This window comes from Achromobacter agilis, from assembly GCF_900496965.1.
In the GTDB taxonomy this organism is placed as follows: Bacteria; Pseudomonadota; Gammaproteobacteria; order Burkholderiales; family Burkholderiaceae_B; genus Achromobacter; species Achromobacter agilis.
In genome coordinates this window covers 1-55,137 of record NZ_UFQB01000002.1, presented here as the reverse complement: position 1 = coordinate 55,137, position 55,137 = coordinate 1, and the positions used below count along the sequence as shown (strand labels likewise).

Annotated in this window: 55 protein-coding genes and 1 pseudogene (1 of these 56 only partly in view); 23 read left to right on the top strand and 33 right to left on the bottom strand. The window is 64.7% G+C overall.

Annotation, left to right across the window (positions count from 1 at the left end):
* The 5 genes from AGI3411_RS02475 to AGI3411_RS02455 all read left to right on the top strand — a co-directional run.
* Positions 1–74: the end of a methyl-accepting chemotaxis protein gene (locus tag AGI3411_RS02475; RefSeq protein ID WP_129525839.1), read on the top strand. 1,555 nt of this gene lie to the left of the window's left edge; 74 of the gene's 1,629 nt are visible here — the last part of the coding sequence; the start codon falls outside the window, past its left edge; it ends in the stop codon at positions 72–74.
* A 612-nt stretch (positions 75–686) separates the two neighbouring features.
* Entirely contained in the window at positions 687–2,159 is a 1,473-nt protein-coding gene (locus AGI3411_RS02470) for a M20 family metallopeptidase (protein WP_129525838.1), read from the top strand.
* Positions 2,160–2,223: 64 nt separating this feature from the next.
* Positions 2,224–2,781: a DUF1415 domain-containing protein gene (locus AGI3411_RS02465; RefSeq protein WP_129525837.1), complete on the top strand. Its 558-nt coding sequence runs from the start codon at positions 2,224–2,226 to the stop codon at positions 2,779–2,781.
* Positions 2,782–2,916: 135 nt separating this feature from the next.
* Entirely contained in the window at positions 2,917–3,903 is a 987-nt protein-coding gene (locus AGI3411_RS02460) for a Bug family tripartite tricarboxylate transporter substrate binding protein (RefSeq protein ID WP_129525836.1), read from the top strand.
* Positions 3,904–3,928: 25 nt separating this feature from the next.
* Complete coding sequence (locus AGI3411_RS02455) at positions 3,929–5,224, top strand: acyl-CoA thioester hydrolase/BAAT C-terminal domain-containing protein (protein WP_129525835.1); 1,296 nt, start codon at positions 3,929–3,931, stop codon at positions 5,222–5,224.
* Positions 5,225–5,235: 11 nt separating this feature from the next.
* On the opposite strand, the gene AGI3411_RS02450 is transcribed toward AGI3411_RS02455, so the two are convergent.
* Positions 5,236–6,222 (bottom strand): Lnb N-terminal periplasmic domain-containing protein, encoded by a 987-nt coding sequence (locus AGI3411_RS02450; protein ID WP_129525834.1) that lies wholly within the window; start codon positions 6,220–6,222, stop codon positions 5,236–5,238.
* A 52-nt stretch (positions 6,223–6,274) separates the two neighbouring features.
* The gene (locus AGI3411_RS02445; protein ID WP_129525833.1) at positions 6,275–7,669 is read right to left on the bottom strand and encodes an HdeD family acid-resistance protein; all 1,395 of its coding nucleotides are present in this window, start codon (positions 7,667–7,669) and stop codon (positions 6,275–6,277) included.
* A gap of 190 nt (positions 7,670–7,859) precedes the next feature.
* On the opposite strand from AGI3411_RS02445, the pseudogene AGI3411_RS02440 reads away from it, so the two are divergent.
* Positions 7,860–7,955, top strand: a pseudogene (locus AGI3411_RS02440) (DUF1801 domain-containing protein); the annotation flags it as partial.
* Positions 7,956–7,992: 37 nt separating this feature from the next.
* Here AGI3411_RS02440 and AGI3411_RS02435 read toward each other — a convergent pair.
* The 3 genes from AGI3411_RS02435 to AGI3411_RS02425 all read right to left on the bottom strand — a co-directional run bounded on the left by AGI3411_RS02435 (position 7,993) and on the right by AGI3411_RS02425 (position 11,827).
* On the bottom strand, positions 7,993–9,384 hold the full coding sequence (locus AGI3411_RS02435; protein ID WP_129525832.1) for an FAD-binding oxidoreductase: 1,392 nt from the start codon (positions 9,382–9,384) through the stop codon (positions 7,993–7,995).
* Between the two features lie 98 nt (positions 9,385–9,482).
* Positions 9,483–10,784 carry a UDP-N-acetylglucosamine 1-carboxyvinyltransferase gene (locus tag AGI3411_RS02430; protein ID WP_129525831.1) on the bottom strand — a complete coding sequence of 434 codons (1,302 nt, stop codon included), beginning with the start codon at positions 10,782–10,784 and terminating at the stop codon, positions 9,483–9,485.
* A 74-nt stretch (positions 10,785–10,858) separates the two neighbouring features.
* On the bottom strand, positions 10,859–11,827 hold the full coding sequence (locus AGI3411_RS02425; RefSeq protein WP_129525830.1) for a GlxA family transcriptional regulator: 969 nt from the start codon (positions 11,825–11,827) through the stop codon (positions 10,859–10,861).
* 189 nt (positions 11,828–12,016) lie between these two features.
* On the opposite strand from AGI3411_RS02425, the gene AGI3411_RS02420 reads away from it, so the two are divergent.
* On the top strand, positions 12,017–12,628 hold the full coding sequence (locus AGI3411_RS02420; RefSeq protein ID WP_129525829.1) for a cysteine hydrolase family protein: 612 nt from the start codon (positions 12,017–12,019) through the stop codon (positions 12,626–12,628).
* A gap of 14 nt (positions 12,629–12,642) precedes the next feature.
* On the opposite strand, the gene AGI3411_RS02415 is transcribed toward AGI3411_RS02420, so the two are convergent.
* The 5 genes from AGI3411_RS02415 to AGI3411_RS02395 form a co-directional block, all read right to left on the bottom strand.
* A complete protein-coding gene (locus tag AGI3411_RS02415) occupies positions 12,643–12,957 on the bottom strand; it encodes a cupin domain-containing protein (protein WP_425265311.1) in 315 nt (104 codons plus the stop codon).
* A gap of 100 nt (positions 12,958–13,057) precedes the next feature.
* Positions 13,058–14,323, bottom strand: coding sequence for an NAD(P)/FAD-dependent oxidoreductase (locus AGI3411_RS02410; RefSeq protein ID WP_129525827.1), 1,266 nt, complete (start codon positions 14,321–14,323; stop codon positions 13,058–13,060).
* Between the two features lie 35 nt (positions 14,324–14,358).
* The gene (locus tag AGI3411_RS02405; protein WP_129525826.1) at positions 14,359–15,651 is read right to left on the bottom strand and encodes an MFS transporter; all 1,293 of its coding nucleotides are present in this window, start codon (positions 15,649–15,651) and stop codon (positions 14,359–14,361) included.
* Positions 15,652–15,740: 89 nt separating this feature from the next.
* A complete protein-coding gene (locus tag AGI3411_RS02400; protein ID WP_129525825.1) occupies positions 15,741–16,355 on the bottom strand; it encodes a helix-turn-helix domain-containing protein in 615 nt (204 codons plus the stop codon).
* Positions 16,356–16,446: 91 nt separating this feature from the next.
* Positions 16,447–17,217: a DUF899 domain-containing protein gene (locus tag AGI3411_RS02395; protein ID WP_129525824.1), complete on the bottom strand. Its 771-nt coding sequence runs from the start codon at positions 17,215–17,217 to the stop codon at positions 16,447–16,449.
* Between the two features lie 231 nt (positions 17,218–17,448).
* Here AGI3411_RS02395 and AGI3411_RS02390 point away from each other — a divergent pair, with 231 nt between their 5' ends.
* Positions 17,449–18,714: a hypothetical protein gene (locus AGI3411_RS02390; RefSeq protein WP_129525823.1), complete on the top strand. Its 1,266-nt coding sequence runs from the start codon at positions 17,449–17,451 to the stop codon at positions 18,712–18,714.
* Between the two features lie 116 nt (positions 18,715–18,830).
* Complete coding sequence (locus AGI3411_RS02385) at positions 18,831–19,310, top strand: VOC family protein (RefSeq protein WP_129525822.1); 480 nt, start codon at positions 18,831–18,833, stop codon at positions 19,308–19,310.
* A gap of 40 nt (positions 19,311–19,350) precedes the next feature.
* Here AGI3411_RS02385 and AGI3411_RS02380 read toward each other — a convergent pair whose 3' ends face one another.
* Positions 19,351–20,319, bottom strand: coding sequence for a DNA/RNA non-specific endonuclease (locus AGI3411_RS02380; RefSeq protein ID WP_129525821.1), 969 nt, complete (start codon positions 20,317–20,319; stop codon positions 19,351–19,353).
* Between the two features lie 238 nt (positions 20,320–20,557).
* Here AGI3411_RS02380 and AGI3411_RS02375 point away from each other — a divergent pair, with 238 nt between their 5' ends.
* The 3 genes from AGI3411_RS02375 (at position 20,558) to AGI3411_RS02365 (ending at position 23,883) form a co-directional block, all read left to right on the top strand.
* Positions 20,558–21,733, top strand: a complete 1,176-nt coding sequence (locus tag AGI3411_RS02375; protein WP_129525820.1) for a GGDEF domain-containing protein — start codon at positions 20,558–20,560, stop codon at positions 21,731–21,733.
* 15 nt (positions 21,734–21,748) lie between these two features.
* Entirely contained in the window at positions 21,749–22,612 is an 864-nt protein-coding gene (locus AGI3411_RS02370; protein WP_129525819.1) for a prephenate dehydratase, read from the top strand.
* 125 nt (positions 22,613–22,737) lie between these two features.
* Entirely contained in the window at positions 22,738–23,883 is a 1,146-nt protein-coding gene (locus tag AGI3411_RS02365) for an alpha-hydroxy acid oxidase (protein WP_129525818.1), read from the top strand.
* A gap of 24 nt (positions 23,884–23,907) precedes the next feature.
* Here the strand turns inward: AGI3411_RS02365 and AGI3411_RS02360 are convergent, their stop codons facing one another.
* Genes AGI3411_RS02360 through AGI3411_RS02345 form a run of 4 tightly spaced genes read right to left on the bottom strand, consistent with a single transcriptional unit; the run spans position 23,908 to position 28,671 of the window.
* A complete protein-coding gene (locus AGI3411_RS02360) occupies positions 23,908–24,798 on the bottom strand; it encodes an NAD(P)-dependent oxidoreductase (RefSeq protein ID WP_165359052.1) in 891 nt (296 codons plus the stop codon).
* On the bottom strand, positions 24,798–26,540 hold the full coding sequence (gene ilvD / locus AGI3411_RS02355; RefSeq protein ID WP_129525816.1) for a dihydroxy-acid dehydratase: 1,743 nt from the start codon (positions 26,538–26,540) through the stop codon (positions 24,798–24,800). Before ilvD ends, AGI3411_RS02360 begins: the two co-directional genes overlap by 1 nt.
* Before the next feature lie 26 nt (positions 26,541–26,566).
* Positions 26,567–27,346: an SDR family NAD(P)-dependent oxidoreductase gene (locus AGI3411_RS02350; RefSeq protein WP_129525815.1), complete on the bottom strand. Its 780-nt coding sequence runs from the start codon at positions 27,344–27,346 to the stop codon at positions 26,567–26,569.
* A complete protein-coding gene (locus AGI3411_RS02345; RefSeq protein WP_129525814.1) occupies positions 27,343–28,671 on the bottom strand; it encodes an MFS transporter in 1,329 nt (442 codons plus the stop codon). Before AGI3411_RS02345 ends, AGI3411_RS02350 begins: the two co-directional genes overlap by 4 nt.
* Positions 28,672–28,956: 285 nt before the next feature.
* Between AGI3411_RS02345 and AGI3411_RS02340 the strand changes: the two genes are divergently transcribed.
* The gene (locus AGI3411_RS02340) at positions 28,957–29,928 is read left to right on the top strand and encodes a LysR family transcriptional regulator (protein WP_129525813.1); all 972 of its coding nucleotides are present in this window, start codon (positions 28,957–28,959) and stop codon (positions 29,926–29,928) included.
* 11 nt (positions 29,929–29,939) lie between these two features.
* On the opposite strand, the gene AGI3411_RS02335 is transcribed toward AGI3411_RS02340, so the two are convergent.
* Positions 29,940–32,207: a PHP domain-containing protein gene (locus AGI3411_RS02335; protein WP_129525812.1), complete on the bottom strand. Its 2,268-nt coding sequence runs from the start codon at positions 32,205–32,207 to the stop codon at positions 29,940–29,942.
* A 92-nt stretch (positions 32,208–32,299) separates the two neighbouring features.
* On the opposite strand from AGI3411_RS02335, the gene AGI3411_RS02330 reads away from it, so the two are divergent.
* From AGI3411_RS02330 to AGI3411_RS02320, 3 genes are all read left to right on the top strand, one after another.
* Positions 32,300–33,226, top strand: a complete 927-nt coding sequence (locus tag AGI3411_RS02330) for a LysR family transcriptional regulator (protein WP_129525811.1) — start codon at positions 32,300–32,302, stop codon at positions 33,224–33,226.
* Between the two features lie 113 nt (positions 33,227–33,339).
* A complete protein-coding gene (locus tag AGI3411_RS02325; protein ID WP_129525810.1) occupies positions 33,340–34,308 on the top strand; it encodes a Bug family tripartite tricarboxylate transporter substrate binding protein in 969 nt (322 codons plus the stop codon).
* Positions 34,309–34,382: 74 nt separating this feature from the next.
* Positions 34,383–35,183, top strand: coding sequence for a hypothetical protein (locus tag AGI3411_RS02320; protein WP_129525809.1), 801 nt, complete (start codon positions 34,383–34,385; stop codon positions 35,181–35,183).
* 5 nt (positions 35,184–35,188) lie between these two features.
* Here AGI3411_RS02320 and AGI3411_RS02315 read toward each other — a convergent pair whose 3' ends face one another.
* Positions 35,189–35,611, bottom strand: coding sequence for a hypothetical protein (locus AGI3411_RS02315; protein WP_129525808.1), 423 nt, complete (start codon positions 35,609–35,611; stop codon positions 35,189–35,191).
* 122 nt (positions 35,612–35,733) lie between these two features.
* Here AGI3411_RS02315 and AGI3411_RS02310 point away from each other — a divergent pair, with 122 nt between their 5' ends.
* The gene (locus AGI3411_RS02310) at positions 35,734–36,483 is read left to right on the top strand and encodes an SDR family oxidoreductase (RefSeq protein ID WP_129525807.1); all 750 of its coding nucleotides are present in this window, start codon (positions 35,734–35,736) and stop codon (positions 36,481–36,483) included.
* A gap of 11 nt (positions 36,484–36,494) precedes the next feature.
* On the opposite strand, the gene AGI3411_RS02305 is transcribed toward AGI3411_RS02310, so the two are convergent.
* From AGI3411_RS02305 to AGI3411_RS02280, 6 genes are all read right to left on the bottom strand, one after another.
* Positions 36,495–37,271 carry an HpcH/HpaI aldolase family protein gene (locus tag AGI3411_RS02305; RefSeq protein WP_129525806.1) on the bottom strand — a complete coding sequence of 259 codons (777 nt, stop codon included), beginning with the start codon at positions 37,269–37,271 and terminating at the stop codon, positions 36,495–36,497.
* A 9-nt stretch (positions 37,272–37,280) separates the two neighbouring features.
* Positions 37,281–38,063: a 2-oxo-hept-4-ene-1,7-dioate hydratase gene (gene hpaH, locus AGI3411_RS02300; RefSeq protein WP_129525805.1), complete on the bottom strand. Its 783-nt coding sequence runs from the start codon at positions 38,061–38,063 to the stop codon at positions 37,281–37,283.
* The gene (locus AGI3411_RS02295; RefSeq protein ID WP_129525804.1) at positions 38,053–38,940 is read right to left on the bottom strand and encodes a fumarylacetoacetate hydrolase family protein; all 888 of its coding nucleotides are present in this window, start codon (positions 38,938–38,940) and stop codon (positions 38,053–38,055) included. Before AGI3411_RS02295 ends, hpaH begins: the two co-directional genes overlap by 11 nt.
* Complete coding sequence (locus tag AGI3411_RS02290; RefSeq protein WP_129525803.1) at positions 38,937–39,809, bottom strand: amidohydrolase family protein; 873 nt, start codon at positions 39,807–39,809, stop codon at positions 38,937–38,939. Before AGI3411_RS02290 ends, AGI3411_RS02295 begins: the two co-directional genes overlap by 4 nt.
* A 12-nt stretch (positions 39,810–39,821) precedes the next feature.
* Positions 39,822–40,202, bottom strand: coding sequence for a RidA family protein (locus AGI3411_RS02285; protein WP_129525802.1), 381 nt, complete (start codon positions 40,200–40,202; stop codon positions 39,822–39,824).
* A 66-nt stretch (positions 40,203–40,268) separates the two neighbouring features.
* Positions 40,269–41,237, bottom strand: coding sequence for a Bug family tripartite tricarboxylate transporter substrate binding protein (locus tag AGI3411_RS02280; protein ID WP_129525801.1), 969 nt, complete (start codon positions 41,235–41,237; stop codon positions 40,269–40,271).
* Positions 41,238–41,474: 237 nt separating this feature from the next.
* On the opposite strand from AGI3411_RS02280, the gene AGI3411_RS02275 reads away from it, so the two are divergent.
* Both AGI3411_RS02275 and AGI3411_RS02270 read left to right on the top strand, forming a co-directional pair.
* Positions 41,475–42,107 carry a flavin reductase family protein gene (locus AGI3411_RS02275; RefSeq protein WP_129525800.1) on the top strand — a complete coding sequence of 211 codons (633 nt, stop codon included), beginning with the start codon at positions 41,475–41,477 and terminating at the stop codon, positions 42,105–42,107.
* Positions 42,104–42,895, top strand: a complete 792-nt coding sequence (locus AGI3411_RS02270) for an IclR family transcriptional regulator (protein ID WP_129525799.1) — start codon at positions 42,104–42,106, stop codon at positions 42,893–42,895. Before AGI3411_RS02275 ends, AGI3411_RS02270 begins: the two co-directional genes overlap by 4 nt.
* A gap of 7 nt (positions 42,896–42,902) precedes the next feature.
* On the opposite strand, the gene AGI3411_RS02265 is transcribed toward AGI3411_RS02270, so the two are convergent.
* Positions 42,903–43,112 carry a helix-turn-helix transcriptional regulator gene (locus AGI3411_RS02265; RefSeq protein WP_129525798.1) on the bottom strand — a complete coding sequence of 70 codons (210 nt, stop codon included), beginning with the start codon at positions 43,110–43,112 and terminating at the stop codon, positions 42,903–42,905.
* On the bottom strand, positions 43,113–43,523 hold the full coding sequence (locus AGI3411_RS02260) for a hypothetical protein (protein WP_129525797.1): 411 nt from the start codon (positions 43,521–43,523) through the stop codon (positions 43,113–43,115).
* A 185-nt stretch (positions 43,524–43,708) separates the two neighbouring features.
* On the opposite strand from AGI3411_RS02260, the gene AGI3411_RS30315 reads away from it, so the two are divergent.
* Both AGI3411_RS30315 and AGI3411_RS02250 read left to right on the top strand, forming a co-directional pair.
* Positions 43,709–44,068 (top strand): hypothetical protein, encoded by a 360-nt coding sequence (locus AGI3411_RS30315; protein WP_129525796.1) that lies wholly within the window; start codon positions 43,709–43,711, stop codon positions 44,066–44,068.
* Between the two features lie 182 nt (positions 44,069–44,250).
* Complete coding sequence (locus AGI3411_RS02250; RefSeq protein WP_129525795.1) at positions 44,251–44,718, top strand: YMGG-like glycine zipper-containing protein; 468 nt, start codon at positions 44,251–44,253, stop codon at positions 44,716–44,718.
* A gap of 91 nt (positions 44,719–44,809) precedes the next feature.
* On the opposite strand, the gene AGI3411_RS02245 is transcribed toward AGI3411_RS02250, so the two are convergent.
* The 7 genes from AGI3411_RS02245 to AGI3411_RS02215 form a co-directional block, all read right to left on the bottom strand.
* A complete protein-coding gene (locus AGI3411_RS02245) occupies positions 44,810–45,319 on the bottom strand; it encodes a flavin reductase family protein (protein ID WP_129525794.1) in 510 nt (169 codons plus the stop codon).
* Positions 45,320–45,382: 63 nt separating this feature from the next.
* Positions 45,383–46,411 (bottom strand): methionine synthase, encoded by a 1,029-nt coding sequence (locus AGI3411_RS02240; RefSeq protein WP_129525793.1) that lies wholly within the window; start codon positions 46,409–46,411, stop codon positions 45,383–45,385.
* A 27-nt stretch (positions 46,412–46,438) separates the two neighbouring features.
* Positions 46,439–47,422 (bottom strand): DUF1852 domain-containing protein, encoded by a 984-nt coding sequence (locus tag AGI3411_RS02235; RefSeq protein ID WP_129525792.1) that lies wholly within the window; start codon positions 47,420–47,422, stop codon positions 46,439–46,441.
* Positions 47,423–47,848: 426 nt separating this feature from the next.
* Entirely contained in the window at positions 47,849–48,739 is an 891-nt protein-coding gene (locus AGI3411_RS02230; protein ID WP_129525791.1) for a LysR family transcriptional regulator, read from the bottom strand.
* Between the two features lie 105 nt (positions 48,740–48,844).
* Positions 48,845–49,564: a hypothetical protein gene (locus AGI3411_RS02225; RefSeq protein WP_129525790.1), complete on the bottom strand. Its 720-nt coding sequence runs from the start codon at positions 49,562–49,564 to the stop codon at positions 48,845–48,847.
* Positions 49,565–49,882: 318 nt separating this feature from the next.
* Positions 49,883–50,875: a hypothetical protein gene (locus AGI3411_RS02220; protein ID WP_129525789.1), complete on the bottom strand. Its 993-nt coding sequence runs from the start codon at positions 50,873–50,875 to the stop codon at positions 49,883–49,885.
* A 429-nt stretch (positions 50,876–51,304) separates the two neighbouring features.
* Positions 51,305–51,937 carry a TetR/AcrR family transcriptional regulator gene (locus AGI3411_RS02215; protein WP_129525788.1) on the bottom strand — a complete coding sequence of 211 codons (633 nt, stop codon included), beginning with the start codon at positions 51,935–51,937 and terminating at the stop codon, positions 51,305–51,307.
* Positions 51,938–52,194: 257 nt separating this feature from the next.
* Between AGI3411_RS02215 and AGI3411_RS02210 the strand changes: the two genes are divergently transcribed.
* A complete protein-coding gene (locus AGI3411_RS02210; protein ID WP_129525787.1) occupies positions 52,195–53,088 on the top strand; it encodes an NAD(P)/FAD-dependent oxidoreductase in 894 nt (297 codons plus the stop codon).
* Positions 53,089–53,350: 262 nt separating this feature from the next.
* Positions 53,351–54,217, top strand: coding sequence for a class I SAM-dependent methyltransferase (locus tag AGI3411_RS02205; protein ID WP_129525786.1), 867 nt, complete (start codon positions 53,351–53,353; stop codon positions 54,215–54,217).
* Positions 54,218–54,410: 193 nt separating this feature from the next.
* On the opposite strand, the gene AGI3411_RS02200 is transcribed toward AGI3411_RS02205, so the two are convergent.
* The gene (locus tag AGI3411_RS02200; RefSeq protein WP_129526119.1) at positions 54,411–55,034 is read right to left on the bottom strand and encodes a tyrosine-type recombinase/integrase; all 624 of its coding nucleotides are present in this window, start codon (positions 55,032–55,034) and stop codon (positions 54,411–54,413) included.
* Positions 55,035–55,137 lie beyond the last annotated feature (103 nt).

The following is a 55,137-nucleotide window of genomic DNA, read 5'->3' as shown; positions in this document are numbered from 1 at the left end:
CCGGCCAGGTGATCGACGCGGAAGCGCCCGCCCTGGGCCAGCGTGCCGGGGAACCCGCGCTGATCGGGGCTTGATTGCAGCCGGTGTCCGACACGCTCTCCAGCCAGTGCCGGGTGTCCCAGTGTCTGACACCCGTACGAGAAGGCCTGTGGCTTGCTGAGGCGGCGCCGGGTGTCAGACACCGAAGCGTTGTGTTCTTTTTGCGGGTGTCAGACACCCGGGAAGGCCGGCTTCGGCGGGACGGGCATTGCGTACGGGTGTCAGACACAAACCAGTCAGTGTCTGACACCCGTACGAGAAGGCCTGTGGCTTGCTGAGGCGGCACCGGGTGTCAGACACCGAAGCGTTGTGTTCTTTCTGCGAGTGTCAGACACCCGGGAAGGCCGGCTTCGGCGGGACGGGCATTGCGTACGGGTGTCAGACACAAACCAGTCAGTGTCTGACACCCATACGAGACGGCCTGTGGCTAGCGGCTGTGCCGCCGGGTGTCTGACACCGAAGCGTTGTGTTCTTTTTGCGGGTGTCAGACACCCGGGAAGGCCGGCTTCAGCGGGACGGGCATTGCGTACGGGTGTCAGACACTACCACCCCCCCCCAAAAAAACAATCAGGGACAAAAGATGCCGGCTCCGGCGCGCAGGCATAAAATAGCGGTTTGCCCATCCCACCCGCACAGGATCCCGCGCCATGAACGCACGCATCCCCGAAGACGCTCTTCCTCCCACTCTCGATCCGAAGGCTCTGCAGGCTTTTGTGGACGACAAGTGGGACAACGAGATCATCCCGGCGCTGACCGACTACATCGCCATTCCCGCCAAGAGCCCGGCCTTTGACGCCGACTGGGAAAAGAATGCGTTCATCGAACGCGTGGTGCGCGACGCGGCGCAGTGGGTCGAGGCGCAGAAGGTCTCGGGCCTGACGCTGGAAGTGGTGCGCCTGCCGGGCCGCACGCCCGTCATCTTCTTCGACGCGCCCGCCACCCGCAGCGACAACGGCGATACGGTGCTGCTGTACGGCCACCTGGACAAACAGCCCGAGTTCTCCGGTTGGCGCGCCGGCCTGGGCCCGTGGACGCCCAAGTACGAAGACGGCAAGCTGTACGGCCGCGGCGGCGCGGACGACGGCTACGCCGTGTACGCCTCGCTCACCGCCATCATGGCGCTGGACAAGCAGGGCATTCCGCGTCCGCGTTGCGTGGGCATCGTCGAAACCTGTGAAGAGTCCGGCAGCTACGACCTGCTGCCCTATGTGGACGCGCTGCGCGACCGCCTGGGCAACGTGGCGCTGGTGGTGTGCCTGGATTCGGGCGCGGGCAACTACGACCAGCTGTGGATGACGACCTCGCTGCGCGGCATGGTGGCGGGCACGCTGGAAGTCCAGGTGCTGGACGAAGGCGTGCACTCGGGCGACTCCAGCGGCGTCGTGCCGTCGTCGTTCCGCATCCTGCGCCATCTGCTGGACCGCCTGGAAGACAGCGCCACCGGCCGCCTGCTGCCGCAAAGCCTGCATTGCGCCATCCCCGCCGACCGCATCGAACAGGTGCATGCCACCGCCCGCATCCTGGGCGACGAGGTCTGGCGCCGTTTCCCCTGGAGCTGCGGCGCCGAAGGCGGCTTCGTGCTGCCCATGACGACCGAACCCGAAGAAGCCCTGCTGAACCGCACCTGGCGTCCGACCCTGTCCGTTACTGGCGCCGAAGGCCTGCCGCCGCTGTCCAGCGCCGGCAACGTGCTGCGCCCGCGCACCGCTTTCAAGCTGTCGCTGCGCCTGCCGCCGCTGGTGGACGCCGTGGCCGCCTCGCAGGAAATCAAGGCGCTGCTGGAAGCCGACGCGCCCTACAACGCCAAGGTCATTTTCAAGGCCAACGAAGGCGCGGCCACCGGCTGGAACGCCCCGGCGTCCGAGCAGTGGCTGACCCAGGCGCTGGACGCCGCCTCCCAGCAATACTACGGCTCGCCCTGCGGCTATATCGGCCAGGGCGGCACCATTCCGCTCATGAGCATTCTGCAGAAGGGCTTCCCCAAGGCCCAGTTCATGGTCTGCGGCGTGTTGGGCCCCAAGTCCAACGCCCACGGCCCCAATGAATTCCTGCACGTGCCGTACGGCAAGAAGCTGACTGCCGCCGTGGCGCAAACCATGGCCGCCATGCCGGCCGCCTGAGCGGCGGCAAACCATTCAAAGCGCGGGCTGCGCCAGCTCGCGCTTTTCTTTTTCAGGATTCCAGATGATTTCCACTTCCGACGCCTACGCCAACGTGGTTGCCGAAACCCGCGACTGGCTGACCAAGGCCGTCATCGGCCTGAACCTCTGTCCTTTCGCCAAGGCGGTGCAGGTCAAAGACCAGATCCGCTTTGCCGTCAGCGACGCGACCGATGCCGAAGGCGTGTTGACCGACCTGCAGGACGAGCTGGCGCTGCTGGCGCAAACCGATCCCGAGCAGATCGACACGACGTTGCTGATCCTTCCCGACGCGCTGGACGACTTCCTGGAGTTCAACGATTTCGAGGACCTGTCGGACCGGCTGCTCAAGCGCATGCGCCTGGTGGGCGAGCTGCAGGTTGCGACTTTCCACCCGCAATTCCAGTTCGCGGACACCGCGCCGGACGATATCTCCAACTACACGAACCGTTCGCCGTACCCCATCCTGCACCTGTTGCGCGAAGACAGCATCGACCGAGCCGTGGAATCCTTCCCCGACGCCGCCGAGATCTACGAGAAGAACATCGACACGATGCAGCGGCTGGGCCTGGAAGGGTGGAAGAAGCTCATGGCCAAGCCGTAGCCGGGCTGGATCGCATACCAAATACCGTTTTTCGGATTCGTCGTTGCGGCGGCGCCCTAGGGATATCGGGATATCCCTAGATGGTTTATCCCCTGTATTGCATACAACATACGTTTTCCTTGCCTGGAGAACCGTATGCGATTCACTCGCCGCCATGCCCTGGGCGCGCTTGCCGCGCTGCCCCTGATCTCACGCCCGGCCTGGGCGCAGAACACGTTTCCAACACGGCCCGTGCGCTTGCTGGTGGGCTTCGCGCCGGGCGGGCTGACCGACATCGCGGCGCGGGCCCTGGCCGAACGCATGGGCAAGACGCTGAAGCAGAGCGTCGTCGTGGAAAACCGCCCGGGCGGCCAGGCCATCATCGCCACGGTGGCCGTGGCGCGCGCCGAGCCGGACGGTTACACGCTGGGCTTCGCGGGCACCAACGGCATGATCCTGAACCCCTTGCTCTACAACAACCTGCCTTACCAGCAGTCGGACTTCAAGCAACTGGGGTCGATGGGCAAGTCGCCCATGCTGCTCATCGTGCATCCCGAGCTGGGCGTGAAGAACGTGCAGGAGTTCATCGCCCTGGCCAAGAAGAAGCCGGGCGACATCACCTGCGCGCACGCGGGGCGCGGCGTGATCAATCACCTGGCGCTGCTGCATTTCCAGTCGAAGACCGGGACGCAGTTCCAGGATGTGCCATACAAGGGCAGCGGCCCGGCGCTGCTGGATCTTATGGCGGGCACCGTGCAAAGCACCTTCGATTTTCCGACCTCGGCGCTGCCCAACATCAAGTCGGGCAAGCTGCAGGCGCTGGCAGTCACGTCCGACAAGCGGCTGTCCAGCCTGCCCGACGTGCCCACCATGAAGGAAGCCGGCGTGGACGGCTTCGAACTCTATACCCGCATGATGATTTCGGGTCCGGCCGCCATGCCGGCGCCCGTGGTCAAGACGCTGGAGAGTGCCGTGCGCGAAGGCACGCGCGACCCCGGCCTGGTGCAGCAGTTCGCGGACCAGGGCGTGGCGGTCGAATTCACCTCGTCGGCCGACCTGGACCGGGTCATCGCCGAAGAGTCCGCCATGTGGGCCCAGGTCATCAAGGCCAATGGCGTGCCCAAGACCGATCTGAAGAGCTAACGTGAACACGCCCCAAGGAGCCGCCGTGGCTGAACCGCCCCGCATCGTCGTCAGCCCCGAATACGCCCTGGTCGACGTGGCGCGCGACATCCGCATCGACGGATTTCCCGCCTATGCCTTCGTCACCGTGACCGCCAATATGCAGATGTGCGGCGCCCCGTGGCGCTCGCGGGCCGTGTTCATCGCCGGCCATGACGGCAGCCTGGACCTGTCGCGCGATTGCCCGGTGTCGGGCAGCTACGCCGAGCCCTCCGCCATGGGCCTCGTCTGGTCCATGGTCTGCTGCGACATGGACCGCGTGGTGTTCCCGCCGGACCGCACGGAGCCCCTGGTCATCGACATCGAAGCCACCGACGGCCGCCATACCGCCACCGCGCGCCTGGTGCAGGAATTCCTGGCCGAAGGCGTGACCCATCGCGCCGTGCGCGAACAGGCCGGGGGCATGACGCTGTCCGGCGAACTCTATACGCCGGCCGGCCCCGGCCCGCATCCGCTCGTGATCTACATGAACGGGTCCTCCGGCGGCGTCAACGCCCCGCGGGCCGCGCTCTTCGCGGCTCGCGGCTACCAATGCCTGGCGCTGGCCATCTTCAACTACGACGGCCGGCCCAAGTACCTGAACGACATGCCGCTGGAGTACTTCGAGCAGGCCTTGCGCTGGGCCCGCGCCGAACTCGCGCCGCGCGACGGCTTCGTGGCGCTTTCCGGCATCAGCCGGGGAGGCGAGACCTCGCTGCTGGTGGCGGCGCATTATCCCGAGTTGGTCAGCGCCGTGATTGCCTATGTGCCGTCGCCTGTCATGCATGGCGTCGTCAGCGCAGGCTCGCCCGGCACCGGCCGCAACGCCCAGGTGTGGACCAAGGCCGGCGAGCCGCTGCCGCATCTGTGGCAGGACAACGCCAGCGCCGATTGGGAAGCGGCCTACGCCTCGGAGCCGCCGTACCGCCAGACGCACGCCTTCCTCAGCGCCACGCGCGACAGCGCGGCCTTCGAGCGCGCCCGCATCCCGATCGAGCGCTATCCCGGGCCCGTCATGCTGATCAGCGCGTCCGACGACGGCTTCTGGCCCAGCACGGCCTACTCGGAAATCGTCATGCGGCAGCGCCTCGCGCACGGCCAGCCGACGTTTCATCATGTCTGCATGGGGGCGGGCCACCATGTGCACTATCCCTACCTGCCCGCCACTCTGATCAGCAAGCCGCACGCCATGTCGGGGCTGTTGCTGGACGCGGGTGGAACGCCGTCGGCCAACGCGGCGGGCAACGAGGGGTCTTACCTGGCGGTGCTGGATTTTCTGCGCCGCGAATCGTCGGCGGCGTAGACGCCAAGGCGCTACATGCCCGGCACGCCGATGCGGATGTTGCGCGAATAATCGGCCGCATCTTCGGTGGCGCGGGCCCGCTCGGTATAGCGGCCCGCGCGCCGGTACGCCTCGGGGCTGTCGGCGCCTTCCAGCGCATCCAGCCGGTACAGGTATTCCGGCAGATAGCCCGACAGCAGCAAGCGGTAATCCATCGGCAGGCCCGGCACGATCTGGTCCGCCAGCCGGTACACGATCGTGGTGCAGTTGGCGGTCAGGGTGTTGTAGAAGCGGGGCGTGGCGATCAGCTGATTGGCCGTGTCCACATAGGACAGCAGCAGCTTGCGGGCGGCGCCCTCGGGCATGTGCACCCGGTACAGATAGCCGTCTTCTCCGCGCACATTGGTGCGCACGCGCAGGCTGTCTTCCTCGGTCGACGCCAACACGGCCAATTCGTACTGCCTGAAGAAGCCGCCGATCTCCGAGAACCGGTCGTTCAGCTTGCGGCGGATTTCCACCGAATACACTAGGTGCTGGCCGTCGGAGAAGCCGAAGGACACCATGGCGTGGGCGATGGCGGGCCGGCCCCAGTACGACAGCGCCAGGTCTACGGACTCCAGCCGCGACAGGTGGTAGACGCGGGTTTCCCAGCGTGCGTCATAGTCGGCTGGGGTGCGCCAGTTGAAGTTGCGCACATTGCGCAGCGTAAGCAGATCGCCGTCGACCGTGCCCTGCGTCAGGCGGGACACCTCGGGCATCCATGGACGGTCGTTGGAAGGCCGCACGCCCAGTCGCCACCAAAGCACCAGGGCCGCCAGCAGCGCGCCGAACAGCCAGGCGGCCTGGAATATGCCAAGCGCCAGCCCCACGAGCGCGGCGGCGGCCAGCGTCAGCCAGGCCACCGGCAGCAGGGCGCGCGCATGGTTGCGCAGCGGGGGCTGGAACCACAGCGCCAACGCGCCCCAGCCCGCCGCGGCCAACAGGGCCAGCCCAATCACGACATGCAGAAACAGGTTCATGGCGCCGCATCCAGCCGGATCGCGGGCCGCCCCAGGGCACTATTCGCGCGCTTCATTGAGCGCTCTGCGACGAGGCGTCGCCGGACTGGCGGGCTACCGCCTCGCGGTCCTGCTTGCGCCAGCCGGCGCGCAGGCTGGCCATCTGCCGCAGCGCGCGCTGCGACACCTTCCACCAGCCGAAGGGGCGCGGGTCGGCCAGCATGCTGAGCGCGCGCGCATAGTCCAGCGTCAGCCCCGGAGTCCAGGCCATGGTCAGGGCGCGCTTGCGGATCTGCCCCGCCACCCAGAGTTCCGGCGTGAGCAGCAGCCGCAACAGGACGCGCCAGCCGGCCTCGGAGCCATGCAGGCGGCCCACCACGCCATCCAGCGCCGCTTCCAGCCCGTTGGACACGGAGCTGGAGCAGTTGCGGTGCGTCAGGTTATAGGTCGTGGTCTTGCGGTACTCGTCCCAGAAGGCCTGCAGCTTGGCGGCGTCGTAATTACGGATACGCACCTGCATCGTGGACGGGCACCACGCTTTGGACTCGGTGGCGTAATCGGGCTGGAACACGCCAGGGACGTTGTTGTCGGGCGTGGCGCGCAGCAGCGTGCCGAATTGTTCGGGAGAGTGGTCGATTTCCTGCGCGGGATACAGGCTGATGTACACGCCTTCGGGCGATTCCATCGCGGCGTGGCCGGTGGACACCACCCCGTTGATGTCGACGGCTGCGATATAGCGGTCCAGCACCGGATAATTGCGCGTTTTTGTTTTGGCCGAACCGGACGGCGTCCAGACGTGAACCGTCAGCGCGCGTTCCGATTCCAGCGGGGGGCCATCGAATTCCGTTTGCGGCGCATCGCTGCCGCGGGTGGGCATGAAGTCCGGGCGCGGGTTTTCGTCCAGGGCGGGATTGGAGTCCAGGCGGCGGACCCGGTAGGCCAGGGCCAGGAGCTTGAGCCCCGAAAACGCCAGGAACAGGCCCAGGGCGTATGGCAGGGTGCCGACGTAATACGTGGGATAGGGCTGGAAAAAGAAAATGGCCAGCAGTATTTCGGCGACGCCCGAGGCAAACACATAGCGCCAGCGTTCATAGCGCACCACATAGGCGGCGGAACATTGCATCAGCCCATCCAGCAGAAACAGCACGCCGAAAATCATGGACAGCACGAAATGTCCGTGATGCTGGCCGGCCAGCACCAGGGCGCCAGCGGCCACCACCATAATGCCTTTGGTATAGCGCAGTACCCGCTGCCCGCCCACGCCGGACTTGGCGATCATGAGCGTTGCCAGGCCCTCGAGCACCAGTAGCGCGGCAAAGAACTTCAGCGGAAAATGAATCACCCCATCCAGCGCGTCGATAAAAATCACCACGCCCGCGATCAGGAATATCCAGCCCACGATCGCCAGACCGCGGGCGCGCTTGCGCAGATATTCGACGCCTAGCAGCAATAAAACCAGATGACCCATTGTTCCCACCGCTCCTTATGCGTATCCGGGAGATTCAACCGAAAATCAGGGGCAGGGTCAATACCGTCAACGGCATAATCCGCGAATCACGTTAATAAATACTTCACGATTTGGTCCAAGCGCCGCCGTGAGTCATATTCCATTCTGCGGAATAATGTCAGGCTACCGCTTTGCGGCGCGGACGATAAGGCGGCGCGCCATCGATATTCGCGAAGGCGATGCCCTGGATGAGAAAGCACTGAAGGCGCTGATCCGCGCCGCTATCGAACTGAACACGCGCCGCTAGGGGCGCGTGTTCGCCAAGGCGCTGGCGCCGACAACCGTCAGGGGGCGGCCGGCGGGATGTTCTGGTTGTGCCGGAACAGATTGCTCGGGTCGTAGCGGGCCTTCGCCCGCGTCAGCCGTTCGAAGTTCGGCCCATAGGCGGAGCCCAGCCGTTCCGGCTCGTCCTGAGTCAGGAAGTTCACATACACGCCGCCCTGCGCAAAAGGCTCCGTCGCCTTGAACAGCGCGCGCGCCCAGGCGATGCAACGGTCGTCGTCCTGCGGCGCGTCCCAACGCCCGTGCACGTTCATGGCGAACTGCGCGGACCGATGCGGATAGGCGGTGGCCGCGACGGGCACGCGTTTCGCGACGCCCTCGATATAGCCCAGGAAGATCTCGCACTGCGGCGAAGGCGGGTTATCTACCGAGGCCACGATGGTGTCGATCAGCCCGTCTTCCAGGAAGCCCAGATTGTGCGACTTCCAGTAGTTGCGCGCGCCCGGCGTCAAGAGGGGATCGAAGGCCTTTTGCCAGGCGGCATAAGGCGTGGGGCCCAGATGCTCGCCATAGGGCTTGCCCCAGCCGCGCACCGCTTCGACGGCGGTCGGCCCCTGGGCCGGATCGCCCGAGTAGCAGAGGGCGAAGGCCAGCATCGGCTTGCCGTGGGCCGACTCCGGCAGGAAGGGCAGCGGGGGCGCCAGCCGCAGCACCGCCCAGACCGTCAGCTCGGGCGGCATGGACGGCAGCGCGTCGCGGTACTTCCGCAGCGCTTCCTTGCCCTGTTCCAGCGGCAGCACCACCAGCCCCCCGTAGACCATCGGTCCGACGGGATGCAACTGGTATTCGAACATCGTGACCACCCCGAAATTGCCGCCGCCGCCACGGATCGCCCAGAACAGTTCCTCGTTGTCCTGCGCGCTGGCATGCAGGAAGCCGCCGTCGGCGGTTACCACGTCCGCCGACACCAGGTTATCGATGGTCATGCCGAACTTGCGAGTCAGCCAGCCGAAGCCGCCGCCCAGGGTCAGGCCGGCCACGCCGGTCGTCGAATTGATGCCCAGCGGCAACGCCAGCCCGAAGGCCTGGGTTTCGTGGTCTACGTCGGAGAGGAGGGCGCCGGGCTCGGCAAAGGCGCGGGCCCGGGCGGGGTCGACCCGCACCGACTTCATAGGGGAAAGATCGATCATCATGCCGCCTTCGCAGACGGCGGTGCCCGCGATGTTGTGGCCGCCGCCGCGCACGGCCACCGCCAAACCGTTCTCGCGCGCGAAATTCACCGCCAGCCGCACGTCCGCGACGCCCGCGCATCGCAGAATGACCGCCGGGCGGCGGTCGATCATGGCATTCCAGATTTTGCGGGCATCGTCGTAGCCCGCCGCGCCGGGAACCAGGACCTGGCCCCTTGCGGATGCCTTGAGGGCATCCAGCGCTTCATTGGATAGTTTGCTCATTTCACACCTCCTTGAAGGTGTTGCTTCGTGGCCGATGCTTGAGCAAGTATAGGCTTGCGCCCGCCGCCAGACAGCAGTCCGGCGGCACTAGTCCGGGCTTACTCTTCGCTGGTCCATTCCACCTGCACGCCGAGGCTGCGCAGGTTTTCGACGAAGCGCGGGTGCGCGCGGCGGATGGGCGTGGCGTTGCGGATTTCCGAGCGGCCGTCGATGCTGCTGGCGATCATGAAGAGCGCGATCGCGACCCGGATGATGTAGGGGCTTTCGACCACGGCCGGGGTCAGCGGCGTGCCGCCGAAAGTAATGACCCGGTGCGGGTCCGACGAGAACACATGCGCGCCGAATTTCGACAGTTCGCCGGTCCAGCCCAGCGCGCCGTCATACACCTTGTTCCAGAACATGGCGTTGCCCTCGGCGCACACGCCCAGCGCGATGAAGATCGGCAGCAGGTCCACGGGGAAATAGGGCCAGGGCGCCGCCTCGACCTTGGTCAGCACATTGCTGGTGAAAGGCGTCTGCACCTTCAGCGGCCCCTGGCGCAGCGCGCGCGACCAGCCGTTCTCGTGCACGATCTGCACGCCGAACTTGGCGAAGGTGCGGTCGATCAGCGGGAAATTGCCCGGGGTGCTGTTGCGCACCACCACGTCGCCGCCCGTGATCGCGCCGAGCGCGAGGAAGGTGGTGATTTCGTGGAAGTCTTCTTCGAAAGTGAATTCGCCGCCCCGCAGGCGGGCGCCGCCGCGCACCGTCAGGCGCGAGGTGCCGATGCCGTCGATGTCGGCGCCCATCATCGCCATGAAACGGCAGAATTCCTGCACGTGCGGTTCGGAGGCGGCGTTGGTCAGGGTAGATTCGCCTTGCGCCGCGGCCGCGCACAGCACGAAGTTCTCCGTCGTGGTCACCGAGGCGTAGTCCAGCCAGTGGTGGGTTGGCTTCAACGGGCCGCTGCTGCGGACCAGCAGCGAGCCGCTGGCGCGTTCCACCTCGCCGCCGAACGAACGGAAAATGTCCACGTGCGGATCGATCTCGCGCACCCCCAGGGTGCAGCCCTTGACGTTGTCCTCCAGCCGCGCCACGCCGAAGCGGGCCAGCAGCGGGGGCACCAGCATGATCGACGAACGCATTTCTTCGGGCAGCCGGTGCTCCGTGGCGTCGAACGCCGTGTCCCGGTGGTGCAGTTCCAGCGTGCGCGTGGCCTCGTCCAGCCGGACGTCGCTGCCCAGCGTGCGGAAGATGTCCAGGATCTTGCGGACGTCCGTGATGTCGGGCACGCCATGCAGCCGCAGCGGCTGGTCGGTCAGCAGGGTGGCGCACAGCACGGGTAGCACCGCGTTCTTGTTGGCCGAAGGAATGACGCGGCCGCGCAGAGGCGTGCCACCGTGGACGATGAGATTAGACATGGAGCTGGGTGCGGCGGGTTGGAAAGCAGTGCCGGGAATTGTAGCGTCGGCGCGCCGCGTATTGTCCGGCCGTCTTACGGCAAGGCGCGGTCCGGGGCGGCGCTGAACTGCCGGCGGTACGCCGACGGCGATACCGAGAAGGCGCCGAGGAAATGCTGGCGGAACGAGGCCGGCGAGCCGAAACCCGCCAGTTCGGCGATCCGGTCCACCGCCTTGCTGGTGGTCTCCAGCAGGCGTTGGGCCGCCGCCAGCCGGTGGTTGAGCACCCACTGCGACACCGTGGCGCCGGTCTTGGCCTTGAAACGCCGCGTGAAATTGCGCCGGCTCATGCCGGCGCGGTCGGCCAGCAGATCCAGCGTAAGGGGCTGTTCCAGGTGTTCCAGCGCCCAGTCCAGCGCGGCGCTGAGCCGGTCCGAGCCCGTGACGCCGGGCAGCGGCTGCTCGATGTACTGGGCCTGCCCGCCATCCCGGTGCGGCGCCACCACCATGCGCCGCGCCACGCGGTTGGCGACCTCCGCCCCGTGGTCGCAGCGCAGCAGATGCAGGCAGCAATCGATGGCGGCGGCCGTGCCGGCGGACGTAAGGATCTCGCCGTCGTCCAGGTACAGGGACTTGCGGTCCAGCCTGACCTGGGGATAGCGCCGTGCAAAATCATCGCCCCAGGCCCAATGCGTGGCGGCGGCGCGCCCGTCCAGCAGGCCGGCTTCGGCCAGCACGAACGTGCCCAGGCACAGCCCGGCGATCCGGGCGCCCCGGCGGTGGCCGGCGCGCAGCGCCTCCAGTAGGGCGGGCGGCGCGGTTTCTTCGGGGTCCCGCCAGGCCGGCATGATGAGGGTGTCGGCCTGTTCCAGCGCGGAAAGCCCGTGCTCCACCTGGATCTTGAACCCCGACATGGTGGAAATGAGCCCTGGCGTCTCGGCGCAGATCAGCAAGCGGTAGCGCGGCACGCCCAGCCGGGCCAGGTCGTCGCCGAACACCATGCAGGGGACGGACAGGTGGAAGGGGCTGATGCCCTCGAAGGCGATGATGGCGACGGTATGCATGGGGAGCCCCGGCGGCGCTGCGGCACGGATCAGGTTCGGGTTGGCCCGATTCTATCAGTTGTTGTCCATCGGGCCACTATCGCCATAGCCGCCATGGCGGGACACTGAAGCCTTCCGCGCTGCAGGGCGCAGAACCGGCCCGCGGCCCCGCGCGGCCCCGATCCCATTCAACACCGCAGAGGCAAAACCATGAACCATCCCACCATCCGCACCCTGGCCGGCGCCGCCGCTCCGGCCGCTCTCGATGCTTCCAGCACGGCCCTGCTGGTCATCGACTTCCAGAACGAGTACTTCACCGGCAAGATGCCGATTCCCGATGGCAAGGCCGCGCTGGGCAACGCGCAGCGCCTGATCGCGCATGCCGACCAGGCGGGGATGCCGGTATTCCATATCCAGCACCTCACGCCCGAAGGCAGCCCGATCTTCGCCGAGCGCAGCGCCACGGCCGAATTCCATGCCGACCTGCGGCCCGCTCCGCACCACGCGGTGGTGCAGAAGACCTCGGTCAGCGTCTTTCCCACCACCGACCTGGACCAGCGCCTGAAGGCCGCCGGCATCAAGACGCTGGTGATCACCGGATTGATGACGCACGCCTGCGTGGCGGGCGCTGCGCGCGACGCCGTGCCGCTGGGCTACGGCGTCATCGTGGCCGAGGACGCCTGCGCCACCCGCGACCTGGACCGCGCAGACGGCAGCGTCGTGGACCACGACAGCCTGCACCGCGCCGCCCTGGCGAGCATCGACGATACGTTTGGGGATGTCTTGACGACGGAGCAGGTGCTGAGGCTGCCGCTGGCCTGATCCGGGCGGGGCGTTTACTGCGTGACGCTGATGAAGTAGATCTTCTTTACGGCCTGGTCCACTTCCCAGCGGCCCGAATAGCCTTCGGGCATGACGAAGGCGTCGCCCACTGCCAGCGCGTGCACGGTGCCGTTGGGATCGACCAGGCGGCAGGCGCCTTCGACGATGTAGCCGAACTCGATGTAGCCCGCGTTGTTCGCCTGGAACGTGCCGGCCGTGCTTTCCCACACGCCGGCGCGCGCCTTATGGTGGTCGAATGCCTTGACGCTGAGGAAAGAGGCGTCGCCGGTAAGCGGCTGCTTGGGTTTGCCGGGAACCGGGTCGACCATCGGGCCGCCGTTGAAGCGGATCAGTCGCGCGTTGTTGTCAGGCACTGCGTTTTCTCCATGAAACTAGAGTGAAAAAAATGGGGACCAGGGCGAGCCGGCCCTAGGCGAAGCGCGACAGCCGGAAGGCGGCCGGATCCACGCTGGGCGTCTTGCCCTGGACCAGCTCGCTCATCAGCTCGCCGGCCGCCGGGCCGATGCCGAAACCATGGCCAGAAAAGCCGGAAGCCAGGAAGAATCCCGGCACGGAATCCACGGCGGACATGACGGGCAGGGCGTCCGGCGTGACGTCGATCATGCCGGCCCAGGCGCCGGCCACCCGGGCCGCAGCGAATGCGGGGAAGGCCGCCTTGAGTTTTTCCAGGGCGGTGGATATGGCCGCCATGCCGGGCTGGGGATCGAGGACGCGGTGCTGCTCGAACGGCGTGGGCGCGTCCAGTGCAAAACGGCGCGGCATCATCAGTTCCTCGAAGAAGCGCCGGCCCACGCGCAGCTTCAGGTATTTGCGCTCGGACATCCAGGCGGGCAGGAACTGGCGCATCAACCGGATACTGTCGGGCGTCAGGTCGGCCGTGGAGGCCCCGAGCTGTGAAACGGTATAGCCGCCGTCGGCACGCTTGCGGCAGGTGAAATCGCCGCCGTTGATGGCCAGGTCCATGCCGGTTTCGAGCGGCGTGGTGCGCAGCACCGACGCGTGCACCTTGAGCTGCGGGAACGACACGCCGCTGTTGCCGCAGAACAGCCGCGACCACGCGCCGCCCGCCAGCACGACGGCCGCCGCGCCGACGCTGCCGCGTTCGGTGACGACGCCGCTCACCTTGCCCGCGGCCAGGTCCAGGCCGCGCACGGCGCAGCCTTCGAATATCTGGCAGCCGGCCGCGCGCGCCAGGCCGGCAATCGCCGCCGTGGCCAGCTGCGGTTCGGCCACGCCGTCATCGGCGTTGTAGAGGGCGCCGGCCCAGTCGCGCGCGCTCTGCGCGCCGAGCAGGGCCGGGAGGCCTGCCGCGTCGATCAGCCTTGCGGGCACCGCGTACGGACGCGCAGCTTCCAGCCATTTGGCATGGCCCTGCATGTCGGCGGCGCTGCGGCCCAGGTAGGCGAGGCCGCGCTGCCGGTAGCCCACGTCGACCTGCTGCTGCAATTCGCGCCACAGGGCGTTGGCGCGCAGCGCCAGCGGCAGTTCGCGGTGGTCGCGACCGACCGAGCGGATCCAGCCCCAGTTGCGCGAGGACTGTTCGCCCGCGACGGCGCCTTTTTCGAAGACGGCCACACGCAGGCCGGAACGGGCCAGGGCCCAGGCCGTGCTGATGCCGATAATGCCGCCGCCGATGATGGCGACGTCCACGTGGGAGGGAATGCGGGTGTCCATGAAACGGATGGCGTTCGAAAGAGGTTGGTGGGAGGTCAGCGGACCTTGGCGCGCACGCTGGCCAGGGCGACGATGGCGACGAGGCCGATCGCGATCAGGTAATAGGCGGGCGACATGATTGTGCCGGTGCGGGTCACCAGAAAACCCACTACGACAGGGGTGATGCCGCCGAAGAAGGTCTGCGACGCAACGTAGGCGATCGACACGCCAGTGGTGCGGCAGGAGGTCGGGAACAGCTGCGCCAGGAGCGATCCGACCGGCGCGAAGTAGAAGCTGTAGAACACCAGCGACATCAGGCACTGGAACAGCACCAGCGAGCCGAAAGAGGGAGTGCCGGTCAGCACCTTGAAGCTGGGCACAATGATGATCAGCCCCAGCACCAGGGCGGAAGCCATGGTCTTGACCGCGCCGTAGCGGTCGGCGGCCAGCCCGCCCAGCATGGGCAGGAAGGTGCACACCAGGCCGCTGCAGATCGATGCCACGAACGCGTCGTCTTTGGAGATGCCCAGGTTATTGATGGCAAAGGTCGGCATGTAGATGTTGAGATAGCTGGCCACGTTGCCGGCGGCCACGATCAGCGCGCCCAGCAGCAGGTAGCGCTTGTGCAGGCGGAAGGTCTCGCGCAGCGGCGCGGCGCGTTGCGCCTTCTCGCCGTCGAACTCGGGCGTTTCGTCGATCTTGAAGCGGATGTAGAGGGCGACCGGACCGATCAGGCAGCCGAAGATGAAAGGCAGGCGCCAGCCCCAGCTATCGATCTGCGCTTCGGTGAGGTAGTGGTTGATGAAGTAGGCGAACAGCGCGGAGACCACCAGCGCCAGGCCGGTGGTGGAGAATTGCAGGCTGGCCAGGAACGCCTTGAGCTTGGGGTTCTGTTCGGTCAGGTAGGAGTTCGCGGTGCCGAACTCGCCACCCGCGGAAAAACCCTGCAGCAGGCGGCCCGCCACCAGCGCCACCGGCGCGAGTGCGCCGATGGTCGCGTAGGTGGGGATAAGCGCCATCAGCGCGGTGCCGATCAGCATCAGCGTGGCGGTCAGGGACAGGGCGGCCTTGCGCCCCTTCTTGTCGGCGTAGATGCCCAGCAGGACGGCGCCCACCGGGCGGATCAGGTAGGAACTCGCGAAGGTCAGAAAGCTGAACAGCAGGGCGGTCTGCGGGTCGTTGGACGGGAAGAACAGCCGCGAGATCGGCAGCGCGAACAGCGCATAGACCAGCAGGTCGTACCACTCGAAGAAGGCGCCGATGTTGGCGGCCACGATATCGCGCAGCTTGCCTTTGCGCGCAGGAACGCGCGCCGGGCGCGCGCCGATCGATGCTGAAGACGAATTCATAGCGGTGTTGTCCCTTGCAAGGCCGCGCGGCGGCCTTTTATTTGCTGGTATTGGCTGGAGTGCGATGGAGAAACGCGGGAGGGGGAGGGTCAGACGTAGAAATGGGTGCTGTTGACGACCAGGAAGACGGTCTTCTGGTCCCAGCCGTTCTGCCACCGGTACGGGTGGCTGCCGGAAAAGCCATAGCTGTCGCCGGCCTCCAGCAGGAAGGATTTGTCGTCGACGAAAATCTGCAGCTTGCCGGTGAGCACGTAGCCGATCTTGTCGCTGGCCTGTACCAGGAAGCCGGGGTCGGAGGCGGCGCCGGGCTCCAACTCCATCAGGAAGCCTTCGAGGGCGGCGCAGCTGCTGGGCGTGATGCGGTACTTGGTGACGCCGTTGTTGCCCAGCTTCAGCGGTTTGCGCGCGGATACCCGGACCGTGAATTCGTTCTGATCGTCGTTTACCGGTCCGGCCGGAGCAGGGGTCAGCAGGCTGGCGCCGTCGATGTCCAGGGCGTGGCAGATCGCCCGCAAGGTGCGAATGGACGGTGAACTGATGCCGCGCTCGACCTGGCTGATCAGCGCGATGGACATCTCGGTGCGCTCCGCCACGTCCTTCAGTTTCAGGCCCTGTTGCAGGCGCGCCGCCCGCAGGCGTTCGCCCAACGCCTTGTCGTGTTCATCGGCGGAGTTCAGGCTGTCTTCAGACTTATCGATTTTCATGAAACTCTGGTTCGTATTTCACTCTCACTTCAAAAATATTAAGTAAATTTCACTTTTGCCACAATACTGGGTCGGGAATACCCCTAGGCGTCTACTTGCCCTTGTTGCGGAACGCCGCCTCGCCCGCGTCGGATATTTCCATCCACTTTTTGTCGGGCGCCGCGCCCTCGACGTAGCTGTCGTGCCAGTTCCACCACTTGTACGCCGGCGTCTGCGGATAGCCCTCGGGTGAATCTTCCCAGGCCTCCTGGCGGCCTAGCGGCGTGATGTCCAGGTAATTCCAGGTGCCGCCCATCTGCTCATCGCCGCGGTTGTTCAGGAAGTACGTGCGGAATATGCGATTGCCGTCGCGGATGAACACGTTCGTGCCGTGCCATTCATTCACGCCGAAATCCGTGTCGAAGCCGTCCGTGAGCGTGAACCACGGCATCTTCCAGTCCATCCGGGCCTTCAGGCGTTCGATATCCGCCTGCGGCGCCCGCGAGACGAAGACGAGGGTGGTGTCGCGGGCGTTGAGGTGGGCCAGATGGGCCACCTGGTCGGCGACCATGGAGCAGCCCCGGCAGGCGTGTTCGGGCCAGCCGTAGACGCCGGGTTCGAAGAAGGCGCGGTAGACGATCAACTGGCGGCGGCCGTCGAACAGATCAAGCAGGCTGCGGCGGCCGTCGGGGCCGTCGAAGGCGTAGGCCTTGTCCACGGCCGTCCACGGCATGCGGCGCCGCTCGGCGGCCAAGGCGTCGCGGGCGCGCGTATGCGCTTTTTCCTTGATCAGCAGCTGCTCGCGCGCGGCTTCCCATGCCTGCGGCGAGACGACCGGGGGCGTGTGCAGGGCGGGGGGTGTTTTGTCGGTGGATGCGGTCATGGCGTCGTACCTCCTGATGTTGAACGGTCGCCGGGCGGCTGCAGGGGCGGTTTTCGCGCGGGCCGGGCCGCCGGCTGGCGATCCTGAGGACAGTGTTGCACCGGGGGCAAGGCGGGAGGAGTAACAAATGTGGCGGTATTCGGCGCGGCGCCGTGCCGAAAGAAACGGGGGCGGGTCATCCGGTATAGTGATTCCATCCGGCCAACTCTGGCGCTCTCGCGTCCGTCCCAGATGTCCCGATCCCCAGTCCGCGTCTTTCGTCCCTGGCTAGGCGCGTTCGCGCTGGTCCTCTTGCCGCTCGCCGGCAATCAGGCGGGAGCCGCCCCGCGCACCGTGTATGCGGGCACGCTGCAAGGCGCGGGCGAGGTCGTGATGGAACTGGAGGCCGCGCAAGACGGCACGCTCACCGGCCGCTACTTCTATCCCAAACAGGGCGTGGACATCCCCTTGAAGGGCACGCCGGCCGCGCTCTATGAACCCAAGCCCTACTATGAACGCAAAGAAGCCGGGCTAGATCCGGACGAGGACGCGCCGGCCGGCCGCGCCGCGGCCTGGCAAGGCGCCCGCGACGCCGACGGCTATCGCGGCCAATGGGTCGACGCCCGTACCGGCAAGCGGCGTAGCTTCCAGTTGCGCCGCGTCGCCGAATACGACCCCGACGCGCTGGCGCCGGACAGCGTGCGGGCCGTCACCGACGCGATCAGCGGCGGCATGGGCAGCGGCATCGCCTTTGACGTGTCCATCGACGCCGAACGCGCGCCCTACGAGACCCGCAAGCTGGCCGGTTACGCCGTTCCCGCCGGCCCGGATATCGGCACTCCCACGCTGGCCTACCGCATGTGGCGCGACCCGCGCACCAAGTTTTCCTATCCCCGGCTCAGCCGCCATCCCGACGCGAAAGTCCTGGAACGCGTCAACGGCCTGCTCGAACAACGCCACTGGCAGATGAGCCTGGCGGCGCTGGCGTGCAAGGCATCGGCCTACACCGATGACAATCCCGCGGCGGGCACGCTGGGCAGCTATGACGAAGAGGAGATCAAGGTCGACTGGTTGTCCTCCGCCCTGATGACGGTCAGCGAATCGGGCAGCCTGTACTGCGGCGGCGCGCATCCCAACAATCATTTCGAGCCCTACACCTTCGATCTGCTGCGCGGCGAATACCTGGACTGGAACCACGTCTTCGACGCATACGAATCCGACGGAAACGGCTTCCGCACCGAAAGCGCGACGCTGCTGGAGGTGGTGAACGCCGCGCGCAACGCGCTGGCGTCCACGGACGCCACGGGCGCCGCGGACGGCGAGTCCCTGGAAGGCTGCGTCGACCTCTGGCCCAGCTTTCTGGCCCTGGGCGCCGAGGCGCCCGGCATGCTGAGCCTGTCGGTGTCGGGCGTGGGCCATGCCATGGGCGTGTGCCTGGGCACCCATGCCGTGGTGCCGTTCAAGGATCTGGCCCCATACTTGAAGCCGGGCGGAGAGGCCTACCTGGTCGTCGACTGAGAGCCCGCCGACGGCCGCGCCGGCCCCGCGACAACATTTTCCAAAGCTTCGTAACGCGTACGGGCCAGGCATAGCGACTATGCTCGATCTACCGGGATTTCCTCAGGAGAGTCAGGATGGCCAGCAAAAATACGATTTGCCTTTGGTACGACAGCGACGCCCTGGAGGCCGCTGAGTTCTACGCCAAGACGTTTCCGGACAGCGCCGTGGGCAAGGTGCTGCGCGCGCCCGGCGATTATCCTTCCGGCAAGCAGGGCGACGTGCTGACGGTGGAGTTCACCGTGGCGGGCATTCCCTGCGTGGGCCTCAATGGCGGGCCTGCCTTCAAGCACAGCGAAGCCTTTTCCTTCCAGGTCTCGACGGAAGACCAGGCCGAAACCGACCGCTTGTGGAACGCCATCGTTGGCAACGGCGGGCAGGAGAGCGATTGCGGCTGGTGCCGGGACAAGTGGGGCCTGTCCTGGCAGATCACGCCGCGCGTGCTGATCGAAGCGATCGCCGATCCGGACCCCGCGGCGGCCAGGCGCGCTTTCGAGGCGATGATGACCATGGGGAAAATCGACATCGCCACGATCGAGGCCGCCCGGCGCGGTTGAAGGGGCACGCGGCAGGACTCCTCTGCCCGCGCTGGCGGCCTCAACCGCCAGCCGGCAACAGCTTCAGCCCGGTGCGCCGCACGAATTCCTCGTAGCTGATCGGCGGCCCGACCTTGGTGCTGGCGGCGTTCGCCTGCCAGTGCACCCAGGAGCGCCCCGAGGTCGCGTCGTACACGACCTTGTAGATGTAGCTGGGCACGGCCACGCCGGAACCTATCGTCTTCGGCTTGTCGGAGTAGACCGGCCCCGTGAACACGTATACGTCGCCGGCGGCGCGCATGACGTATTTGCGGGTGTCTTGCTCGATGCTGCTCCACGCGCCGCCATTGTGCGTCTGGTCCTGCGGCACCATATTGGCCAGGGAAAAACTCTGCGCCATGCCCTCGGCCGTGGACATGTCGGCGGCCGGCGCCATGTGGCCGCGCGAGAAGCCCGATCCCCGGTAGTCGTCCAGCTCCGCCCGTTCCGCGCGCGGCAGCCGGGCCTCGGCATAGAACTTGTCGGTCCTGCGCTGTCCTTGCGCCTGCGTGAGCATCTGGCGGTTCAGCCGCTCCGCCACGAAAACCGGCGTCTTCGTCTGGCCGTTATGCAGGATCGCGAAGGCCGAAAAGCACACTTCCCGCAACTTCTGGCTGCCCGGCACTTCCGGCGGGCGCGAATGCGGGAAGAACTGCCGGCATTCCGGGAACATCGTTTGCGCGGGCGCGCCGGTGGGCGCCGCCGTCACTGCCGCGGGCGCCGCCTGTTCGCGCGGCTGTGCCCGTTGCGGCTCGCGGTGCGGTGCCCAGTGCTGGGGCCATCCCAGCCGCGTCAGCGCCTCTTGCACGGGCGCGGGGATCCGCCATTGCGGATTCAGGACATAGGAGGCGGCGCCGAAACTTGCAAGCGACGAAAACAGCAGCGCCTTAAGGAAGCGGGGGAAACGGCCGCTGGAACGGGCGCTGGCCCGGGCCGTGGATCTGCTGGTGGAACCTTTCTTCTTGGCAGGGGATTTCTTCGCGCGCGTCATTACTACCTGTGAGCTACTGCCCGGCCGCATCGGCGGCCGGCTCGGCCAAGGATTGTAGATGAGTGGCAAATTTGCCACGCACGCGCGTCCGACTGGCTGGCCGCCGTCCCTTGTGAGGCCTGGCCGAGCCTCTTTGCTGCGGGCATTTCCGGGGTTTTGTTACGCTTTTTTGCAGTATTTCCAACGTAAAATTCCGGCTGGCCGCCGCGACACGCCGGCGCCATACCCCACGGCTCCGATGTACGTCGATCTCCTTACTCTTTACTTCATCATCATCGGAACGCTGCTCGCCACGGCTGGCCTGACGTTCTGGGAGCATCGGGCCCATCCCAAGCGCAGCGGGTCGCTGCGGATCCTGTCGGCGGGCTTCGCCACGCTGGCGCTGGGCTGCACGGGGGCGTTGTTCCGCAGCGTGCCGCCCAGCCCATTCGGTTCCGCCGGGGCCAACCTGGTCGTCCTCAGCGGCTACCTGCTGGTCATGAACGGCGCCGCCTCCTTGCGCGGCAAGCGATACCGCGTTGCGCCGCTTGCGCTGCTTGCCGTCATGGCCCTGATATGGGCGGTGGCGGGCGCGCAAGGGGAAGATCTCGTCTGGAAGTACATCAGCGCGTTCCCCATCGCGCTCGTAAGCGCGTGGACCACATGGGAACTGCTGCGCTGTGGCGATCTGAAAGCGCTGAAGCCGCTGCGCATCGCCGTCGCGGTAACGGGCATCCACGCGCTGATCTATGCCGCCCGGGCGTTCATCCTGCCCTGGTGGGTGGCGGCGCACGGCCCAGGGGTGCAACTCACCGCAAGCACCCTCACCATGTACGAAGGCGTGCTGTATTCCATCCTCCTGCCCATGACCCTGATCAAGCTCGTCCGCGAGGAGACCCATCTCGAACTCGTGCGCGAATCGCAGACCGACTACCTGACCCGGCTGGGCAACCGCCGCTGGTTTTTCGAGCAGGGCGGGCGCCTGGTCGACGAGGCAAAGGGGCGGTCGCCGGTTGCGGTGCTGGCGTTCGACCTGGACCAGTTCAAGTCCATCAACGACCGTTACGGCCACCAGAAGGGCGATCAGGTACTGCAATGCTTCGCGGAAACGGCCCGTGGCATGCTGGGGCCCGGCGCGATCCTGGCCCGCATCGGCGGCGAGGAGTTCGCCGCGCTGCTGTCCGGTGACGCCGCGGATCGCGCGGCGGCGCTGGGCGAGTCCGTGGCGCGGCGTTTTGCCGAAACCATATCCAACCGGATCGACAATATCGGAATACCCGCCACCGTCAGCATCGGGCTCGTGCTGTACGAGCTTGACGCGCCGCCGCTGGCCGACGCGCTGGCCGCGGCGGACCGGGCCCTGTACCGCGCGAAGGCGCTGGGCGGCAACCGCCTGGTTTCGGCGGGGGCGGCTCTGCGGGTGGCGGCGGGCTGACCCCTGGAGCGGAAAATGAAAATCCTCGCATCGCTGACCGTCATAGGCTCGCTTACCTTGAACCTCTCCGCCAGTCCGGCTGCCGCCGGCTCCATCGGCTACCTGGGCCCAGCCGGCTCCTGGACGCACCAGGCCTGCCTGGACCTCTACGGCGACAAGGACCTGGTCCCGCTGTCGCGCGACGACCTCTTCAAAGACTACGCCAGCGGCAAGCTGGAACGCGTCTGCGTGCCCGTCACCACCTCCGTGGTGGGCGTCACGCCGTACCTGGACGCCGTGCTCGACCTGCCCAACGCAACCATCGTCGCCGAGTATCCCAAGATGCTGGGCTACAGCCTGCTGGCTCGGCCCGGCGCCAAGCGCGAAGACATCAAGGAAGTGCTGGCGCACCCCGTCGCCTTCGAGGAAGTGAAACCCTGGGTGGATCGCGAAATGCCCGGCGTGCGCAAGACCAACGCCGCCAGCGGCGGCGCCGCCGCCCAGGCCGTCGCCAACAGCCCGGCGCTGGACAAGGCCTCGTTCGGCCCCAAGGTCGGCGCCACGGTCTACTCCCTGGTGTCCCTGGTGGACGGCATCGAAGAGGGGCCCCACAACGTAACGCGCTGGTGGGTGCTGGGCCGCGACATGCCCGCGCCCACGGGCCACGACAAGACGTCCCTGCTGCTCGACACCTCGGACGACCGGTTCGGCGCCTCGCTGGCTTCGCTCATCGCCGCCGGGGCCCAGATCCTGACGGTGTACGAACGGCCCAGCAAGAAAACGCTGGATACGCACCGCTACCTGATCGAGGTGGCGGGGCACGCGAAGAAAGGCAAGCTGGCGGAGTTCCTGGCGGTCAACCCGGGGTTCCGGGTGCTGGGGTCCTATCCCAGGAAGTAAGGCCGGCCCGGGGCGGCGCATGGAAACGTCCGCCGGAGCATTTGTTGCGGCGGCGGTTTGATTGTTACTCTCTGGGGCGCCGTTTCCCGCCGTTTCCCACACGCAGCGTTGATAAAGGTTTTCTGATGCGCCTGAACCAGTGCCAGAATTTCCACGACTTTCGCCGCATGGCGCGCCAGCGCCTGCCGGGCCCGATCTTCAATTACATCGACGGCGCTGCCGACGATGAAACCACCTACCGGCGCAATACCCAGGCCTTCGAGGCCTGCGACCTGGTGCCGGACGTGCTGCGCGGGGTGGCGGAGGTGGATATGTCGGTAACCGTCATGGGCCAGAAGCTGGCGCTGCCGGTGTATTGCTCGCCGACCGCGCTGCAGCGCCTTTTCCACCACGACGGCGAACGCGCCGTGGCGGCGGCCGCAGGCAAGTTCGGCACCATGTTCGGCGTGTCGTCGCTGGGCACCGTCAGCCTGGAGGAAGCCCGCAAGATCAGCGGCGGGCCGCAGGTGTACCAGTTCTATTTCCACAAGGACCGCGGCCTGAACCGCGACATGATGGCGCGCGCCAAAGAGGCCGGCGTCCAGGTCATGATGCTGACCGTGGACAGCATCACCGGCGGCAACCGCGAACGAGACAAGCGCACCGGCTTCGCGATCCCGTTCCGGCTGAACCTGTCCGGCATCGCCCAATTCGCCGTCAAGCCGGCCTGGGCCATCAACTATGTCACGCACGAACGCTTCAGGCTGCCCCAGCTGGACGGCCACGTGGACATGGGGGGAGGGGCGATGTCCATCAGCCGGTACTTCACCGACATGCTGGACCCGGCCATGTCCTGGGACGACGTTGCCGCGATGGTGCAGGAGTGGGGCGGCCAGTTCTGCCTGAAAGGCATCATGTCGGTAGAGGATGCCAGGCGCGCCGCCGACATCGGCTGCACCGGCATCGTGCTGTCCAACCATGGCGGCCGCCAGCTCGACGGCTCGCGCAGCGCCTTCGACCAACTGGCCGAAATCGTCGACGCCGTGGGCGACCGCATCGACGTGATGATGGACGGCGGCGTGCAGCGCGGCACCCACGTGCTGAAGGCCCTGGCGCTGGGCGCCAAGGCCGTGGGGCTGGGCCGCTATTACCTGTTCCCGCTGGCGGCGGCGGGGCGGCCCGGGGTGGAAAGGGCGCTGGAACTGATGCGGATCGAAATCGAGCGCGCCATGAAGCTGATGGGGTGCAGGACCGTTGCTGACTTGCAGCGGCGGCACCTGCGGTTCCGTTGATCGGTACGGATTTACGGCAATCGCCTACATGCCGGGTTCACTCTCCGCCTCGCCGATCCGGAATACTTGGGACAGATCCCAGTCTCCCATGCCGCGCCGCACGGCATCCTGTAGCAGGCGGCGCACTTCCGGCAGCACGCGCTGCACGGTAGCGCTCGCCTCTGCGAGTTCGGCAATCGCGTCCAGATCCTTGAGCATCACGCGCACCGTGCCGGTGGCGTGCTCGGGTGGCGTCACCATGCGAGGCCATAGCGTTTGCAACAGCACGGAATCGGCCCAACCGCCTTGCAGGGCCGACGGCAGGGCGGCGGTATCGATTCCACTGCGCTTGGCCAGCACGAAGGCTTCGGCCAATCCGGCGAGCGTGGTCGCGACGATGGCCTGATTGGCGAGCTTGGTGGTCTGGCCCGCGCCGGTGTCGCCCATGCGGGTGACGCGCGAGGCGAACGCGCGCAGCACGGGCGTCACGGATTCGATGGCATCCGCGGGGCCGCCGGCCATGATGGCGAGCTTGCCGGCCGCCGCGCCGTCCGTGCCGCCCGAGACGGGAGCATCGATCCACACGCCGCCGGTTGCCTCGGCCCAGCGCCGGGCCAGGGAGCGCGTGAGCGCGGGCGACAAGGTCGAGTGGTCGACGAGATAGCGGGGCGGCGGGGCCGAGTGCGCAAGCCCATGCTCGCCGAACACCACGTCCTCCACGGCTTTGCCGTCGCCCAGGCAAAGCAGGACGATGTCGACGCATTCGCCGAGTGCCCGCGGCGTCTCCCGGGCAACGGCCCCTGCGGCGGCAAGAGGGCCGAGTTTTGCGTGGGAGCGATTCCAGGCCGTGACGTTGTGGCCGGCGGCCAGCAGCCGCGTGGTCATGGGTTCGCCCATGCGGCCGATGCCGCAAAAGCCGATGCGTGGCGCCGCCATCATTTCCTGCTTCCGTTAACGGGCATTTCCCCGATCGACGCTTCATAAGGCCAGTTCACGGCCCCGGAATGGGTCACGGCGCCCAGCTTGGCCGGACGCACCAGCGCTTCATACTTTTCGAGCACGCCGCCCAGATGCCCGCGCGCGAACGGCTGGGCGACAGCCGCCCGCTGCGCGAGCTCCTCGTCGGAAAGTTCTACGTCGAGCCGCCCCTTGATCGCATCGATGTGTATGCGGTCGCCATCGCGCAACAGGCGTATCGGGCCACCCGCCGCGGCTTCGGGGCCGACATAGCCGATGCACATGCCGCGCGTAGCCCCCGAGAACCGGCCGTCGGTGAGCAGCGCGACCTTTTCGCCCATGCCTTGTCCGTAGATCGCCGCCGTTACACTCAGCATTTCACGCATGCCCGGCCCGCCCTTGGGGCCCTCGTTGCGGATCACGAGAACGTCGCCTTCCCGATAGGTTCCTGCGGCAACGACCGCCATACAGTCTTCTTCCGCCTCGAACACCCGCGCCGTGCCCGAGAACACCAGCTGCTTGAGGCCGGCGGTCTTCAGCGCGGCGCCGTCCGGGGCAAGGTTGCCGCGCAGCACCACCAGCCCCGCGTTGGGTGAGAGCGGTTCGTTATAGGGCTTGACCACGCGGCCATCCGGGCCGGGGAAGGCACGCAGCGCGGTTTCCAGCGTTTCGCCGCTTTGCGTGAGTGTGTCGCCGTGTATGTGGCCGCCAGCCAGCAGAGCGTTGAGCACCGCCGGCACGCCGCCAACATGATGCAGGTCCACCGCCAGATAGCGCCCGCCGGGCTGCATGTCGCCGATCAGCGGCGTGCGCGCCAGGACTTCAGAGACATCATCGAGTGTGAATGCTATGCCGGCCTCGTGCGCGATGGCGGGGATGTGCAGCATGGCGTTGGTCGATCCCCCGGTGGCGGCGACGGCCGCGCAGGCGTTCTCCAGGCTCTTGCGGGTCACCAGGTCGCGTGGCAGCGGCCCGCCATTGCGCAACGCGCGCATGACGTTTTCGCCGGCGCGGCGGGCGATCGCGATGCGTTCGCTGTAGACGGCGGGCACCATCGCCGAGCCGAGCGGCGCCAGGCCCAGCACTTCGGCGACCATCGCCATCGTGTTCGCCGTGAACTGCCCCGGGCAGGAGCCGGCGGTCGGAGTGCAGCGCTTTTCGATGCCGCGCAGCGTTTCGGCGGACATATCGCCGCGCTGCGCCGCGCCCACGGCCTCGATGGCCGTCAGGATCGTGGCTTGCGAGCCGTCCGGAGCCACGCCGGGCAGCATCGCGCCGCCGAACAGGAACACTCCTGGGACGTTGACGCGCACCATGCCCATCAGAATGCCGGGCAGGGTCTTGTCGCAACCGGCCACGCCGACGAGCGCGTCGTAGCAATGGGCGCGCACGAACAGTTCGACGCTGTCGGCAATCGTTTCGCGCGAAACCAGCGAGAACCGCATGCCCGAGTGATTCATCGAGGTTCCGTCGGATACCGAGATCGCCGAGCCGCGTATCGGCACGCCGCCGCCGGCCGCGATGCCGAGGCGAACGTTGTCGGAAATCTGGTTCAGCGACATGGAGCAGGGAGTGTTCTCGCCGAAGGTGTCGACGATGGCGACGAACGGCTTCTCGATGGCCTCGTCGTCGAGGCCCGTGGCGCGCAGGAAGGCGCGGTGCGGCGCGCGCGTCACGCCCTCGGTCACCGTGCGGGAGCGGTGTTTGTGCAGATCTTTCATCGCAGGAATTCCTTGTGTCGTGGGGCTCAGGTGTTGAGCAGCAAGCCGTTTTCGATGGCCAGGACCTGGCCGGTCATTGCGGGCGCGCGGGCGGCGAGGAACCAGGCGAGTTCCGCGACTTCAGAAGGTTGGGAAACCCGCTTGAGCGGCGCGTTCTCGCGCATGCCATCGATCACGCGCGCGTAGGCGTCGTCGCCGAGCATCCGCCGCAGCAGGCCGTCGTCGACCATGCCCGGGGCGATGGCGTTCACGCGGACGTGCGGGGCGAGGGTGCGCGCGAGCGACAGCGTCAGCGAGTTGACCGCGCCCTTGGACGCCGCGTAGGCAATCGAGGATCCCGTGCCATTGAGGGACGCCAGGGACGAAATATTGATGACGCTGCCCGATGCCGCGCCCGCCGGGCGGCCGCGCAGCAAGGGCGCCGCGGCGCGGGTCATCTGGAACATGCCGATGAGGTTCACGCGATAGATGCGTTCGAACTCGCCGGCGTCAATGGCTTCGAGGTCGGCGTGCGGAATCACGCGTGTCGTGCCCGCGCTGTTCACGAGCGCGTCTAGCCGTCCCCATTGCGCGGCGACGGCATCGACCATGGCGCGGCAGGCCGCGTCGTCGCCCACGTCGGCGTCGACGACGATCGCCTGGGCGCCGGCGTCGCCGCATTGCGCCGCCACCCTCTCGGCGGCCGCCCGGGTGCCGTGATCGAAATTGTTGATGGCCACGGTCCAGCCCTCGCGCGCGAAACGCAGGGCAGTGGCGGCGCCGATGCCGGTTGCCGCGCCGGTTACCAGGCAGACGGGAGCCTTCATGCCTGGCTCCGTTTCGTGCCTAGCGACATCACGATGACGGCGCCGCCGACCAGCGCGCACGCCAGCATGATCATGCCCGGCAACAGCTGTCCGGTGCTGTCCTTGAGAAAGCCGATAACGTACGGACTCACGAAGCCGGCCAGGTTGCCGACCGAGTTGATCAGCGCGATGGCCGCCGCCGCGCCCGCTCCGCTCATCATCGCCGTGGGGATGCCCCAGAAGACCGGCGCGATCGAGTTGATGCCGATGGCGGCCACGATGAGCGCGGCCATCGACCACCAGAGGTGTTGGGCGAGCAGCACCGATGCGAGCATGCCGGCGGCGCCCAGCACGCAGCACACCGCGACGTGAATGCGGCGTTCGTTGCTGCGGTCTGCATGGCGCGCAATGAGTATCATCGCAACGGCGCTGACGAGCGACGGCACGGCCGATAGCAGGCCGATGTTGCCGAGGTTGGCGACGCCCGCGGCGCGTATCATCGTAGGCAGCCAGAATACGAGCCCGTAGTTGCCCATGGCGATACAGAAATAGAGCAGGCCAAGCAACCATACCTTGCGGTCGCCGAACACCTGCCGCACGCTATGGCGGGCGCGGGTGCTGTCGTCGGCGGCGAGATCCTGCGCCAGCAGGCGCTTCTCGTCTGCGCTGAGCCACTTCACCGTCTCGATCCGGTCCTGCAGCACGAAGAAGGCGGCGATGCCGACGACGAGCGACCCGAGACCTTCCACCAGGAACAGCCACTGCCAGCCGGCCAGGTCATGCGCTCCGCCGAACCGCTCCATGATCCAGCCGGACAGCGGGCCGCCGATGGCGCCCGACACCGGGATGGCCACCATGAACAGGGCGATGATCTGCGAGCGCCTGTTCGACGGGAACCAGGTGGCCAGATACAGCACGATGCCGGGGAAAAAGCCGGCTTCGGCCACGCCCAGCAGGAAACGCAGTGCATAGAACGAGGCCGGCCCCTGGGCGAACATCGTCAGGCACGAGATGATCGACCACGTGACCATGATGCGTGCGATCCAGATGCGTGCGCCCACGCGATGCAGGATCAGATTGCTCGGCACCTCGAAGAGGAAGTAGCCCAGAAAGAAAATGCCGGCTCCCAAGCCGTAGACGGTTTCCGATAGCGAGAGGTCCGCCAGCATTTGCAACTTCGCGAAGCTCACGTTGACGCGGTCGATGTACGCAACGATGAACGACAGGAACAGGAACGGCATGATGTGCCAGGCCAGCTTGCGGTACAGCGTGTCGAGCTGCGCCGGATTCTGCGCGGCCTGCGGGCCGGCATGCGCCTGCGCGCCGCCGGATAGGGACGTGCTCATGGGTATTGTCTCCGTGGGTGTGTGCCATGGGGCACATCGAGTTATTCGGCAGCCTGCGCATTCGGTTATGTGTGTGGCGTCGAGGTGGAAGCAATGGTTTGCCCCGGAAATTCATCGATGCCTCACGAAATGCCCGCGCCGCAATGCTGACCGTTCGAAGGGTACGGGCTGCCCGGGCAAGACGGCAAATCACACTTTGCGCATTTGGCATTACCATTTGGTTATGATTGGCGCGTTGCGCCATCGCACGATGGCGGCACATTCCCCAGCCCTTCCATTTCCGACATGTCCGCCAGCACCCCCTCCGACAATTCGATAGAGCGCTTTTTCCGCAGTGGCCTGAAGCTTGGGCATCTGCGCATTCTGGTCACGCTGGGCGAATTGCGTCAGGTCACGCGGGTGGCCGCAGCGTTCCACGTCACGCAGCCGGCCATCTCGAAGCAGATCGCGGAGATCGAGGAGGCGTTGGGCACGCCGGTCGTGCGCCGGGTGGGCAATGCCGTCGAGTTGACGCGCATAGGACGCGTGCTGGTCGAACGCGGGCGCGAGATTCTGCGGCAGATAGAACTGGCGCGGCGCGACGTCACCGCGCTGGCCGCCGGCACGGCGGGCCACGTGAGATTCGGCGCCGTGGTGACGATTCCCCAGCCCTTGATCGCGCATGCCGTCGAGCTGTTCACGCGGCGCGCGCCGAACGCGTCGTTCTCGTTCGTGGAAGCCACGCTCGATCGCCTGCTCAAGATGATGGACGAAGGCAACCTCGATCTGGCGTTGGGCCGCAACCGCGTGACCGGCTATCTGCCGGTGATGCGCCACGAATCACTGCATCACGAGCCGTTCGTATTCGTGGTGGGCACGCGACACGCCTTGGGCGGTGCCGATACCCCCGTGGCCTGGAGCGACTTGCAGGACGTGCGCTGGATCACGCCGATGCAGGGCTCGCCCGCGTTCGCGACCATGGTCGAGATTCTTGCCGAACATGGCGTGACCTTGCTGCGTCCGAGCATCGAGTCGAGTTCACTGGCGCTCAACCTGTCGTTGCTGCGCGACGGGGGCTACGTCTCGATCCTGCCGCTGTCGCTCGCGCGACGCTATGTGCAGCGCGGAACGATGCGGATGCTGCCGCTGCCGCCGCTGGGACCCCTGGGCGAGGCCATTCTGTACTGGCGCGAAGACACCACGACATCCACCACGCAGCTGTTCGCCGAGTGCCTGCGGGAGTCGTCGGCGGAATTGATCGACGCCGGCGGCGTGTAGCATCCGCCGCTTTATTGCGGCCCGGACGCGCCCCGTTCCACATAGATCGGGCTGGAATAAATGAAAAACCCATCCTCCGTGGTGATGCGCAAGTACACGGCATTGTCGGAACCCGTGTGCAGCGGCACGCGCACCCGGGCCTGCATCCGCCGCGCCGGGTTTTCATCGGGCAGGCGATAGACCTGCAGCCGGCGCCGAATGCCGCGGTTTTCCACGACGACCGGTTCCAGGCCGATTTGATCGACCGCGAGTTCGGTGCGCACGATGGGCGTGTCGATCTTCAGCACGCCGGCGCGCGGATCGCGCAGCCGTACGTCGATGCCGCTGAAGCCGCCGGTGGTCAGCGACCGCCAGCTCAGCATGTCGGGCCGCGGTTGCGCCAGGGTCTTGTCCAGGTTCCAGAAATTGATCGGCAGCGGGTCCACGAAGGCGTTGCCGTCGAGCGTCGCGTTGCCGTCCCACACGGTCTGGCGGCCGCGGCCGCGGTACTCCGACCCTTCCCAGACGATGCGGATGCGGCTGCCCAGCGCGGCCTCGTCGTAGGGATACAGCGTCTGCACGACCTCCATGCGGTTGCGGATCTCCACGCGCTCGATCGCGCCATGGGTCAGCACCTCGAAAGACAGCTCCAGCGAGTCGCCGTCATACGACAGGATGGCGCCCATGTCCGCCTGGGTGACCGGCTCGCGCGTCACCGGCGCGCCCAGTTTGGGATCGTCGGAATAACGTAGCGCGGGCCGCTCGAAATGCGCCTGCACGTCGAGATAGGCGCGGCAGCCGGTGGTGGCGTAATGGCGGCGCTGGCGCAGGCACTCGGCGATCGAGTGCCGGGTGAGCCGGTCGGCGATCAGGCAGCTCAGGCCGCCATAGGCGCCGAACAGGGATGCGCCCGGGTGGCTGGCGCCATGCCGGCCCTTGTGTCCGTCGCTGTTGGCCAGGATGCCGACGCGGTAGCCGAGCCGGAAAGCGTCCTCCAGCAGCCATTCGAAGGTGCCCCAATCGGAGTGGATTTCGATGGAGCGCTCCAGGCGGGCGTCGTGCGAGCGGGTAATGTCGGCGTAGCGGCCGCCGATGTGCGCGAACACCACCACGTCCTCGTCCTTCAGCGCGTCGAACAGCGCGTCCGCGTCGTTCGCGTCCAGCGCCAGGTCCGACAGGTCGTCGATCAGGGCGTGCGACGAGCGGTGGATGGGGCGGCCTTCCTTCAAGTACAGCACGTTGCGGTCGCCGCCCAGGCCGGTGTTGCCCGACCATTCGTAGCCAGGGAAGATGATGAACGATCCATCCTCGTTGTATCGGGCCGTCAGCTTGTTCAGCTGTTCCCAGAACGGCGTGGTGATCTGGAAGTCATTGCCCTGGTGGCTCATCACGTCCAGGAAGGCCCGGTCCCGCGCGAACAGGATCAGTTCTTCGGCGGAGTTGGTGCCTATCGTTTCCTCGGACTGCCCATGCAGGTCGGCCCAGTAATGCCGGCGCGCTCCATCGCCGGCCGCCACGATGCGGCACGGCGTGCTGTGCGCCACGGCTTGGCCGTCGCGCAGTACCTCGATGCGCAGTTCGCCGGGCGCTTCCGCCATCAGCCCCTCCAGCCGTAATGAGAGTTCGCCCTCGCGCATCGAGAACGCGGAGGGCAGGCCGCGCAGCGGCAGGTTGCTGCGCACAGTGAACTCACCGGACACGCGGTCGCTGGGGTTGCCCCATTTGTCTTCGCCCTTGAAACCCAGGCTGAACGCCTCTCCCGCAACCGCCTGGCTGGGCAAGATGGCCTTGTAGGCCACCGGCGGCCCGGCCACGACTGCGATGGTAGGCGAGTGCTCGAGTTCGGTGTAGTTGTAGGTGGCGAAGGCGTCCACCAGCACCTTGAACTCGAAAGTCGGCTCGCTGAACGTCTGCACCCGCATGCCGGGCGAGCCCCGCCGCGTATCGCCAAAGCGCACCACGATGCGGTCGCCTTCCTCCAGGTAGCCGCGAACCACCCGGATGAACAATGTCTTGTCCCACGGCCGGATGTTGCGCTTGCCGTCGTACTCCACCTGCAGAACCGCGCCGTTGGAAGCCTCGACCGTGGTGTAGTTCCAGCCGTCGGGTTGGTCGAACTGCGGCTTGCCCATGTCGCTGGCGAAGCGGTGCACGATCTTGATCGACCCGGTGTCGTCGATGCCGAAGTAGCCCGCGGTATAGGTCAGCGTGAACGACGCCAGGCTGCCCGCCTCAAAGCGGCCGGAAGGTTCGACGGTGGCCGATCCCATGCGGTCGGCGGCGTAGGAAGAGTGCGGCATTGCGGTTCCGTGCGGGTTAGGGAAATCCCATCTTAGGGAGCGCGCACCCATATAGCTATAGTATGCAAACTATTCCATCATGACGTCGCTACATGGCCGACCCGGTCGAATCCGTCTCCCTGCGCCAGCTGCGCGCCCTCGTCGCGATCGGTGAAACCGCCAGCTTCACGGCCGCGGGCGAGCGCCTGGGGCTGTCGCAGCCCTCGGTCAGCCACCTGATCCGCCGGTTGGAAGCCGAGGTCGGCCAGCCGCTGGTCGTGCGCGGCCGCGAGGTCTCGCTGACGCGCGACGGCCAGGCCATGGTCGACGTGGCGCGGCGCGCCATCCTGGCCATCGACAGCTCGCTCCAGGAATGCCGCGAGCACTCCGACCTGAAGCAGGGCAAGGTCATGGTCGCCGTCGGCCACGTCAGCGCGGCCACCTTGCTGCCGCACATCCTGATGGAGTTCCGCCAGCGCCATCCCCAGCTCGACCTGATCGTGGTTGATTGCATGGTGCAGCAGATCCGCACGCGGTTGCTCTCGCACGAGGCCGACATCGGCCTGGGCGCGGTCATGCCGGACGACGACTCGCGCATCATGGTGGAGCAGCTCTCGGACGGCGGCGTGGCGCTCTTCGTGCGCACCGACCACCCGCTGGCCCGGCTGGACGAGGTCGACGCCAAGGTGCTGGCCGAGCTACCCTGCATCCAGCTGAACCCGGAAGCGCCCGCCTGGCTCAACATCAGCCGCCGGCTGATCGCCGCCAACATCTATCCGCGCGTGGAGCAGCGCGTCGTGCTGCTGTCCACCGCGATCGGCCTGATACAGGCCGGCATGGGCGTGGCCATGCTGCCGCAGATTTCGCGGGGCCAGATGCCCGCCGGCATCAAAGGCATCGCGCTGCGCAATCCGGCGCTGGAATGGCCCATCTCCATCGCCCGGCTGGCCAACTACCCCTTGTCCCCGGCGGCCCAGGCCTTCGTCGCCGTGGTCCGCTCGGTCTCCCAGCGCCTGCGCCGCGAAGCCGCCATGCCATGATGGCATGACGCTATAAGCCCCCGCGTATTTTTCGGGGCCGCCGCCTCGGATACGCTGCTTGGCATCATGCAAGCCCGCATGGTTTCCACAGCTCGCGCCACCGCGGAGGCATCATGAAAGCACTACTAGGGGTTCTACTGGCCTGTGCGCCGTTCGTCGGGGCGCCGGCCGGCGCAGCGCCGTTTCCGGATCGTCCCATCACCCTGGTCGTGCCGCTGGCGGCCGGCAGCACGGCGGACATCCTGGCGCGGTCGATCCAGCCCGGCCTGAGCCAGCAACTGGGGCAGACCGTTGTCGTCGAGAACAAGCCCGGCGGCGGCGGCCAGATCGCCATGAGCTACGTGGCCAAGGCGGCGCCTGATGGCTACACCCTGGTGCTGGGCTCCAACAACACCTGGGCCATCAACCTGGGATTGTTCTCGAAACTGTCCTACAACCCGACCAAGGACTTCGTGCCCGTCGCCTATCTGGCGGGCGGCTCCAACGTATTGGTCGTGCCGTCCGACAGCCCATACCGCTCGGTGCGTGAACTGGTCGCCGCCTTGAAGGCCCAGCCCGGCAAACTGATGTATTCGTCCGGCGGTAACGGCACCACGCACCACCTTTCGGCCGAATTGCTGCTGTCGATCACCGGCACCCAGGCCGCGCACATTCCCTATCGCGGCGCCCCGCAAGGTGTGGCCGCCGTGATGGCGCATGAAGTCGCCTTCGCCTTCTACAACACGCCCAGCGTGTCCGGCCTGGTCAAGGAAGGCAAGCTGAGGGCGCTGGCGGTCACCGGCGAAGCCCGGTCCCCTTTGCTGCCCGACGTGCCCACCATGATGCAAGAGGGCGTGAACGGCTATGTGATCACCGTCGACCTGGGCCTCATGGCTCCCGCCGGCACGCCGCCGGACGTCGTGGCGAAGCTTAACGCGGCCGCGCGCAAGGCCATGGACAGCGGCGAGCAGCGCCAGCGCCTGCAGGCGCTGGGGTATGAAATCTTCCATGACGGGCCGCCCAGCGGGCTGGCGGCGTTCATCCAGGCGGATATCGCCAAATGGGTGCCGCTGGTCGAACGCTCTGGGGCGAAGGTGGATTGACGTTCCGGTCATGACGAGACCAATCGTTGCCATGTTAAAAAGGGGCGCCCGAACTCCGAACGAATCATTCGCCCATGTCCGAACACCACCAGTTTCTATGCCCGCGCGATATGCACCTGCCGCCGCCTGATTGGCGCGCGCTGGAAGCCAAACTGCTGGAAGGAGGATATGTGCTTGAGCCGCGCGGAGACGGCATTCCGTATCGCGCCCTGTCGAACCTGAGCTTCGGCCTGGCCAGCCTGAACGAAGGATCGCACCAGTATCGGGAAGGCCTGCGCACCACGGGCGACGTCATTGCCATGTATGTGCAGGCAGGGTATCTGCCCGCCGACATGCCGATACGCCACAACGACACCATGGAAGAAGCCCTGGCGCTGCTGGCCGAACACGGCGTCACGCCGGGGGACCTGTATCTCGACAACGAAAGCAGCGATTGGAACAGCCCGCAGTACTGCCTGGGTCCGGCGGCACGCGCCTACCTGACCGACGACACACGAGCCTCCTACGACGCGAATCCCAAGAATTTTCCGTTGATGCTGCTGACCTATGACGGCCCTGAACCGAACGTGGCGGTAGGGGAGAATCTCTCCGAGCCCAGCCTGCCGGGGTCGGACGAACTGCTGGAATCCATGCCGCCGTTCGACTCGCATGTCGATTTCATCGGCGCCGCCTACGAGGATCCCGCCGCGCAATGGCGCTGCCCGGACAATGGCCGCGATTACCGGATCCTGGAACTGGATTGGCAATTCAGCCTGGCGATGGGCTTTCGCATGATCCGGACGGAATGGCTGGACCAGGGTAGCGCCGATGGCTTGGCCGGCTTGATTGGAGAGCTTGCCGGGCTGGCCATGGTCAGCAGCCATCGGCATTTGTGAAGGCCCTAATCCTCCTCGCGCCAACCCTTCCGCCGCCGAGCCTTCGGCCTTGGCGCGACCCCCAGGCGCGGGTCCCGCGCCAGCGCAAGCTCCGCTAGCCGCGCGGCCGTCGATTCGAAATCCTCGTCTTCCTGCGGCAGGTACAGCCATTTGCCCAGCACCGGATGCTGCAGCAGATTGGGCACGTCTGCAAGCAACGCGGCGTGGCGCTCCTTCGATGTGCATACCAGTACGCCGCTCCAGGGATCTTCACGGTCCGACGCGATCAAGTACAGCAACCCATCCAGATAGGCGGCGTCGCTGCCGAACATGCGCCGATGGGCGTAGTTGGCGTCGCGCGCCAGCGGTTCCAGGACCCAGGCGAGCGAGTTCTGGCGCGAGGCGGCTTGCCTGGTGGGCGGAGCGAAGGGGGCGGGGGGGCGAGGCATGGGGGGAGTTTAGTCGACCAAGCTGTCCTGGGATGAGGCCGGGTCTGGCCGCAAGAACCGGATATCCGCCCGGACGAACGCTCTGGAGAATGACGACACACCATTCATACCGGAGCTTCGCCATGGGTTTGCCGCAAGATAAAGTCGCCATCATCACGGGCGCATCGTCGGGAATCGGCCGTGCCGCCGCGCTTTTGTTCAGTGCCGAGGGCGCCGCCGTCGTCTTGAATGCCAGGGGAGAATCGGCGCTGGAAGAGGTTGCCGCGCGCATCCGGGATCAGGGCGGGAAGGCGCGGGCGGTTGCTGGCGACGCCAGCCAGCCCGAGACCCACCGGCGGTTGGTTTCAGAGGCGGTTGAGGAATTCGGAGGCCTGGATATCGCGTTCAACAACGTCGGCGCCACTGGCCCCATCGCGCCGCTGGCCGACATCGCCTTCGCCGATTGGCAGACAACGATAGCGGCGAACCTGCACTCGGCATTCCTGGGCAGCGTTCATCAAATCCCCGCCATGCTCGAGCGTAAGGGCGGGGCGATTATCTTCACTTGCAGTTTCGTCGGCACCAGCGCGGGGCTGCCCGGCATGGCCGCGTATGCCGCCGCCAAGGCCGGGCTGATGGGATTGGTCAAAGGAATCGCCGCCGACTATGGCGATAAAGGCATCAGGGCCAACGCGCTCTTGCCCGGCGGCGTCGACACTCCCATGGCCGGCGACAGCGCGCAGAAGGAATGGGCGGCGGGACTGCATGCGATGAAGCGGATCGCCCGGCCGGAGGAGATCGCTTCCGCCGCCTTGTTTCTGGCGAGCTCGATGGCGAGCTTCGTCACGGGCTCCGCCTTGTTCGCGGATGGGGGAAATGCGGCGGTGAAGTGACGGCTTGCGTGCTATGCCGGCGCGGTGGCGGCAAACCGCGCCGCGAGCTGATCGCAGTGCCGCGCCAGAATCGCTGCATCCACGCCCACCGCCGTATACAGGCTCCCGGCAGCCATATACCGCCGCGCCAGCGTCTCATCCGGCGTCAGCACGCCCGGCGCCTTGCCGGCCGCGCGTACCCGGCTGATGGCGCGTTCGACCTCGGCCACGACATTCGGATGCTGCGGCTCTCCCGGATAGCCCAGGCTGGCGGCCAGGTCCGCCGGCCCGATGAAGACCCCGTCCACGCCATCCACCGCGATAATCGCGTCCAGGTTTTCCAAGGCCTCGCCGGTCTCGGCCTGCACCAGGAGGCACAGCTCATCCTCGCAGCGGCGCATATAGTCGTGTACCCGGCCATAACGTGTGGCGCGCATGCTGCCGCCGACGCCTCGCACGCCGCGCGGCGCATAGCGCATGCCGGCCACGGCGCTCTCGGCTTCGGCGGCATTCTGTACGTAGGGCAGCAGCAGGGTCTGTGCGCCGATGTCCAGGTATTGCTTGATCTGGACCTTGTCGTTCCACGAGGGGCGCACGACGGGATGGCTGCCGTAGGCGGCCGCGGCCTGTAGCTGGGCCATTACGGTCGGCAGCAGCACCGGCGTGTGTTCGGTATCGAGCAGCAGCCAGTCAAAGCCGCTGGCGGCAACCAGTTCGGTGCTGTTGGGATGGCCGAGCGTGACCCACAGTCCGGTCTGATGGCGTTGTTCGCGCAGCGCGCGTTTGAACGTATTGACGGGAAGTTCCATGCGCCGTACCTAGGAGAAATGGACCGAGATGCTGCCGAGCTTGCCGTAGTCGGCATGCAGCGTGTCGCCGCTTTTGACGGCTACCGTGCGGGTGAACGACCCGGCCAGCACGATCTGCCCGGCGGCCAGGCCCGTATCGTGCTGGGCCAGCTTGTTGGCCAGCCACGCGATGCCCAGCGCCGGATGCCCCAGCACTGCCGCCGATACGCCCGATTCCTCGATCACGCCGTTCTTCAGCAGCAATGCGCCCACCCATCGCAGGTCGATGTCCAGCGGCCGCACGGGTCGGCCGCCCAGTACGATGCCGGCGCAGGCGGCGTTGTCGGCGATGTTGTCGACGATGCGGCGCGGATACTTGCTGCGTCCGTCGATCAGCTCCAACGCAGGCACCACATAGTCAGTGGCATCCAGCACATCGAACAGACTCACGTCAGGGCCGTGTAGCGGTTTGCCCAGCACGAAAGCCAGTTCCACTTCTACGCGGGGCACGATCAGCCTGGCCGTCGGGATGGTCTCGCCGTCCTGATAGAACATCGTGTCCAGCAAGTGCCCATAGTCCGGCTCGTCGATGCCGACCGTGCTTTGCATCGCCTTGGAGGTCAAACCGATTTTGTGGCCGCGCAATCTGGCCCCGGCGGCAAGCTTCTGGTCGATGATGCGCTTCTGGATCGCATAGGCATCGGCGATCTCGATGCCCGGAAAGGCCTGGTCGAGCTGCGTGGTAGGGACACCGCTGCGTTCCGCCTCCAGAAGGAGGCCGGCGGCGCGGTTGCGATCGTCTTCACTGAGCATGGAGGGTTCCTTGTGCGGGCACGGTCGATTCGTCGGCCACTGGGTTGGACAGGGTGCCGATACCCGCGACCTCTACCTCGACCACGTCGCCCGGCTTCAGGAAGCGCGGCGGCGTGAAGCGCACGCCAGCGCCGATAGGCGTGCCGGTCGAGATGACGTCGCCCGGTTTCAGCGCGGTCCAGATGGAGATATAGCGGATCAGTTCGGCGAAGGGGAACATCAGGTTGTCGGTCGAGTCCTGCTGGCGCAGCTCGCCGTTCACGCGGGTGCGAACCGTCAGCGGCGCGGCGGGGTCGAACTCATCGGCCGTCACCATCCATGGGCCCATCGAGCCGCTGGCGTCGAAGTTCTTGCCCTGGGTCACGTTGAACTTGCCGTGCTTGATCCAGTCGCGCACGGTGCCCTCGTTCAGGCAGGTCAGGCCGGCGATGTGGCTCCAGGCGTCTTCCGCGGCGATGCGGCGGCCGGCCTTGCCGATCACGATGGCGATCTCGCCCTCGTAGTCCAGCTGTTCGGACTCCGGCGGGCGCAGCAAGGGTTCGCCGTGCCCCACGAAGGACCCCGGAAAGCGCGGGAACACGCTGGGATAGGCGGGCGGCGCGCTGCCATCCCGATATTCCTCGTTGCGCTTGCCGTAGTTCACGCCCACGCAGATGATCTTCTCGGGCGTGGGAATCGGCGGCAGCAGGCGGACTTGATCCAGCCGGTGCGTGACCGGCAGCGTCCCGGCCAGGCGTGCCAAAGCGGGGAGGGCGCCAGCTTCCAGCGCGGCGCGCAGGCTGTCGTTGCCCTGGCCGTCCAGCGCAACGATCTCGTCCTGGCCGCGCAGGGCGCCAAAGCGCGCGCGGCCTTCATGGGTGAAGCTGAGCAGTTTCATTCGTCGAATCCAAAAAGGCGCGCGGGGTTGTCGACCAGGATCTTCCTGAGCGTGGCGTCATTGCCGGCATAGCGCGCCAACTGATCCAGCAGGCGGCCCTCGTCCGGCGTGGCTTTCACCGACACCGGATGCGGCCAGTCGCTGCCCCACACCACGCGGTCGGGGTTCGCGGCGATCAGCGCCTGGGCCAGCGGAATCACGTCGTCCCAGGGCTCGCCCGTGCGAGACAACTTCTCCGTCAACGACAGCATCACCCAGAAATTGCCGCGAGCCAGCAGTGCTTCCAGCTTGCGCCGCGTGGGGTCGCTCGCGCCCGCGCCTGGATCGGCGCGGCCCATGTGGTCCAGCAGCACCGGTATGTCCAGCGCTTCGAATTGCTCCATCTGGGCCATCATGCCGTCGGGCTCGGGCTGGAATTTGGCGTACCAGCCCAGCTCGCGGATGCGCGCGATGGTACGGTCGAACACGGCCGGCTCCATGCTGATGCCCAATCCCTGGCGCGTGAAGCGCGCGCCGCGCACCCCCGCGTCGTGCAGCTTCTGGATATAGGCGTCATCGCGTTCGGCCAGCACCACCGCATTCGCGCAGCCGCGATACGACGGGCCTGCCACGGCCAGGCCGTCCAGCACCACCTGATGATCGGCGCCATAGGTCGTGGCCTGCACGATCACCCCGCGCTCGATGCCGAGCAGCCGGTGCAGGGCCAGCGCCGTCTCGATCGTTGCGCTGGGCATTTCATACGCCGCGCCGGGGCGCACCGGATACCGGTCCGCCGGCCCAAAGACATGAAACTGGCTATCGCATGAGCCCGGCGGCAAGCGATACGCAGGCGCGGTCGGATGGGTATGGAAGTGTTGGTATTGCGTCATCGCCGCGGTCCTTTATCCGATCACCGCGACGAAATCGCACTCGATGAGCTTGTCGCCATCCAGATCCGCCTGCATGGTGTGGCGCGCCGGACGGTTCTGCGCATCCGGAAACGCCTGCAGCCACACCGCATTCAGCGCCGCGCGCTGGCTGCGGTCGCGCATCCACACCGTCATCTTGGCGATGTGGTCCAGTGTGCCTCCGCCCGCTTCCACGATACGGCGCACGTGGTCGAACATCAGTTCGCACTGGCGTTCCAGCGACGCGCCATAGGCGCCCGTCGCCGGCTCCGTGCCCTGGATGCTGCCGGAATACAGCATGGGGCCGATCCGGCAGGCTGCGGGAATGGGGTTCTTGTGGTTGAAGCCTTCGGCATAGATGCTGCGTCTGCTCATGGCGGGTTCCGTATTGGGATGGATGAGGGGGAGGGGCGCCGAGTCGCGTGCCTGGCGCGCCCGGATTCAATTCGCCGTAATGCCGGCGCGCTTGATGATCGGCGTCCAGCGCGCGTCTTCCGCGGCCAGGTAGCGCGAGAACTCCTCGGGCGAACTGCCGCGCGCCTCCGCGCCCAGCTCGTCGAAACGCTGGATGATCGCCGGCTGCGCCAGGATCTTGGCCAGCGCCGCGCTCAATTTGTCCAGAACCTCCGGCGGCGTGCCCTTCGGCGCCAGCAACCCGGTAAACGTCGCCGCCTCCATGCCCTGCACGCCGGCTTCCGCAAACGTGGGCACATCGGGCATCGAGGGCACGCGCTTGGCGGTCGTTACCGCCAGCGCCCGCAGCCGCCCATCCTTCACGTAAGGCAGCGCCACCGAGATCTGATCGAAATTGAAATCCACCTGGCCGCCCAGCAGATCCGTCGTGGCCGGCGCATTGCCCTTGTATTGCGCCGTCGTCCAGCGCGCGCCGGTCAGCGACTGCAACAGCTCACTCACCAGATGATTCGTCGTGCCCGCGCCCGGCGACGCCATGTTCAGCTTGCCCGGGTCCTTCTTCGCCAGCGCCAGCAGTTCTTCCAGGTTCTTTGCCTTCAGTTCCGGCCGCACTTGCAACACCAACGGCGTGTACGAGACCGAACTGATCGGCGCGAAATCCCGATCCCACTTGTACGCGTCGCGCTTGAAGATCAGTGGCGAAAACAGCAGCGGACCATTCGCGGCCATGAACAGCGTGTACCCGTCCGGGGCCGAGCGCGCCACTTGTTCTCCGGCAATCATGCCGCCCGCGCCGGGCTTGTTCTCGACGATGAACGGTTGCCCCAGCGCCGCCTGCAATCCTGGGGCAATAAGCCGTGCGGCCACGTCCACATTCCCGCCGGGCGGGTAGGGCACGACAATTTTCACGGGCTTCTCGGGCCAGGCGGCATGCGCCATCGAGGTAAGGACGGTCAGCGCCACAGTGGCGCAGGCGCGGAGCGCGTTGCGGTTCATGGTCAGTCTCCTGTGCGTGTCATCGCGTTTTGTTTGATGACACTCTAGGAATTCCCGCACTGCCAAACAACGCCAATTTGGCGAAAAGTTCCGAATATTGGACTATTTTTGGATAGTGTTCCACGGGTCCCTTCTGGATTTGGCCCTCTGCATCCGAAAATCAGGCTTGGCGCACTGTGTGCGCGCCGAGGCTCCCAGATTCTGATGTTCAATATCCGGACTACGAAGCGAGACAATATGCACTTCCCCGCAACCGACCTGAACCCCGAACAGACCTACCGCCTGATGAGCGGCATCGTCGTCCCGCGGCCCATCGCCTGGATCAGCAGCGTCAATGCCAATGGCGGCGTCAACCTGGCTCCCTTCAGCTGCTACACCTTCGTTTCCAACCAGCCGCCCATGATCGGCGTCAACATCGGCAGGAAGGCCGGAGAACGCAAAGACACCGGCCGCAACATCATGGCCAACGGCCACTTCGTCGTGAACATCGCCGACGAGACGCTCCTGGATCCGCTCCATGAAAGCGCCCAGGAACATCCGGCCGAAGTCAGCGAAGCCGACCTGCTGGGCCTGGAGGTGCTTCCCGGCTCCGCCATCCCAACCCCACGCCTGGCTGCGGCGCCCATCAGCCTGGAATGCCGGTTCCACAGCGTGACACCGTTCGGAAACACCGGCGCCGAATTCTTCGTGGGCGAAGTCGTGATGTTCCACATCCGCGACGGCTTGATGCAGGACGGCAAGATCGATACCCGCCAACTGCGGCCCATCTGCCGCATTGGAGGCCCCAATTATGCGTCGCTGGGCGTCATCGTCACCAAGCGCGCCATCGCGCAGACTCCCAAATCCGTCCTGAAACCGGAGGCTGCATGAGCGATGCCGAAGACAAGAGCGCGTCCGGAGCCCAGACTGTGCGCCGCGCGTTGGCGCTGCTGCGCTTGATCGCGTGCGGGCAGGAACGGGGAGTGCGCCTGGTGGACCTGGAGCGCATGTCTGGCCTGAATCGTCCCACCGTGCACCGGCTGCTCAAGACCCTGGTGCAGGAGGAAGCGGTCGAACAGGACCCGGAAACGCGCCGATATTTGATCGGGCAGGAGGTCACGCTGTTGGGGCTGGCGCGCACGCGACGGTTTCCGTTATTGACGCTGGCCGATCCGTATATGGCGGAGCTGGCGGATCAGGTGGGGGACACGGTGTTTCTCAGTATCCGGCACGGCCACGACTCGATATGCATCGGCAGGCGGACCGGGCGGCATCCGATACAGGTTTTGTCGATTGAAGTGGGGGTGAGGCGGCCGCTCGGGGTGGGCGTGTCGGGAGTAGCGTTGTTGGCCAGCCTGGACGCCGGGGAGAGCGTGGGATTGGTGCGCAGCAACGCAGCGCGGCTGGAGGTGTTGGGGGAGCGGGTGGAGGATGTCATCGCCCGGGTAGAGAAGGCGCGGAAAGAAGGGTTGGCGCATGCGCCGGCCGGGCTGATGCCTGGCACTAGCGCGGTGGCGGTGCCGATAATGTTAGGAAAGGAGCAAGCGCTGGGGGCGATTACGGTGACGGCGATGGCGGAAAGGTTGGCGGTGGAAAGGTTCGGGACGGTGGTGGAGAGGATGCGGCAGGCTGCGGCGGGAATTGCGGGGCGGTATGCCCAGGTAGCCGGCCGAACCTGAGGGCTTGTCAGGCTACGGATTCGCCGTACGGATTCTCAAAAATATCCTCAATCCGCCTCTTGAAAAGCGCGCTTATCCGAAATGCAAGATCCAGGGACGGCGCGTGCTTTTCGGTTTCCAGCGCGTTAACGGCCTGGCGAGAGACGCCCAACCGCTCCGCCAGGTCTGCCTGTGTCCAGCCTTCCTCGGCCCGCAGTACCCGCAACTTGTTTTTCATTCAATGGCTCGTACGAACAAAGGGAGATACCAGCGCGTAGATTCCCCAGAACACGGGATAGACGAGCCACCCCGGAAGGTGAGGGGCAGCCGCATAGGTTTCGCCAAATCCCCAGGCGGTCCAGAGCGCCATCGTGGCGCCGGCGGCCAGGATGAAGCATTTGGCGACTATCACGCGCACGTACTCATCGCTATGCGCCATGAGCCGTAGCGTGGCCCATATTTGGCCGGCCACGAGCAGCGCGGCCAGCGCTGCGACCGCCCATCCGGCGGGCTGGCCCAGGACGCCATCGAAAAGACCCGCGATCGCGGCAGCGTGAACCAGCACGTACGCGCTCATCAAAGACATGGTGCGGATAAGGTAAGTGCGGCCGGGTGTCGGGGCGCGCAGGGACTCGGCGTGGGTGTGCATGGCGGTTATCTATGTAAAGAAAACCTGACTTTATAGATGTCAGGTTGTCGTGTCAATAAGTCTAGTTTTCTTTACATTTTGTGGCTCGCTTCTAAGCGCTGCCGCACTTGAACCCCGGTTCGGCCGTCATCCCCGTCCCGTACACTACGGCGATTTTCCGGCCCTCGATAGGAATGGGATTTTTCATGAAATCGTCCACGTGCTTCGGCGTTGCATTTCTTCTCGCTGCGTTCTGCCTGAGCGCTACGGCCCAGACGGTGACGCCGCTTTCAGGGCAGTCTTCCGCAACCACCGAGCAAGATAGCACCGCGTGCCAGGCGCTGGCCGATAGTGAGAGCAGCGCCATTACGGAAAGTCCTGAATCCGGCGGGCGCGCCCGAGGCGCGGCCATCGGTCTGGCGGTGGGGGCGGCACCGGCGGGCGCGGCGATAGCCGGTGTGCGCAAGCGCCGGCACGAGCGAGCCGCCCAGTCGCAAGCCAAGGCGGCCGCTGCTTCCGCCTACGCCAATTGCATGCAGCAGCGCGGTTATCAGGTGACGCCCTGAGCACTGTAGGCTGACATCCCAATTGGGCAGACTTATGGTTTGCGGACATCGGCACTGGACTCGGCAAATAAAGGTGCCGGAACTCGATTACCCGCCCTCGATCTCCTCAAGAAAGTCGCGCCATCGCCTACCGGTAAAGCTAAACTGCAATTTCCTGGCTCTCGATAGCAATGGAGTTTTTCATGAAAACGTCCATGTATTCCGGCATCGCGTCTCTACTCGCTACGCTCTGCCTGAGCGCCACGGCCCAGACGGTGACGCCGCTCAAAGGGCAGTCTGCCGCAACCTCCCAGCAAGATAGCGCCGCGTGCCAGGCGCTGGCCGGCAACGGGAGCAGCGCCACTACCGAAAGTCCCCAATCCGGCGGACGCGTCCGAGGCGCGGCAGCTGGCGCCGCGGCAGGCGCGGCGGTGGCTGGCGCGCGCGGCCGGCAGCATGAAGAGGTGTATGACCGGATGGACGATGACGTCAAGCAGCAGTACCGGCAGAACCAGGCGAAAGACGCCGCGGTGGCGGGAGCGGTGGTAGGCGGTTCGCGGCAGCGGCAAGAGCGTCGGCAGGATCGCGCAGCCCAGTCGCAGGCCAGTTCGGCCGCCGCTTCGACCTACGCCAGCTGCATGCAGCAGCGCGGTTATCAGGTAACGCCCTGAGCGGCATGCGGCGTATCCGGGCCAACTGCCTTTCGGCGGGTAAAACGGGGCTTGATGGCTAGGGGCCGCTCTTAGCCGTGGAGGTATGCCCTCAAGCCTCGCAATGCTCGGCGATGTTGCGATACTGCCCTTTGTAGTACAGCAATGGCTGCGTAGCGGCAGCTTCTTGCAGGTTCAATGCCTTCACCTCACCGATCACGATCAGATGATCGCCCGCGGCGTGTTCGGCGTAGATCTCGCAATCAAGCCAGTGCAGGCTGCCGGCAATGATCGGATTGCCCAGCGGCGATTCCCGCCACTCGACTTCGTGCCACTTGTCCGTGCCTCGGCGAGCGAATTGCTTGGAAATCCTGACTTGCTCGTCCGACAGGATATTGACGGCGAATCGACCCGCCTGGCGAATTTTCGGATAGCTGCCTGAACTGGACATCACGCTGAACGACACCAGCGGCGGACTCATGGACACGCTATGGAACGACTGGCAGGTGAAGCCTATCGGCTCGTCTTCGAGGTGCGTTGTAATGACGGTGATGCCGGACGCGTAGTGCCCAAGCGCTTCGCGAAAGCGCAATGGCTCGATCGCGGTACTGGAAAGTGACATAGGATTTATTGTTCATGCGTGGCCGTCGCGAGCGGCTCGCGACGGCCATTTCCCGCCTTTGAATCAGTTCGAGAGTTCCTTACGGACGATTTCCGCGCCGGCGCTCAAGGCGCTCAGCTTGCCTCTTGCCACAGCACGAGACAGGGGAGCCATGCCGCAGTTGGTGCAAGGGTAGAGCTTGTCGGCATCCACGAACTGAAGCGCCTTGCGCAGCGTGTTGGCGACTTCCTCGGGGGTTTCAATGGCGTTGGTTGCCACGTCAATGGCGCCCACCATCACCTTCTTGCCCCGAATCAGCTCGATCAGATCCATGGGAACGCGAGAGTTCTGGCATTCCAGCGAGACGATATCGATGCTGGATTTCTGCAGCTTGGGGAAAGCCTCTTCGTACTGCCGCCACTCCGATCCCAGCGTCTTCTTCCAATCCGTATTGGCTTTGATGCCGTAGCCATAGCAGATGTGGACAGCGGTTTCACACTTGAGCCCTTCAATGGCCCGTTCCAGCGTGGCAACGCCCCAATCATTCACCTCGTCGAAGAACACGTTGAACGCGGGCTCGTCAAACTGGATGATATCGACGCCGGCAGCCTCCAGTTCCTTGGCTTCCTGGTTCAGAATCTTGGCGAACTCCCAAGCCAGCTTTTCGCGGCTTTGGTAGTGGGCGTCATACAGCGTGTCGATCATCGTCATCGGGCCCGGCAAAGCCCATTTGATCGGCTGCTTGGTCTGCTGGCGCAGGAACTTTGCGTCTTCGACAAATACCGGCTTGCGGCGAGCCACGGCGCCCACGACCGTCGGCACGCTTGCGTCATAGCGGTCGCGGATCCTGACCGTCTTGCGGTTCTCGAAATCAACGCCGTCGAGATGCTCGATAAACGTCGTCACGAAGTGCTGACGCGTTTGTTCGCCGTCGCTGACGATATCGATGCCTGCGTGCTGCTGTTCTTGCAGAGACAGACGCAGAGCGTCCTGCTTGCCCTCGGCCAGGCCTTCATCCTGCAGTTTCCAGGGCGACCAGAGTTTCTCGGGTTCTGCAAGCCAGGAAGGCTTGGGCAGGCTGCCGGCGGTTGAGGTGGGGAGCAATTTCTTCACAATAGATGCCTTGGTGTTTCTGATTAATCAAAGAGGGTAGTTAGCGGACCACTGCTCAAGAATCGCCTGGTACGGCTTGATGAAATGCTCTTCAACAAACCGCCCCTGCTCGATAGCCAGCTGACTACGTTCCTCTCGGTCATAGACAATCCGGGTCAGCGAATAATCCTGGTGCTTCAGGCTGGGCTGATAGGATCTTCCGGCCGCGGAATTCGCGTTGTAGATCTCTGGCCGGTAAATCTTCTGGAAGGTGTCCATTGTGCTGATCGTGCTGATCAGCTCAAGATTGGTGTAATCGCCCAGCAGATCGCCGGAAAAATAGAAAGCCAACGGCGCGGCACTGTTGGGAGGCATGAAGTAGCGAACCTTCATCCCCATCTTCTTGAAATATTCGTCAGTCAGCGAATACTCATCCTGCACGTATTCAACGCCCAGCACAGGGTGCTGGTTTTCAGTCCGAAGATAGGTCTTGCTGCTCGACACGCTCAGGCAGATCACGGGCGGCTTGCTGAAGTGCTCTTTGTACGTGCTTGAATTCACGAAGGCCTTGAACAGCTTCCCATGCAGGTCTCCAAAATTCTCAGGGGTACTGAACCCGACCTGATTCTTGGTGTGTTCCAGCAGCAGCACGCTGAAGTCGTAATCCCGGACGTAGGAGGAAAAATTATTCCCTACGATGCCCTCAATGCGCTCGTTGGTCTTTCGATCGACAATGCTCGTCTTCAGGATTTCAATCAAGGGCAGGGCGTTGCCGCTGCTTGCGCCGTCAATGCTCATCTCGACGGAGATGATTTCAAGATTGACGGTATAGCGATCGCCCTTGGGATTGTCCCAATGCGCCAAGGCATTGAAACGGTTGTCAATCATCCGCAGCGTGTTGCGCAGGTTCTCCTGGCGGCTCGTGCCCCTGGCCAGATTGGCAAAATTGGTGGTGATCCGCGTATTGTCCGAAGGACGATAGTCTTCGTCGAAACAAATGCTCTTGATGGCAAATGTGAATTCGTTACTCATATTGCTTTGCTGCCCTGATTCCTGAGATAAACCCGCGTCCATTTATCGCTTTTCAGCGCTGCTCAAATTCTTCTGGTTTTTGTTTGGCAGTCTTCATATCGACGGCGTAGGGGCCGAAGTATAGGTGGGGTCATCCATGAATAAAAGTGAATTGATCTCATGGAACCATTAGCTGTGCTCATGTGCGGGAGGGCATGCCGATCTGCTCGCAGATTTGGCCTTGCCTCGGCCACGCGGTCGGCCGCAGCCCAACGCTCTCAAGTCCGGCAGCGTCTTTCTCAGGGGAAGGGGATTGTTTGCTGGCTGTGCCGACGCTCGGCCTAGCAGAAAGCCCGGCGGCGCAATCATTGCGCGACCGGGATCTTGGCCGAGTACGGGTTAGATGGCGGTTGACCCCGCGTAGCGAGCAGACGTGCCCGCGAAGAATCAGGCTGCGGCTGGCCTTTTTGCCTGTGCGATAAATGCACGCAGGTAATCGATATCCACGTCCGCCTCGCGAGCACCCAGATAGATGTGCTTGGCAATGCCTTTCTTGCCCAGCCGGACGGGCACCACATTCATCGTGTCCGCGTACTCCAGCACCAGCCAGCGCGGCAACGCTGCCACACCGCGGCCGCTGGCGACCATCTGCAGCATGATGTCCGTCGTCTCGATCGCCTTGTGGCGCTTCGGCGTAATGCCCGCTGGCGTCAGGAACATGCTGTAAATGTCCAGCCTGTCCATCGGCACCGGATAGGCCACCAGCACTTCCTTGCCAAGCTGCTTGGGAGTGACGTACTCCTCCTTGGCAAGCGGGTGGTTGCCCGCGACGACCAGCACCTGTTCATAGTCGAACACAGGCTCGAACACCAGCCCGGGCTTATTCAGCGGATCAGGCGTGACCAGCAGATCGATTTCGTAGCCGAACAGCGCCCCGATGCCCCCGAACTGGAATTTCTGCTTCACATCCACGTCCACATCCGGCCAGGCCGCCAGATACGGGGAAACGATCTTCAGCAACCACTGATAGCAGGGATGGCACTCCATGCCGATACGCAGCGATCCGCGCTCTCCCTGGGCGAACTGACGCAGGCGCTCCTCGGCCAGGTTCAGCTGCGGCAACACCCGGTTGGCCACTGCCAACAAGTATTGACCGGCTTGCGTCAGCCTCAGGCTGCGGCCTTCACGCAGCCAGATGTCGGTGCCCAACTGCTGCTCCAACTTCTTCATGCTGTGGCTTAGGGCCGATTGGGTCACGTGAAGGACGCCTGCGGCTGCGGTCAGGGAGCCTTGTTTTTCGACCTCTTGCACGATGGATAGATGGATGCGGTCGAGCATGGGTGATGAATGGAATTCATGGGCTGTTGGGGTTGGGCGATGTTACTTCATCGATGTGTAATCCCGAGTTCGCCGGTTCAACAGTTCTTGAGAGCGCGTAGCTAATCATTCCTTAAAGACGGTAGGGAGACCTCGATGTGAAGCCCAACGCAAAAAGAGATCGTTTTTAAAGTACCACTGAATGAGTTCAATTTCTTTCGCATCCGGATGAACTATAAGGTTCCAATGGCTGACGCGATTTTGAATGTCGAGCTCTGTCTCAGAAATGATTAATACGAAATCGATCGGCTGGCAAGTACGGTCGCCATTTAATTCCCTCTTTCCCAGATTCTCTCTTATCGCAATCGTAAGGTCCGAAATTTCTATCGATAGATCTCTCGCATTAATTATAATAACGCCGCACGATGCGCTCGGAAGCAAAAAAAGATTTTTCATGCTTCGCAGTTGCGGGCGAGCAGAGTTTATACAGTTACCAATCACGCTTCGATAGAAGAAATCTAGGGATTCTCGCTTTAACCGCTCGCCATCAGGATGCCGACAAAATATTTGCTCGACATCAACAGTTCCAAACCAGAATTTTCTCAACCAAGGGTCGGACTCCGCTTTACTGTTCAGCCACTCATTGAGCTGCGAGCCTCGATTACCAGATAACGATTTGACCTCAACGATAATACTTCGCTGCATCAGAAAATAGTCTGCGCGTTGTAATGAATTCCCATTGTGTGCCAAAAACATACTCGCGGGGAGATCATCGATATTCTCAGCCAGAGGGTCGACATGCACGATTTGGTCGAGTATTACCTTTAAATCTCTGTCTACGCTCATGTCGATGCCTCCGATATAATTACCCGTGATGACCGGTGGCAACCGAACGACCAGAATCGATAGATATTCGGTTATTTTCAATCGTCACGGGCGTAAATTTTAACCCTGATGTCGCCCCTTTAAACATAGGTCAGCGTCGTTTCCACGCCGCGTCGGTGTAGCGAGCAACCATCGCCGACAGCTCCAGGCCATGAGCAGACACTTTCCCGTGGCCGCTTCCGAGTAGGCTAGCTAGGTGCCAGACGACAGCCCAAGTCATCCAATGAAGAGAGAGGCTCGCAGATCGCAGCCGTGGCGAGGTCGATGTGATGCGCGCTGTTACTTTCCCCGTGCGCGATCGATCTGCTCTTGAATGTAGCCGTCAAGTTGTAGGACGCTTCCGTTCAGCGCCTCGCGAAACGTTTCCGTCTGCTTCATGAAGTCGCAGTACTTCTTGAGTGCCGCGTCCGAGTCCTTTTCTTTCTGCAACGAGCGGTGCCGCTTTTTCCAACTGACAACCGGGTCGGTCTTGATCTGCCAGTTGTAATGATCCCCTAGCCATTCTACGTACTCACCCATGTTCGAGGCCTTGCATCCGTTAGCTTGCGCGAAGGCCTTTGCCTCGTCAGTCCATGCGAACGGCCACGCTTGGCAGTGTCGAACCGCGTCATCCCTGCTCGGCCGGTTGGGGTCATTCTCCGAGACGTAGCCGAGCCAATCGTCGATCTGATTAATCGTCGAGAGCATATCGGCCTGAAGATCGTCTATAAGCTTATCACCAAGCCCCTCAGCCACCTCTGTGAGTCGGCTGGATGCCCTGACAAAAGCATCTTTCTGATCGAACAGGTCTGGCTTACCGAGGTACTTCACTGCACGATGCGATATCTTGTCGCCTGAGGATAGGCTGTAGAAAACAGGCTTATAGGCACCAAGCACAGTGCACGCCACTCGGAAGTAAAACACCGCGAGCGAGTGCAAAATGTTCTCGTGACGACTTCCCTGATGGTAGGCAGAGTTCCTGAACGAATGTAGGTACTGGATGCTGTCCGCTGTTGCCGCAGAGACCATCGCCATCTCACGCGCGTAGCGCACTTTGGCATCGAAGCCTTGACCGATTGCGGCAACCGCTGTCTTCCATTCCGGCTTGGACTTCTTGTTCGCTGCGAAAGATTGGCTCATCATGACCTTGTCCTTCGCGTGCTGATGAAGAACCAACTCCACGACGTTGTCGACGAGCATCAGAGCAAACCGATCGAAGTTCCTGTCTCGAACCGCTAGCTGATCGACAGCTAGGTCAAGTTGGTCAATCTGGTCAGCAAAGAACTGGTTCATGGAGCATCTTCCGGTCGAGGCACAACGAGTCTAACCGGCCTTCAAGGCCGCATGCTTTCTCGGTGGTGGAAGTCGTAATTATCCCTCTGATATGTCGACTGTCCGTTTCTCGGCATCGAGATCTGCTTTGCTGAAGTCAGCAATGGGTCGACAGCAGACAAACGAGAACGACCATTTTCGACCCATTGCAGCCGGTCGAGCAGTCTCTGTTCGACGGGCAGGTATCGGAGTGGAACGGTCATTCCCCGCCGTCGCCAGGGATACCAGTCACCGGCCTCTGCGGGCGCTTAGAACCGTGCGCTGGTGAGGCGGCTTTTGCGCGCGTGCAGTGGCCTCGCCCATCGGCGTGCGCGCATCATCCACAGATTGATTAGAGCGAACAGGGTATGCAACTCTGCGGGCTCTTCATCAAGCCGCGATAGCGCACTTCTAGATGCTATCGTGCGCAGCGATGAACATGGCGACGGCCGAACGGCAATAGGATTCGATTTCGTTGTCATCCTCTGCTCTCGCCTCATCGAAGCGTGCGATAAGTAGAAGATCTGATCCTTTGAAAAGCGCGGCAAACAAGCGGGCGGATTGGCGAGCATCGGGTACGTTCAGAATCGCTTTCGCGTGCAACTTATGCAGCACGGCCTCGACTTGGGCGATGACATGGGCGGGCCCGGCTTCGTAATGGAGCTTGCTTAACGACTTTTGATTCGTCTTGTCGGCCAAAACCATGGCTTCGACACTACGGACGTCCGGGCTTAACAGCGTGTGAAGCAGGGATGATCCCACCGCCATCAGCTGATCTTCGGCCGAACCGCCGACACTGTCAGAAAGGGCCAGGGGTGCAAATTGATGGCAGTGAGCCACCATGGCCGCGCTGAACAGCGCCTCTTTGTTCTCGAAGTGCCGATAGATGCTGAGTTTGGATATCTGCGCCCTCTGCGCGACCTTGTCCATGGTCGTCGCTTGAAATCCCAATTCCACAAAGAGTTCGCCGGCGGCGTCGACGATCGTTTGGCGAAGCGCCGCGTTGGCGGGCCGGCCGCGCCGGCCCTGGCTGTTTTCGGTCACGACAATTCCAGTACTTGACAGTATTCAAATTCTCCAATTACGATACCATCAAGTATCGCAATTTGCAAGACGCGGGCAGGCTTTGCTCGGGCGCTCACCGTTATCGGCGGCATTGTCGGGCGGGTCAATACCGCCTTGGGCAACTCTCTTGCCAATGGCGAAGCCTTGCTCGCTGACCGTATCAAACGCGTATCGCGGGACGATGCTGCACACCACGCCCAGCCCAACCCTCCATCCACAACACGGAGTCCATCATCATGAAAGACGTCATCATCATCGGAGGCAGCTTTGCCGGCCTCGCCGCCGCGCTGCAACTCGGCCGGGCCCGCCGCACGGTCACCGTTCTCGATACCGGTCGGCCGCGCAACCGCTTTGCCGGCCACTCGCATGGCATGCTCGGCCACGACCACAAGCCGCCGCTTGACATCCTAGTCGAAGCGCGGCGACAACTGGCGCGCTATCCAACGATCAGCCTGGTCACTGCGCGGGCCGAGAGCGTGTCTGGCGCCGTCGACGATTTCCGCGTCATCACTGACGATCACGAAAGGTTGAGGGCTCGCCGCGTAATCCTGAGCTATGGTGTCGTCGATCAGATGCCTGATGTTCCGGGCTTTGCCGAGAACTGGGGCTCATCCGTCATCCCATGCCCCTATTGCGACGGCTTCGAAGTTGCTGACCAGCATTGGGGCCTCGTCTGGTCCGGCCCGCAGTCGATGAATCAGGTCAGGCTGTTTCACGATTGGACTGACAGGTTGACCGTCTTCGGCAACGGTCACGACATCACTGCCGACATACGGGCCGATCTGGCGGGCCGGAAGGTCCCTCTCGTTGATGGCCGGATCACCGAAATCGCACGCCACGGGAGCCATGGTGCCACCATCAAGCTCGATATCGGCCCCGATGTCGCGGTCGACATCCTGTTCGCGCATCCGCGCAACAAGCCGTCCGTAAACCTGCACGACGAACTGGGCCTTACCACGGTCAATACGCCAACCGGCATCGCGCTTAAGACCGACGAGCGCCGTGAAACCAGCATGCCGGGCATCTACGCCGCTGGTGACCTTGCCAACCCCGGCATCCCCTCGGTTACTACGGCGGCATGGCAAGGAGCGATGGCGGGTATCTTCGTTCAGCAGTCGATGCTGGTTTAAGAGCATAGATTGGAGATGACGATGGCCGTCAACTCGGGCAGTGCGGGTGTGCGCTTCCCTCCCGCCCTTCGTCTATCTGGGAGCGCTGCGACCAACGATTTTCCCATTGTCCTCCTTCCACGGATCCGCAACCAGCTGCTGCTCCCGGGGCACGGTTCGCACAGGTCAGGAGGCGTGCGGGGCAGGGGTGCTGGCCCCTGACATGTTGGGCTACGGAAGGTGGCCGGCAGCTTAGTTAAAACCATCAGAACGAGGATATGTCATGGCAGAGCAAAATGCCGATCAGGTCGGCGACTGGAATGGCCAAGGCGGGGAGCGCTGGGTCGTCAATCAGGCCCGGCTCGACGCTATGGTGGCGGTGTTCGGCCAGGCCGCGATAGAAGCCGCTGCGCTCGCGACGGGTGAGCGCGTGCTGGACATCGGCTGCGGCGCGGGTGCGTCAAGTCTGGCGCTGGCCGCTCGCGTCGGCGCGGGGGGACGAGTGCTGGGCGTGGACATATCCGAACTGCTGATCGATCGAGCGCGCGCGCTTGCGTGCCACGCCAATACGCCGGCGCGGTTTCAGGTGGCCGACGCCAGCAACGCAGAGCTGCCCGAAGGCGCGTTCGACATTCTGTTCTCGCGTTTCGGCGTGATGTTCTTTGATGATCCGACAGCGGCGTTCACCCACATGCGAAGTGCGCTCCGGCCGGGCGGCCGGGTCGCATTCGTCTGCTGGCGCGGTGCGGCCGAGAACGATTGGATGAGACTGCCGATGGGCGCGCTCAAGGGCATCATCCCGCCGAGCGCGCTATCCGATCCCGAAGCGCCCGGCCCGTTCTCGTTCGGCGACCGGGAGCACGTGGCACGCATCCTGACGGCGGCAGGTTTCACCGAAATCGTTATCTCGCCCTGCGACGCGGCCGTCCCATTCGGCGAAGGCGAAACGCGGGACGCCGCGATCGATGACGCAATGAGGATGACGCTTGAGGTTGGCCCGCTGTCGCGTGCGCTTGCCGCTCAACCCGACGACATCCGCGCCCGTGCCTGCGCCGCAGTTCGCGCCGCCTTCGCGAGCCTCCCCGGTGAGGGGGCGGTGATGATCAACGGGGCGGCGTGGATCGTCGTGGCGAGAAATCCGGCAAGCTGACAAGGGTTAACGGGGAGACGCCTCCGCTCGGTAGAGCTTGGCGTCGTTGGCCGCTCAGATTGATGTCCGTGCTGGCCGCTGAACGAGCTCTCGCCTTGCGACAAACAACGGCCGGCTACGAAGCAGAGCCGACGCCGGCGCGTGTAACCGGCAGTTTGTGGCCGGCAAGCGACCGCTCGTCGGCCAGGATATGTCAAACCTCAGTTTGCTCGGCCATCTCAAGAGCATCGTCGACCTCGATGCCGAGATAGCGAACTGTGCTTTCCAGCTTCGTATGCCCGAGCAGCAACTGTACAGCCCGAAGATTCTTCGTCCGGCGGTAGATCAGCGAGGCTTTTGTACGGCGCATAGTGTGGGTTCCATATGCGGTATCGTCGAGGCCAATCGATGCGACCCAGCGATGCACAATACGGGCGTACTGCCGCGTCGACAGATGCGGTGACGTATGCAAGCGGCTCGGAAACAGAAAATCCGCCGCCTTTAGTCCTCGCGCCTCGATCCATGCTTCAAGGCTCTCACGGGTTTGCTCCGTTATCTCGAATTGAACCGGACGCTGGGTCTTTTGTTGCATGACGGAGGCTCTCGCGGCCACCTGGCTTCCGTGACGTATGTCCTGCACCCGCAAGCGCGTGAGATCGCACGCTCGAAGCTTGCTATCGATTGCGAGATTGAACATTGCGAGTTCCCGGACGTTCGACGCCATCTTCAGTCTCGTTCGGATTGCCCAAATTTCTCCTAGCTTTAGAGGTGGCTTTTGCCCGGTGAGTTTGCCCTTGTTCCATGGTGACCTGCTCCCCGTGGTTAGTACGAAATCGATGTAGAGTCCGTTCACAAAGGAACGGCAATGAAGAAACGATTTACGGAAGAACAGATCATCGGGGTGCTGAAGGAGGCCGAGGCAGGGGCCAAGGTGGCCGAAC

Excerpts from the sequence above, each read along its gene's own strand:
- AGI3411_RS02385 (WP_129525822.1), top strand. The coding sequence starts at position 18,831 with ATGGCCAGCAAAAATACGATTTGCCTTTGGTACGACAGCGACGCCCTG.
- AGI3411_RS02265 (WP_129525798.1), bottom strand. The coding sequence starts at position 43,112 with ATGAAAAACAAGTTGCGGGTACTGCGGGCCGAGGAAGGCTGGACACAG.
- AGI3411_RS02415 (WP_425265311.1), bottom strand. The coding sequence starts at position 12,957 with ATGGTCGACCCGGTTCCCGGCAAACCCAAGCAGCCGCTTACCGGCGAC.
- AGI3411_RS02370 (WP_129525819.1), top strand. The coding sequence starts at position 21,749 with ATGAAAATCCTCGCATCGCTGACCGTCATAGGCTCGCTTACCTTGAAC.
- AGI3411_RS02235 (WP_129525792.1), bottom strand. The coding sequence starts at position 47,422 with ATGAGTAACGAATTCACATTTGCCATCAAGAGCATTTGTTTCGACGAA.
- AGI3411_RS02205 (WP_129525786.1), top strand. The coding sequence starts at position 53,351 with ATGGCAGAGCAAAATGCCGATCAGGTCGGCGACTGGAATGGCCAAGGC.
- AGI3411_RS02325 (WP_129525810.1), top strand. The coding sequence starts at position 33,340 with ATGAAAGCACTACTAGGGGTTCTACTGGCCTGTGCGCCGTTCGTCGGG.
- AGI3411_RS02310 (WP_129525807.1), top strand. The coding sequence starts at position 35,734 with ATGGGTTTGCCGCAAGATAAAGTCGCCATCATCACGGGCGCATCGTCG.
- AGI3411_RS02270 (WP_129525799.1), top strand. The coding sequence starts at position 42,104 with ATGAGCGATGCCGAAGACAAGAGCGCGTCCGGAGCCCAGACTGTGCGC.
- AGI3411_RS02245 (WP_129525794.1), bottom strand. The coding sequence starts at position 45,319 with ATGTCACTTTCCAGTACCGCGATCGAGCCATTGCGCTTTCGCGAAGCG.
- AGI3411_RS02365 (WP_129525818.1), top strand. The coding sequence starts at position 22,738 with ATGCGCCTGAACCAGTGCCAGAATTTCCACGACTTTCGCCGCATGGCG.
- AGI3411_RS02280 (WP_129525801.1), bottom strand. The coding sequence starts at position 41,237 with ATGAACCGCAACGCGCTCCGCGCCTGCGCCACTGTGGCGCTGACCGTC.
- ilvD (WP_129525816.1), bottom strand. The coding sequence starts at position 26,540 with ATGAAAGATCTGCACAAACACCGCTCCCGCACGGTGACCGAGGGCGTG.
- AGI3411_RS02315 (WP_129525808.1), bottom strand. The coding sequence starts at position 35,611 with ATGCCTCGCCCCCCCGCCCCCTTCGCTCCGCCCACCAGGCAAGCCGCC.
- AGI3411_RS02450 (WP_129525834.1), bottom strand. The coding sequence starts at position 6,222 with ATGAACCTGTTTCTGCATGTCGTGATTGGGCTGGCCCTGTTGGCCGCG.
- AGI3411_RS02225 (WP_129525790.1), bottom strand. The coding sequence starts at position 49,564 with ATGAGCGTAGACAGAGATTTAAAGGTAATACTCGACCAAATCGTGCAT.
- AGI3411_RS02465 (WP_129525837.1), top strand. The coding sequence starts at position 2,224 with ATGATTTCCACTTCCGACGCCTACGCCAACGTGGTTGCCGAAACCCGC.
- AGI3411_RS02420 (WP_129525829.1), top strand. The coding sequence starts at position 12,017 with ATGAACCATCCCACCATCCGCACCCTGGCCGGCGCCGCCGCTCCGGCC.
- AGI3411_RS02330 (WP_129525811.1), top strand. The coding sequence starts at position 32,300 with ATGGCCGACCCGGTCGAATCCGTCTCCCTGCGCCAGCTGCGCGCCCTC.
- AGI3411_RS02230 (WP_129525791.1), bottom strand. The coding sequence starts at position 48,739 with ATGCTCGACCGCATCCATCTATCCATCGTGCAAGAGGTCGAAAAACAA.
- AGI3411_RS02350 (WP_129525815.1), bottom strand. The coding sequence starts at position 27,346 with ATGAAGGCTCCCGTCTGCCTGGTAACCGGCGCGGCAACCGGCATCGGC.
- AGI3411_RS02460 (WP_129525836.1), top strand. The coding sequence starts at position 2,917 with ATGCGATTCACTCGCCGCCATGCCCTGGGCGCGCTTGCCGCGCTGCCC.
- AGI3411_RS02405 (WP_129525826.1), bottom strand. The coding sequence starts at position 15,651 with ATGAATTCGTCTTCAGCATCGATCGGCGCGCGCCCGGCGCGCGTTCCT.
- AGI3411_RS02250 (WP_129525795.1), top strand. The coding sequence starts at position 44,251 with ATGAAAACGTCCATGTATTCCGGCATCGCGTCTCTACTCGCTACGCTC.
- AGI3411_RS02335 (WP_129525812.1), bottom strand. The coding sequence starts at position 32,207 with ATGCCGCACTCTTCCTACGCCGCCGACCGCATGGGATCGGCCACCGTC.
- AGI3411_RS02380 (WP_129525821.1), bottom strand. The coding sequence starts at position 20,319 with ATGACGCGCGCGAAGAAATCCCCTGCCAAGAAGAAAGGTTCCACCAGC.
- AGI3411_RS02395 (WP_129525824.1), bottom strand. The coding sequence starts at position 17,217 with ATGACCGCATCCACCGACAAAACACCCCCCGCCCTGCACACGCCCCCG.
- AGI3411_RS02400 (WP_129525825.1), bottom strand. The coding sequence starts at position 16,355 with ATGAAAATCGATAAGTCTGAAGACAGCCTGAACTCCGCCGATGAACAC.
- AGI3411_RS02445 (WP_129525833.1), bottom strand. The coding sequence starts at position 7,669 with ATGGGTCATCTGGTTTTATTGCTGCTAGGCGTCGAATATCTGCGCAAG.
- AGI3411_RS02345 (WP_129525814.1), bottom strand. The coding sequence starts at position 28,671 with ATGAGCACGTCCCTATCCGGCGGCGCGCAGGCGCATGCCGGCCCGCAG.
- hpaH (WP_129525805.1), bottom strand. The coding sequence starts at position 38,063 with ATGCTCAGTGAAGACGATCGCAACCGCGCCGCCGGCCTCCTTCTGGAG.
- AGI3411_RS02210 (WP_129525787.1), top strand. The coding sequence starts at position 52,195 with ATGAAAGACGTCATCATCATCGGAGGCAGCTTTGCCGGCCTCGCCGCC.
- AGI3411_RS02275 (WP_129525800.1), top strand. The coding sequence starts at position 41,475 with ATGCACTTCCCCGCAACCGACCTGAACCCCGAACAGACCTACCGCCTG.
- AGI3411_RS02425 (WP_129525830.1), bottom strand. The coding sequence starts at position 11,827 with ATGCATACCGTCGCCATCATCGCCTTCGAGGGCATCAGCCCCTTCCAC.
- AGI3411_RS02410 (WP_129525827.1), bottom strand. The coding sequence starts at position 14,323 with ATGGACACCCGCATTCCCTCCCACGTGGACGTCGCCATCATCGGCGGC.
- AGI3411_RS02295 (WP_129525804.1), bottom strand. The coding sequence starts at position 38,940 with ATGAAACTGCTCAGCTTCACCCATGAAGGCCGCGCGCGCTTTGGCGCC.
- AGI3411_RS02290 (WP_129525803.1), bottom strand. The coding sequence starts at position 39,809 with ATGACGCAATACCAACACTTCCATACCCATCCGACCGCGCCTGCGTAT.
- AGI3411_RS02285 (WP_129525802.1), bottom strand. The coding sequence starts at position 40,202 with ATGAGCAGACGCAGCATCTATGCCGAAGGCTTCAACCACAAGAACCCC.
- AGI3411_RS02320 (WP_129525809.1), top strand. The coding sequence starts at position 34,383 with ATGTCCGAACACCACCAGTTTCTATGCCCGCGCGATATGCACCTGCCG.
- AGI3411_RS02390 (WP_129525823.1), top strand. The coding sequence starts at position 17,449 with ATGTCCCGATCCCCAGTCCGCGTCTTTCGTCCCTGGCTAGGCGCGTTC.
- AGI3411_RS02360 (WP_165359052.1), bottom strand. The coding sequence starts at position 24,798 with ATGGCGGCGCCACGCATCGGCTTTTGCGGCATCGGCCGCATGGGCGAA.
- AGI3411_RS02470 (WP_129525838.1), top strand. The coding sequence starts at position 687 with ATGAACGCACGCATCCCCGAAGACGCTCTTCCTCCCACTCTCGATCCG.
- AGI3411_RS02340 (WP_129525813.1), top strand. The coding sequence starts at position 28,957 with ATGTCCGCCAGCACCCCCTCCGACAATTCGATAGAGCGCTTTTTCCGC.
- AGI3411_RS02220 (WP_129525789.1), bottom strand. The coding sequence starts at position 50,875 with ATGAACCAGTTCTTTGCTGACCAGATTGACCAACTTGACCTAGCTGTC.
- AGI3411_RS02260 (WP_129525797.1), bottom strand. The coding sequence starts at position 43,523 with ATGCACACCCACGCCGAGTCCCTGCGCGCCCCGACACCCGGCCGCACT.
- AGI3411_RS02375 (WP_129525820.1), top strand. The coding sequence starts at position 20,558 with ATGTACGTCGATCTCCTTACTCTTTACTTCATCATCATCGGAACGCTG.
- AGI3411_RS30315 (WP_129525796.1), top strand. The coding sequence starts at position 43,709 with ATGAAATCGTCCACGTGCTTCGGCGTTGCATTTCTTCTCGCTGCGTTC.
- AGI3411_RS02430 (WP_129525831.1), bottom strand. The coding sequence starts at position 10,784 with ATGTCTAATCTCATCGTCCACGGTGGCACGCCTCTGCGCGGCCGCGTC.
- AGI3411_RS02435 (WP_129525832.1), bottom strand. The coding sequence starts at position 9,384 with ATGAGCAAACTATCCAATGAAGCGCTGGATGCCCTCAAGGCATCCGCA.
- AGI3411_RS02305 (WP_129525806.1), bottom strand. The coding sequence starts at position 37,271 with ATGGAACTTCCCGTCAATACGTTCAAACGCGCGCTGCGCGAACAACGC.